54 protein-coding genes, 1 tRNA gene and 1 pseudogene (2 of these 56 running past the window's edge) are annotated in these 57,671 nt (G+C 50.5%); 13 read left to right on the top strand and 43 right to left on the bottom strand.

All coding sequences use genetic code 11. From position 1 onward, the window contains the following. The 3 genes in view from ACJJIN_RS04140 to ACJJIN_RS04130 are tightly spaced (at most 22 nt apart) and all read right to left on the bottom strand, a layout consistent with a single transcriptional unit that may run on beyond the window. On the bottom strand, positions 1-228 hold the start of the coding sequence (locus ACJJIN_RS04140) for an acetyl-CoA hydrolase/transferase C-terminal domain-containing protein (protein WP_444896992.1). 1,980 nt of this gene lie to the left of the window's left edge; the window shows 228 of its 2,208 coding nt (coding positions 1-228); its start codon is at positions 226-228; its stop codon lies beyond the left edge, outside the window. Positions 229-250: 22 nt separating this feature from the next. Further along, positions 251-2,485, bottom strand: a complete 2,235-nt coding sequence (locus ACJJIN_RS04135) for an acyl-CoA dehydrogenase (protein WP_444896991.1) — start codon at positions 2,483-2,485, stop codon at positions 251-253. Further along, complete coding sequence (locus ACJJIN_RS04130; protein WP_413662261.1) at positions 2,433-2,672, bottom strand: hypothetical protein; 240 nt, start codon at positions 2,670-2,672, stop codon at positions 2,433-2,435. Before ACJJIN_RS04130 ends, ACJJIN_RS04135 begins: the two co-directional genes overlap by 53 nt. Positions 2,673-2,825: 153 nt before the next feature. Between ACJJIN_RS04130 and ACJJIN_RS04125 the strand changes: the two genes are divergently transcribed. Further along, entirely contained in the window at positions 2,826-4,265 is a 1,440-nt protein-coding gene (locus tag ACJJIN_RS04125; RefSeq protein WP_444896990.1) for a di-heme oxidoredictase family protein, read from the top strand. Positions 4,266-4,334: 69 nt separating this feature from the next. On the opposite strand, the gene rraA is transcribed toward ACJJIN_RS04125, so the two are convergent. The 3 genes from rraA to ppsA all read right to left on the bottom strand — a co-directional run bounded on the left by rraA (position 4,335) and on the right by ppsA (position 8,313). After that, a complete protein-coding gene (gene rraA / locus ACJJIN_RS04120; RefSeq protein ID WP_444896989.1) occupies positions 4,335-4,814 on the bottom strand; it encodes a ribonuclease E activity regulator RraA in 480 nt (159 codons plus the stop codon). Positions 4,815-4,949: 135 nt separating this feature from the next. Next, positions 4,950-5,513, bottom strand: coding sequence for a L,D-transpeptidase family protein (locus ACJJIN_RS04115; protein ID WP_444896988.1), 564 nt, complete (start codon positions 5,511-5,513; stop codon positions 4,950-4,952). Between the two features lie 436 nt (positions 5,514-5,949). Continuing rightward, positions 5,950-8,313 carry a phosphoenolpyruvate synthase gene (gene ppsA, locus ACJJIN_RS04110; protein WP_444896987.1) on the bottom strand — a complete coding sequence of 788 codons (2,364 nt, stop codon included), beginning with the start codon at positions 8,311-8,313 and terminating at the stop codon, positions 5,950-5,952. Positions 8,314-8,502: 189 nt separating this feature from the next. On the opposite strand from ppsA, the gene ppsR reads away from it, so the two are divergent. The 3 genes from ppsR (at position 8,503) to ACJJIN_RS04095 (ending at position 11,204) form a co-directional block, all read left to right on the top strand. Continuing rightward, positions 8,503-9,330 carry a phosphoenolpyruvate synthetase regulatory kinase/phosphorylase PpsR gene (gene ppsR / locus ACJJIN_RS04105; protein WP_444896986.1) on the top strand — a complete coding sequence of 276 codons (828 nt, stop codon included), beginning with the start codon at positions 8,503-8,505 and terminating at the stop codon, positions 9,328-9,330. 73 nt (positions 9,331-9,403) lie between these two features. After that, on the top strand, positions 9,404-10,735 hold the full coding sequence (gene pabB, locus ACJJIN_RS04100) for an aminodeoxychorismate synthase component I (protein ID WP_444896985.1): 1,332 nt from the start codon (positions 9,404-9,406) through the stop codon (positions 10,733-10,735). 175 nt (positions 10,736-10,910) lie between these two features. Then, on the top strand, positions 10,911-11,204 hold the full coding sequence (locus ACJJIN_RS04095; protein ID WP_444896984.1) for a hypothetical protein: 294 nt from the start codon (positions 10,911-10,913) through the stop codon (positions 11,202-11,204). Positions 11,205-11,249: 45 nt separating this feature from the next. On the opposite strand, the gene cysB is transcribed toward ACJJIN_RS04095, so the two are convergent. Beyond that, on the bottom strand, positions 11,250-12,221 hold the full coding sequence (gene cysB, locus ACJJIN_RS04090; RefSeq protein WP_282932493.1) for an HTH-type transcriptional regulator CysB: 972 nt from the start codon (positions 12,219-12,221) through the stop codon (positions 11,250-11,252). 313 nt (positions 12,222-12,534) lie between these two features. Further along, a complete protein-coding gene (locus tag ACJJIN_RS04085; protein WP_413662270.1) occupies positions 12,535-13,437 on the bottom strand; it encodes a 5'-nucleotidase in 903 nt (300 codons plus the stop codon). An 867-nt stretch (positions 13,438-14,304) separates the two neighbouring features. Here ACJJIN_RS04085 and ACJJIN_RS04080 point away from each other — a divergent pair. Beyond that, positions 14,305-16,110 carry a M4 family metallopeptidase gene (locus tag ACJJIN_RS04080; RefSeq protein ID WP_444896983.1) on the top strand — a complete coding sequence of 602 codons (1,806 nt, stop codon included), beginning with the start codon at positions 14,305-14,307 and terminating at the stop codon, positions 16,108-16,110. 60 nt (positions 16,111-16,170) lie between these two features. Here ACJJIN_RS04080 and ACJJIN_RS04075 read toward each other — a convergent pair whose 3' ends face one another. After that, positions 16,171-17,460, bottom strand: a complete 1,290-nt coding sequence (locus ACJJIN_RS04075) for an NAD(P)/FAD-dependent oxidoreductase (protein ID WP_444898228.1) — start codon at positions 17,458-17,460, stop codon at positions 16,171-16,173. Between the two features lie 168 nt (positions 17,461-17,628). Between ACJJIN_RS04075 and ACJJIN_RS04070 the strand changes: the two genes are divergently transcribed. Both ACJJIN_RS04070 and ACJJIN_RS04065 read left to right on the top strand, forming a co-directional pair. Then, complete coding sequence (locus ACJJIN_RS04070; RefSeq protein ID WP_282932490.1) at positions 17,629-18,963, top strand: glutamine synthetase family protein; 1,335 nt, start codon at positions 17,629-17,631, stop codon at positions 18,961-18,963. A gap of 421 nt (positions 18,964-19,384) precedes the next feature. After that, positions 19,385-21,547 (top strand): M4 family metallopeptidase, encoded by a 2,163-nt coding sequence (locus ACJJIN_RS04065; RefSeq protein WP_444896982.1) that lies wholly within the window; start codon positions 19,385-19,387, stop codon positions 21,545-21,547. A 126-nt stretch (positions 21,548-21,673) separates the two neighbouring features. Here the strand turns inward: ACJJIN_RS04065 and ACJJIN_RS04060 are convergent, their stop codons facing one another. The 22 genes from ACJJIN_RS04060 to ACJJIN_RS03955 all read right to left on the bottom strand — a co-directional run bounded on the left by ACJJIN_RS04060 (position 21,674) and on the right by ACJJIN_RS03955 (position 39,992). Continuing rightward, complete coding sequence (locus ACJJIN_RS04060; protein WP_444896981.1) at positions 21,674-23,332, bottom strand: alanine/glycine:cation symporter family protein; 1,659 nt, start codon at positions 23,330-23,332, stop codon at positions 21,674-21,676. Positions 23,333-23,441: 109 nt separating this feature from the next. Continuing rightward, positions 23,442-24,467 carry a D-cysteine desulfhydrase family protein gene (locus tag ACJJIN_RS04055; protein ID WP_444896980.1) on the bottom strand — a complete coding sequence of 342 codons (1,026 nt, stop codon included), beginning with the start codon at positions 24,465-24,467 and terminating at the stop codon, positions 23,442-23,444. Between the two features lie 75 nt (positions 24,468-24,542). Beyond that, on the bottom strand, positions 24,543-25,136 hold the full coding sequence (locus ACJJIN_RS04050) for an OsmC-related (seleno)protein (protein ID WP_444896979.1): 594 nt from the start codon (positions 25,134-25,136) through the stop codon (positions 24,543-24,545). Between the two features lie 137 nt (positions 25,137-25,273). Then, positions 25,274-25,606, bottom strand: a complete 333-nt coding sequence (gene yajC, locus ACJJIN_RS04045; protein ID WP_282932486.1) for a preprotein translocase subunit YajC — start codon at positions 25,604-25,606, stop codon at positions 25,274-25,276. A 111-nt stretch (positions 25,607-25,717) separates the two neighbouring features. Beyond that, positions 25,718-26,164 carry a helix-turn-helix domain-containing protein gene (locus ACJJIN_RS04040; protein WP_020415217.1) on the bottom strand — a complete coding sequence of 149 codons (447 nt, stop codon included), beginning with the start codon at positions 26,162-26,164 and terminating at the stop codon, positions 25,718-25,720. 416 nt (positions 26,165-26,580) lie between these two features. Continuing rightward, positions 26,581-27,057: a thioredoxin-dependent thiol peroxidase gene (gene bcp, locus ACJJIN_RS04035; RefSeq protein WP_444896978.1), complete on the bottom strand. Its 477-nt coding sequence runs from the start codon at positions 27,055-27,057 to the stop codon at positions 26,581-26,583. A gap of 83 nt (positions 27,058-27,140) precedes the next feature. Continuing rightward, positions 27,141-27,779: a DUF2244 domain-containing protein gene (locus ACJJIN_RS04030; protein WP_413662277.1), complete on the bottom strand. Its 639-nt coding sequence runs from the start codon at positions 27,777-27,779 to the stop codon at positions 27,141-27,143. A gap of 72 nt (positions 27,780-27,851) precedes the next feature. After that, positions 27,852-28,832 (bottom strand): malate dehydrogenase, encoded by a 981-nt coding sequence (locus tag ACJJIN_RS04025; protein ID WP_282932481.1) that lies wholly within the window; start codon positions 28,830-28,832, stop codon positions 27,852-27,854. Positions 28,833-28,965: 133 nt separating this feature from the next. After that, entirely contained in the window at positions 28,966-29,589 is a 624-nt protein-coding gene (locus ACJJIN_RS04020; RefSeq protein ID WP_444898227.1) for a dUTP diphosphatase, read from the bottom strand. Positions 29,590-29,616: 27 nt separating this feature from the next. Further along, positions 29,617-30,393 carry a TatD family hydrolase gene (locus ACJJIN_RS04015; RefSeq protein ID WP_444896977.1) on the bottom strand — a complete coding sequence of 259 codons (777 nt, stop codon included), beginning with the start codon at positions 30,391-30,393 and terminating at the stop codon, positions 29,617-29,619. A 7-nt stretch (positions 30,394-30,400) separates the two neighbouring features. After that, on the bottom strand, positions 30,401-30,754 hold the full coding sequence (locus ACJJIN_RS04010; RefSeq protein WP_413662279.1) for a PilZ domain-containing protein: 354 nt from the start codon (positions 30,752-30,754) through the stop codon (positions 30,401-30,403). A gap of 104 nt (positions 30,755-30,858) precedes the next feature. Beyond that, a complete protein-coding gene (locus ACJJIN_RS04005) occupies positions 30,859-31,884 on the bottom strand; it encodes a DNA polymerase III subunit delta' (RefSeq protein ID WP_444896976.1) in 1,026 nt (341 codons plus the stop codon). 47 nt (positions 31,885-31,931) lie between these two features. Further along, a complete protein-coding gene (tmk, locus tag ACJJIN_RS04000) occupies positions 31,932-32,552 on the bottom strand; it encodes a dTMP kinase (RefSeq protein ID WP_282932477.1) in 621 nt (206 codons plus the stop codon). Continuing rightward, complete coding sequence (mltG, locus tag ACJJIN_RS03995; protein ID WP_444898226.1) at positions 32,552-33,583, bottom strand: endolytic transglycosylase MltG; 1,032 nt, start codon at positions 33,581-33,583, stop codon at positions 32,552-32,554. Before mltG ends, tmk begins: the two co-directional genes overlap by 1 nt. A gap of 29 nt (positions 33,584-33,612) precedes the next feature. After that, positions 33,613-34,383, bottom strand: a complete 771-nt coding sequence (locus ACJJIN_RS03990; RefSeq protein WP_444896975.1) for an aminotransferase class IV — start codon at positions 34,381-34,383, stop codon at positions 33,613-33,615. Between the two features lie 45 nt (positions 34,384-34,428). Then, entirely contained in the window at positions 34,429-35,670 is a 1,242-nt protein-coding gene (gene fabF / locus ACJJIN_RS03985; protein ID WP_444896974.1) for a beta-ketoacyl-ACP synthase II, read from the bottom strand. 191 nt (positions 35,671-35,861) lie between these two features. Then, on the bottom strand, positions 35,862-36,098 hold the full coding sequence (gene acpP / locus ACJJIN_RS03980; RefSeq protein WP_020415205.1) for an acyl carrier protein: 237 nt from the start codon (positions 36,096-36,098) through the stop codon (positions 35,862-35,864). A gap of 225 nt (positions 36,099-36,323) precedes the next feature. Next, positions 36,324-37,067, bottom strand: coding sequence for a 3-oxoacyl-ACP reductase FabG (gene fabG / locus ACJJIN_RS03975; protein ID WP_282934677.1), 744 nt, complete (start codon positions 37,065-37,067; stop codon positions 36,324-36,326). Positions 37,068-37,123: 56 nt separating this feature from the next. Then, positions 37,124-38,068, bottom strand: coding sequence for an ACP S-malonyltransferase (fabD, locus tag ACJJIN_RS03970; RefSeq protein WP_444896973.1), 945 nt, complete (start codon positions 38,066-38,068; stop codon positions 37,124-37,126). A gap of 51 nt (positions 38,069-38,119) precedes the next feature. Then, on the bottom strand, positions 38,120-39,178 hold the full coding sequence (plsX, locus tag ACJJIN_RS03965) for a phosphate acyltransferase PlsX (RefSeq protein WP_282932473.1): 1,059 nt from the start codon (positions 39,176-39,178) through the stop codon (positions 38,120-38,122). A gap of 3 nt (positions 39,179-39,181) precedes the next feature. Further along, a complete protein-coding gene (rpmF, locus tag ACJJIN_RS03960) occupies positions 39,182-39,376 on the bottom strand; it encodes a 50S ribosomal protein L32 (RefSeq protein ID WP_108733564.1) in 195 nt (64 codons plus the stop codon). A 73-nt stretch (positions 39,377-39,449) separates the two neighbouring features. Further along, entirely contained in the window at positions 39,450-39,992 is a 543-nt protein-coding gene (locus ACJJIN_RS03955) for a YceD family protein (RefSeq protein ID WP_444896972.1), read from the bottom strand. Positions 39,993-40,098: 106 nt separating this feature from the next. On the opposite strand from ACJJIN_RS03955, the gene ACJJIN_RS03950 reads away from it, so the two are divergent. Then, positions 40,099-40,695, top strand: coding sequence for a Maf family protein (locus ACJJIN_RS03950; RefSeq protein ID WP_444896971.1), 597 nt, complete (start codon positions 40,099-40,101; stop codon positions 40,693-40,695). Here the strand turns inward: ACJJIN_RS03950 and ACJJIN_RS03945 are convergent. Together ACJJIN_RS03945 and rluC are read right to left on the bottom strand one after the other, a co-directional pair. Next, entirely contained in the window at positions 40,692-41,333 is a 642-nt protein-coding gene (locus ACJJIN_RS03945) for an HAD-IA family hydrolase (protein WP_444896970.1), read from the bottom strand. The two genes, ACJJIN_RS03950 and ACJJIN_RS03945, sit on opposite strands and share 4 nt — an antisense overlap. Positions 41,334-41,347: 14 nt before the next feature. Then, complete coding sequence (gene rluC / locus ACJJIN_RS03940; RefSeq protein ID WP_444896969.1) at positions 41,348-42,343, bottom strand: 23S rRNA pseudouridine(955/2504/2580) synthase RluC; 996 nt, start codon at positions 42,341-42,343, stop codon at positions 41,348-41,350. A 784-nt stretch (positions 42,344-43,127) separates the two neighbouring features. Between rluC and ACJJIN_RS03935 the strand changes: the two genes are divergently transcribed. From ACJJIN_RS03935 to ACJJIN_RS03920, 4 genes are all read left to right on the top strand, one after another. Further along, positions 43,128-46,094: an Rne/Rng family ribonuclease gene (locus ACJJIN_RS03935; RefSeq protein ID WP_444896968.1), complete on the top strand. Its 2,967-nt coding sequence runs from the start codon at positions 43,128-43,130 to the stop codon at positions 46,092-46,094. A 166-nt stretch (positions 46,095-46,260) separates the two neighbouring features. After that, positions 46,261-46,348: transfer RNA gene (locus tag ACJJIN_RS03930), tRNA-Ser, on the top strand. Between the two features lie 646 nt (positions 46,349-46,994). Next, positions 46,995-47,465, top strand: a complete 471-nt coding sequence (locus ACJJIN_RS03925; RefSeq protein WP_444896967.1) for a hypothetical protein — start codon at positions 46,995-46,997, stop codon at positions 47,463-47,465. Continuing rightward, the gene (locus ACJJIN_RS03920) at positions 47,462-48,391 is read left to right on the top strand and encodes a histone deacetylase family protein (protein ID WP_444896966.1); all 930 of its coding nucleotides are present in this window, start codon (positions 47,462-47,464) and stop codon (positions 48,389-48,391) included. Before ACJJIN_RS03925 ends, ACJJIN_RS03920 begins: the two co-directional genes overlap by 4 nt. Positions 48,392-48,530: 139 nt before the next feature. On the opposite strand, the gene ACJJIN_RS03915 is transcribed toward ACJJIN_RS03920, so the two are convergent. Further along, entirely contained in the window at positions 48,531-49,481 is a 951-nt protein-coding gene (locus ACJJIN_RS03915) for an IS5 family transposase (protein WP_444895065.1), read from the bottom strand. A gap of 113 nt (positions 49,482-49,594) precedes the next feature. On the opposite strand from ACJJIN_RS03915, the gene ACJJIN_RS03910 reads away from it, so the two are divergent. Beyond that, on the top strand, positions 49,595-50,248 hold the full coding sequence (locus ACJJIN_RS03910) for a hypothetical protein (RefSeq protein WP_444896965.1): 654 nt from the start codon (positions 49,595-49,597) through the stop codon (positions 50,246-50,248). 66 nt (positions 50,249-50,314) lie between these two features. Here ACJJIN_RS03910 and ACJJIN_RS03905 read toward each other — a convergent pair whose 3' ends face one another. From ACJJIN_RS03905 to ACJJIN_RS03865, 9 genes and pseudogenes are all read right to left on the bottom strand, one after another. Then, positions 50,315-51,349: an IS481 family transposase gene (locus ACJJIN_RS03905; RefSeq protein WP_444896964.1), complete on the bottom strand. Its 1,035-nt coding sequence runs from the start codon at positions 51,347-51,349 to the stop codon at positions 50,315-50,317. Positions 51,350-51,858: 509 nt separating this feature from the next. Continuing rightward, complete coding sequence (locus tag ACJJIN_RS03900) at positions 51,859-52,095, bottom strand: hypothetical protein (RefSeq protein WP_444896963.1); 237 nt, start codon at positions 52,093-52,095, stop codon at positions 51,859-51,861. A gap of 87 nt (positions 52,096-52,182) precedes the next feature. After that, positions 52,183-52,674 carry a hypothetical protein gene (locus tag ACJJIN_RS03895; RefSeq protein ID WP_444896962.1) on the bottom strand — a complete coding sequence of 164 codons (492 nt, stop codon included), beginning with the start codon at positions 52,672-52,674 and terminating at the stop codon, positions 52,183-52,185. A gap of 17 nt (positions 52,675-52,691) precedes the next feature. Beyond that, positions 52,692-53,854, bottom strand: a protein-coding gene (locus ACJJIN_RS03890) for an IS3 family transposase (protein WP_444896961.1) whose coding sequence is annotated in 2 segments (ribosomal slippage) — positions 52,692-53,596 and positions 53,596-53,854 — 1,164 coding nt in all. Because the reading frame shifts where the segments join, the coding sequence is not laid out codon by codon here. A gap of 21 nt (positions 53,855-53,875) precedes the next feature. Beyond that, positions 53,876-54,175: a hypothetical protein gene (locus tag ACJJIN_RS03885; protein ID WP_444896960.1), complete on the bottom strand. Its 300-nt coding sequence runs from the start codon at positions 54,173-54,175 to the stop codon at positions 53,876-53,878. Next, positions 54,160-54,681, bottom strand: coding sequence for a hypothetical protein (locus ACJJIN_RS03880; protein WP_444896959.1), 522 nt, complete (start codon positions 54,679-54,681; stop codon positions 54,160-54,162). The genes ACJJIN_RS03885 and ACJJIN_RS03880 overlap by 16 nt, the downstream gene beginning before the upstream one ends. Before the next feature lie 295 nt (positions 54,682-54,976). Further along, a pseudogene (locus ACJJIN_RS03875) lies at positions 54,977-55,198 on the bottom strand (baseplate complex protein); the annotation flags it as partial. A gap of 866 nt (positions 55,199-56,064) precedes the next feature. After that, complete coding sequence (locus tag ACJJIN_RS03870; protein WP_444896958.1) at positions 56,065-57,318, bottom strand: Y-family DNA polymerase; 1,254 nt, start codon at positions 57,316-57,318, stop codon at positions 56,065-56,067. After that, positions 57,318-57,671: the 3' portion of a LexA family protein gene (locus ACJJIN_RS03865; RefSeq protein ID WP_444896957.1), read on the bottom strand. It continues 36 nt past the right edge of the window; only the last 354 of its 390 coding nucleotides appear in the window; its start codon lies off the right edge, out of view; the stop codon is at positions 57,318-57,320. Before ACJJIN_RS03865 ends, ACJJIN_RS03870 begins: the two co-directional genes overlap by 1 nt.

The following is a 57,671-nucleotide window of genomic DNA, read 5'->3' as shown; positions in this document are numbered from 1 at the left end:
ATCACTATCCCCACGGGGGCGCTCCAGCGTCAGGGCCGTAAATATCGTCAGAGAAATCGTATGATCTTCTGCCGCTCGAGCGTATAGCGTATTAGCGAAATGGTTTGCCTTACCAAGCCCCAGCGGTAATGCCAGAACTATTTTCTTGCCGACGACTTCTAAAAGCTTATCGACACATTCCTCGGCACTGGTAAAGCTCTCTGGAGAATTCTTGTGCGCAGATTCCATCGGAGGTAGCTTTCCTCAAACCTTATTGGACTGTGCCCGCACACCCACCCAAGTGCTCAAAGTGATCCACCTGAATTGCCTTCTCCACAGCATCCGCTGCATCGTAGAGTATCTCAGCCTCTTCATCGCTGATTAGATTTTTCTTTAACCCTTCTTCCACGCTATCCCTGCTCAGGTTGCGAATACCGCCTTTTTTTAATTTTTCACGAGCCCGCTCGGAAGCGCATACCCGATCAAACGCCTGCTCAACAATATCCACTCCATCCCCGGGAGTTCCGAGAAAGACTCCACTGGTCAGCCGGTCGCGAGTCGCCGACGGCGTCAACAGTAATTCCGCACAGGCCTTGGCTTGCCGATCCGATGCGGTGTGGACACTGTGACCCCAAGGCATGGTGAGGAAGTGCATTACTTGGCCAATAAATGGCCGGGGGAAATTTTGAAACACCTCCAACAAGTTGACTTCGATCTTATGCAATCCATCTCGCATGGCAAATTCCAGCAGAGGGAGGTCATCCTTAGGGTTGCCATCATCATAAAAGCGCTTCAGGGTGCAGCTGAGCAGATACAGCTGACTCAAGACATCGCCCAATCGGGAAGAAATCAATTCTTTTCGCTTGAGTTCTCCTCCCAGGGTCATCAAGGAAAATTCGGTGACCAGAGATAGCACCGCCGAATACCGATTCAATTGCCGGTAGTACTTAGCGGCGTGCCCTACGTTGCGAGGGCTGCTGGCAAACAAGCCCACCGTCCAGCCGTGAAAAATACCCCGACACAGGGTTTTGAATTGAAACCACATATGCTTGGGCAGCAACTTATCCAGTTCGTCCAAACCCGCTTCATGATCCGGATTTTCTGCCGCCAACATTTCCTGCAAGATATAGGGGTGACAGCGAATTGCGCCCTGACCAAAGATCATCAAACTGCGAGTGAGAAGATTGGCCCCCTCTACCGTAATTGCTACCGGTATCGCTCGATAAACATTACCCAGGTAATTTAATGGACCATCCATAATGGCCTTGCCCGCATGAATATCCATTGCATCAATAATGGCCTGGCGTAGACCACAAGTAGCATTGGCTTTCATAATTGCGGTGATCACCGCTGGCTTTCGCCCCTCATCCAGGGCACGGGTAGTCGTTTTATGGGCGCTGTCCAATACAAAGGCGATAGAAGCAATTTCAGCCAAGCGGCGTTGCACGCCTTCAAAGCGGCCAACAGGCACATTAAATTGCTCTCGAACCCGGGCGTAAGCGCCGGTCATGCGCGCGGCCATTTTTGCCCCACCGGTAGACAGGGATGGCAGAGAAATTCCTCGGCCTGCGGCAAGGGCACTCATCAGCATCTCCCAACCTTTGCCGACATTCTCCTCGCCGCCAATAATCCAATCCATGGGCATAAAAACATCTTTTCCCCAGTTGGGCCCATTCTGAAATGCTTGCAGCGCTGGGAGATGCCTCTGACCAATGGAAACTCCCGGTGTATCTGTGGGCACCAGGGCAACCGTAATACCCAGCTCTTCTTCATCGCCGAGAATATGGTCCGGGTCATAGAGCTTGAAGGCCAAACCTAACACCGTGGCTATCGGGCCCAAGGTGATATAGCGCTTGTGCCAATTAACGCGCATGCCGAGGACCTTTTCGCCTTGATACTCGCCGTAACAGACTACGCCACGGTCAATCATGGATGCCGCATCAGATCCGGCCTCCGGACTGGTCAGCGCAAAGCAGGGAATATCAGTGCCATCTGCCAGACGTGGCAAATAGTAATCCTTTTGCTCTTGCGTACCGTGAGCCAGTAGCAGCTCTCCCGGGCCCAATGAGTTAGGCACCATTACTGTGACACCCACACAGGTACTGCGGGTGGTAATTTTGGTCACTATCTCCGCATGAGCTGTCGGGGAAAAGCCAAGGCCGCCATATTTCTTGGGAATAATAATGCCAAAAAAGCGATTTTTCCGTAGGAAATCCCAAACATGCTCCGGAATATTGCGATCCACATAGCTAATTTGCCAATCGTTGATCATTCGGCACAGCTCTTCGACTGGCCCCTCCAGGAAAGCCTGCTCCTCTTCATTGAGCGCAGGTGGACCCATCCCCAACAATTGATCCCAATGTGGTTTACCTGACAATAACTCAGCGTCCCACCAAACCTCACCCGCTTCCATCGCCTCCCTTTCTGTTTCAGAAATTGACGGAAGTACCCGTTTAATAATTTTTAAAAGAGGCGCGGTAAAGAATTTTTTGCGCAATTCGCTCATTTTCACCTTCCATAGCGGCAGCCGTTGCAACAAACACTGCCAATTCCCGCAGGGTCGAGAGAGTCATCAATGCACAATAATAGGAGACGTTTGATTGCAGGTAAGAATTCACAGAAGAAATCCATGCCCCTACCCGGATAGACATTTTATTTTTCAACAAAACCGGCGTTGTTTTTTTTAGGGCCATTGAAAAGTTATTGAGATTAGCTTTTTCTCACTCCGTCCACAGCAATTCGTATTGTGAGACTCCCTCACCCCCTTTCAATTAAATAACCATTTTTCCAGGGACTTGGCCTTATAACTTTTTGAAAGGGAAAGAAAAATAAACAAGGATTTTGACATGAAGCGATTAACGGCAATATCTCTCACCAGCATCAGCCTGATGCTCCCTTCATTAATTTACGCCGATCTTATCGGCGAAGCACCGCGCTTAGACCCTGCAGATAGGATTAGCCAGGATGAAATTTCCCAAGGACAACTCCACCTCGACGAAATACGTGAAGCGGGGCTGATTATTTTCAGCACGCCTTTCAATCGTTACGACGGTTTTGGTGATGGCCCCCACGATTTTTCTGAACCGGACAACCATTCCCCCACCGGAGGTAACAGGCCCACCCTGCAAGGTAATGGCACATTTTTACGGGTCAATGGCCTTGATGCGCAAAATTGCCTGGAGTGCCACACCGTTATCAGCAATCGAACAACGCCACCCAGATTGGGCATTGGCGGAGGTGGAGGATTCGGAACCAGCGTATTATTCCGTCCCGCCAATATCGATGTTATCGATGAAAACTTTGACGGTATCGCAGAGTTTGATGGGCGGCTGATTAATCCGGTATTTTTATTTGGCGCTGGGGGGATTGAATTGGTTGGTCGTGAGATGACCCATGAATTACAAAATCTTAAACAACACGCCCTCAATAACCCCGGCACCATCGTTGAACTGGAAACAAAATCAGTCAGTTTTGGGAGCATCATTGCGGACGAGTACGGCAATTTGGATACAACCAATGTCGAAGGCGTCGAGCACGATTTGGTTGTCAGGCCCTTTGGTCGAAAAGGTGACAACGCCTCAGTCAGGGAGTTCGATGTCTCCGCCTTGGCATTTCATATGGGGATGCAGGCCTCGGAAGCCTTTGGCGGAGCAACAGCAGATGCTGATAACGACGGAGTCGTCAACGAAATCACCGTTGGGGACTTATCCGCACTGAGTATCTTTATTACCACCCTGGAACCACCATTCGATGTCGATGACAGAGAACACCGTGACGGCCGGAGGCTTTTCTCCGATATTGGCTGCGCCGACTGCCACCGCCCAACGATGGTCACCCAGAGAAGGACCCTCCCTTATAAACTTACCGGCTCTCCAGAAACTCCCTTTGAAGACATTTTTTACGAAGTGGACCTCACCAAGCAACCGACAAGTTTTCGCCAAACCCGCAATGGCGGAATAGAGGTCGCGATGTTCTCTGATCTCAAGCGCCACGACATGGGCGAGGGGCTGGCTGAGAACGCCTTCTTCCAAACGGACCAGCAAAACCGTGAGTTTATTACCGCACGCCTTTGGGGAGTGGCCGATACCGCGCCCTATTTACACGACGGCAGAGCCACTACGTTGGCAGAAGCCATTTTTCTCCACGACAGCCCCGGAAGCGAGGCCAGTAACGCAGCACAGAATTTCAAGTATTTAAGTGAAAATGATCAGAATAAGATCTTGGCATTTTTGATGTCCCTGAGAATGCCGGAGAACCCCGCTGAAGATCTAATTGATCCCCGCTGAGTTGATTCTCAACAACTGGCAGCGCTTTTGGGCTGCCAGTTTCCAGACCTAATGGACTTACTGGTGTTTTTAGGTCAGTGCCTTACCCGCCACAATTACACCGTTGTTATCCGCGTAGAGGTATTCCCCCGGGCGGAAATCCACACCGGCAAAGCTCACCGCCAGGCCTCTTTCACCAATTCCCTTTTTTTCTGTTTTCATTGGATGGCTACCAAGTGCCTGCACCCCCAGATCCAGTTCCACGATTTCATCTACATCGCGAATGCAGCCATACATCAGGATACCTTCCCAACCGTTAGCAACCGCCTTTTCTGCCAGCATATCGCCAAGACAAGCCCGCCGTATAGATCCACCGGCATCGACTACCAAAACCTTGCCCTGCCCCGGTTCAGCCACCAGTTCTCGCACCAGGGAGTTATCTTCAAAACATTTGATAGTGACAATCTGCCCACCAAAACGATCTCGGCCACCGTAATTGATAAACATAGGATCAACTACTCGCACCTCATCAGGGTAGGCATCACATAAATCGGGGGTTGACTTGAGCATCAATATTCTCGCAGCAATCTATGGAAGAGAAGAATAATAGCGGGAAAAAAGTAGAAGAGCTAAGAGGCAAATAAATACCGGGTATCACCACGATGGATAATACCCGGCCAAGCCTTCGCTGCCACGAAATTGAAACTAGTGTGTTACACGAACCGGCGTGCCTACACGCACATGCTGATAGAACTTTCTCGCCATATGTGGGGGCATACGCACACAGCCATGAGAAGCGGGATAGCCGGGCACGTGGCCAGAGGCATGCAGACCGATACCGCCATTAAAACGAATGTAATTATTCATTTTTGCACCGCGATACACAGTACCCGCAGGGCGACGATGCTTTCGAGTATTTACATTAGATCTCACGACTCTGCCAGTGCGTCTATCAACAAAACTGCCATAAATAGACGAGCGGTGATAAGGGTGTTTGGACAACACACGAAAATGTCCGGGGCGTGTGCTGTAACCGCGCTTCCCCGAAGAAATACGGGAGACACCAACTAATTTCCCACCTTTATACAGATATGCGCGCTGCTCACTTAAATCAATTCTAATTGATGGACTACCACCCCTGGCTGCAGCGCGATCATCAAACCAATTAGATGCGCGTGGCTTTGCATCTGCCGGTGGCGCTGCCATTAAAGCCATAAGGCACACCATCAAAAAGACATGAAGTATGGGGATTTGAAACTGTCTACTCATTTGCATAGCTCACCTCACCGAGTCTGGGTACCCTGCCCTGAATCCAACAGATAAACAGTCTGTCGGTAATTTTCAGGTGCACGCCAGTGGGGCCAGGGCCCACGGCGAACATTTTTACGGAGCACATTGCGCAATCTGTTTTTCGATTTACACGCAACCTTAAGACTCTTCCGATTCTATTGAGGCGAGCGGATAGATTTAGAATGAATTCTTCTGTGCGGATCAGCTGATAGAGGTTTGTATTTTTTGGTTAATGTGTCGTTTAAATTTTTCAAACACAATTAGCAGAACAAAATCAGATGTTTCCGGGTTTAACCGCAACAACGGACTCATTTTCCACCAAGGCAAACATCGCTTCAGCAGAAAAATTACAATTAAATATAGCGGGGGAAAAATTGGGAAAGCGGCCCACAATTGGGCCGCTTAAAGAGGAAAATTAACCTTCCTCGTTGGCCAGGAATAGCCAGGTATCTACTGCGGTATCCGGATTCAGGGACACACTGTCGATCCCCTCATCCATCAACCAGCGGGCGAAGTCTTTATGGTCAGAAGGACCCTGACCACAAATACCTACATATTTACCCGCTTTCTTACAGGCTTGGATTGCCCTGGAAAGCAGTGCCTTGACCGCTGGGTTGCGCTCATCAAACAAATCGGCAACCAGGCCGGAGTCGCGGTCCAGACCAAGCGTTAGCTGGGTCAAGTCATTGGAACCGATGGAGAAACCATCAAAGTGCTGCAGGAAGTCTTCCGCCAGCAAAGCGTTGGACGGCAGTTCGCACATCATAATGACCTTAAGGCCACCTTCTCCACGGCGCAGGCCGTTTTCAGCCAGCAGACCGACTACTTCCTCAGCTTCTTCCGGGGTGCGGACGAAGGGCACCATGATTTCCACATTGGTCAGTCCCATTTCATCGCGGACTTTCTTCAGTGCACGGCACTCCAGGGCAAAGCACTGGCGGAAATCTTCAGAGCGATAGCGAGCTGCACCACGGAAGCCAAGCATTGGGTTTTCTTCGCTTGGCTCGTACAACTGGCCACCCACAAGGTGCGCATACTCATTAGATTTAAAGTCGGACAAGCGTACGATGACGCGATTCGGTGCGAAGGCCGCAGCCAAGGTAGCGATACCTTCCACCAGTTTTTCGACAATAAAGTCTTCTGGAGAATCGTATCCGCCGATACGCTCGCGAATATTCTGCTGCAGATCTTCCGGCAGGTTATCCAGTTCGAGCAGTGCTTTCGGGTGAATACCGATCATGCGGTTGAGGATAAACTCGAGGCGTGCAAGGCCAACGCCCTGGTTCGGCAGATGGCTGAAAGCAAATGCTCGATCCGGGTTGCCCACGTTCAACATAATTTTGAACGGCAGCTCCGGCATTTCTGCAACTTCAGTTTCCTCGCGCTGGAATTCCAGTTCACCAGCCATTACAAAACCGGTATCGCCTTCCGCACAGGAAACTGTCACCGGTGTGCCGGTTTCCAGCAGCTCGGTTGCATTACCACAACCTACAACTGCGGGGATGCCCAGCTCACGGGCGATAATTGCCGCGTGACAAGTACGGCCGCCGCGATTGGTAACAATAGCACTCGCTTTCTTCAGGACCGGCTCCCAATCCGGGTCGGTCATGTCGGTAACCAGGACTTCACCATCCTGCATCAGCGCCATATCTTCTACGGATTCAAGCTTGCGAACGGGGCCCGCGCCAATGCGCTGGCCGATTGCGCGACCTTCACACAATACGTCACTGCGCTCCTGCAAGCTGTAGCGCTCGATGCTGGTTCCCTGATCGCGGGAGCGTACAGTTTCCGGGCGTGCCTGTACGATAAACAACTTACCGCTGTCGCCGTCTTTGGCCCACTCGATATCCATCGGGCGTCCGTAGTGCTCTTCAATCTTGCGAGCCTGGATTGCCAGGTCTGTCAGCTCCTCATCGTTGAGGGCAAAGCGCTGGCGGTCTTCGTCTGCCACCGGGATAGTTTTTACGGAACGACCACATTCACCGCTCTCGTCGTAAACCATCTTGATCGCTTTACTGCCGCGATTGCGGCGCAGAATCGCAGGACGGCCCGCATCCAGGGCTGGCTTGTAGAGGTAAAATTCGTCCGGGTTAACCGCACCTTGAACAACGGTTTCGCCCAAACCAAAGGCGGCGGTGATAAAGATCACATCGCGGAAGCCACTCTCTGTGTCCAGGGTAAACATCACACCCGCTGCACCAGTCTCACTGCGCACCATGTGCTGGATACCGGCAGACAGGGCAACGCCCACATCCGCATAACCGGTGTGCACGCGGTAGGCGATAGCACGGTCGTTGTAGAGGGAAGCAAAAACTTCTTTTACTGCCTTCAATACAGCCTCGATACCTCGGATATTCAGGAAGGTCTCCTGCTGACCGGCGAAGGACGCATCCGGCAAGTCTTCGGCGGTTGCAGAGGAGCGAACTGCAACAGCAGTTTCCGCACCACCCAGGGCCTCATAGCCCTCGCGAATCTCTTTTTCCAGCTGCTCGGGGAACGGAGTCTGTAAAATCCAGTTGCGGATTTCATCTCCCGCCTGGGCCAGCTCGGTGACATTACCAACATCCAATCCTTGCAAACGCTCGGCTATACGCTGCTCCAGCTGTTCGTGAGCCAGGAAAGCCCTAAAGGCTTCTGCGGTGGTAGCGAAGCCACCGGGTACGCTCACGCCGGCACCGGCGAGAGAGGAGATCATCTCGCCCAGTGATGCGTTCTTGCCGCCGACTTTGTCGACATCGGCCATGCCCAGTTTTGCGAAGTCGATCGTGAAGTTCGTCAAGTGAAGGCCCTCTAAAATTCAGGTTGAGTGGCGGCAGATTATAAGGATGAGTTTTGTAAAAAATAGCCCGTAAAAATTGGCCAAAATGTTGTAAATTTTCTACAAAAATTGCAAAACGCCAGAATAAAAGACCTTTGCCCCATTCCTCCCCTACAATAGCCCCCTCACGCCGACAAACTGAGAACAAACATGGCAAAAGACAAGCGCACGGCTTTTTTTATCTCCGACGGAACCGGTCTCACCGTCGAAGCGATTGGCCACAGCCTACTCGCACAGTTCCGCGATCAACAAGTTGAGCAGGTCACGCTTCCCTATATCGACTCCACCGAAAAAGTTAAACAGGCCCTGCAACGCATAGAAAAAGCAGCCGATGAGTCCGGTTTACAGCCGATCATTATTACCAGCATTGTTTCTGACAAGATCCGGGAACAGCTGCACCAAAGTTCTGCGCTGATGCTCGATATCTTCGAGAACTACCTCACGCCACTGGCCAATCTGTTTAACCGGGATCCGGCACAGATGGTCAACGTCTCTCACGGCATTGACGACAACCGCCGCTACACCGACCGGATTGAAGCAGTGCATTTCGCCATGGACAATGACGATGGCCGCAGAGTCAGCGAATTCCAGCAAGCCGATGTAATCCTGCTGGGCGTTTCCCGCTCCGGCAAAACGCCTACCTGCTTGTACCTGGCACTCCAGTTTGGCCTGCGCGCGGCAAACTACCCCATCACCGAAGAGGATATGGACTCCACCACCCTGCCCAAGATCCTGCGCCCGTTTCGCAACAAGCTGTTTGGCCTGACAATCGAGCCTGAGCGCCTGATGCAAATTAGACAGGAAAGGCGCGCCAACAGCCGCTACGCTTCTAAGGAACAATGTGAATTCGAGGTGCGCCAAGTTGAGCAAATGCTGAGGCGGGCCCAGGTGCCTTTCCTCAATGCAACCCAACTTTCGGTGGAGGAACTCGCCACCCGCCTGATGTCTCAGGCCGGTATTGAGCGCAGGATTGACTAAAGAGCCACACACCCTTTAATTGCCGCCGCAAAATGTGTAGTGTGCGCCGTCTTCCGGACTGCTGTAGCTTGATATGCAAATTGTCTCTCTGCCCTACTCATTAAACACGCCCGCCGCATTTGCGGCGATAGCGGATTTACCTATCCCCGTTTGGCTCGACAGCGGTCGACCTCTCGCGGAGGGTGGACGCTATGACATCATTAGTGCCGACCCGATAAATACCCTCGAGTTAAGTGCCGACACGCCCGAGCCATTTGCCCGGCTGGATGACCTGGTGTGCGAACTCTGCCCTCAGGACAGGGACTCACAACTGCCTTTTTGCGGCGGGGTTATTGGTTACGCTGGTTATGAACTCGGTGTAGAGGGCAATTATCTACCGGCAGATATGCGCCCTACGGACTTGCCCGCAGGCTTTTTTGGGCTCTACACATGGGCCTTTATTGCCGACCACCAACTGGGCAGCAACCACCTGGTTTTCCACCCCGCCTGCCCCCCACAGCAAGCTCGCGAATTGATACAGCGATTTAAAGCTATCAATTGGGAGACCCCGCTTACACCCGGAGACTTCCGGCTGCTTTCACCATTTGAGCACGAACTGAGTGCAGATGATTATCGGACACAAATTGAGCAGATATTGGAATATATCGCCGCCGGCGATATCTATCAGGCAAACTTTACCCAGCGTTTCAGGGCCCCCTACAGCGGCGATCTGCTAACAGCTTACCTGGCATTGCGCTCTCAAGCTGCCGGTCCCTTTTCTGCTTATATGGCCCTGCCCCATGGCAGCCTGCTCAGTATGTCGCCGGAGCGATTTATCCGAGCAGATGGCGCCAGTTTACGCACGGAACCGATTAAAGGCACTGCAGCAAGACACGCTGACAAGATGGCAGATCAGCGCGCCGCCTTCTCGTTGCAGAGAAGCCCCAAGGACCGGGCGGAAAATCTGATGATCGTCGATTTACTGCGCAATGATTTGAGCAAGCTGTGTCGCAGCGGCACCGTACGTGTTCCCGAGCTATTCCAATTGGCAAGCTTTGCCAATGTCCACCACTTGGTCAGCGTAGTAACTGGCGAGCTACCCGAGGAGTCGGTCTACAGCGAATTACTCGAAGCTTGTTTCCCCGGCGGTTCTATCACAGGTGCTCCAAAGCGACGCTCAATGGAAGTGATCCGGGAGCTGGAATCCAGCCCCCGGGGGATTTATTGCGGCAGTATTGGCTACATCAGCAGCTGTGGCCGCGCTGACACCAATATCGCCATCCGGACCTTCAGTGCCAACGATGGACATCTAACCTGCGCGGCAGGTGGTGGGATCGTTGCAGATTCCGATCCCACTTCAGAACACCAGGAGTGCTTGGCCAAGGTGCGCTTACTACTGGAAACTACTGAACAATTTTTGCAGTAGGCATCAAATCGCCGAAAAACGACTAAAAATTAGCCTATTTTGGCGCCTTTTGTAGCATCACTACAAATTTCAGTTATAAAGGTATCGGCGATTGATATTTCAAAGTTATTAGGGGTTCTGATAGATTCAGTCCATCTTGCCTTTAATGGCATTGCACTGGATCAAGGAAATTATCGTGAAGATCACACTGGTCAAGAAAATTCTCGCCGACGGCTCGCCCTGCGCCAAGTGTCGCGACGTTGAAGAAAAGCTGGAAGAAAATGGCCAAATGCAATTTATCGACCAGACACTTATCGCCGACGTGCGTGACCCGCAAAGCCCGGGCTTACAGCTGGCTCAGCAGTACAAGGTAGAGCGAGCGCCCTTCTTTGTCGTAGAGCGCGAAGGTAAGGAAGCAGAGATTTTCACTGTTTACTTCAAGTTCGCCAAAGAAGTGCTGCGCCCCCTGATCGAGATGGAGGCTTCATAGCCTCCATCCCTTAGCTTTATTCGGCACTTCCATTCAGCAGCACCTCTAGTAAACCGGCAACTCCATATCGGCGAACAGCGCATCGACCTCAGAACGGGATGTCGCCTGTGCCGCCTGGTCAATCAGCTCACGGCTGAGATGGGGGGCAAATTGCTGGATAAACTCATACATAAAGCCCCGCAGGAAAATCCCCTTACGGAAGCCAATTTTTGTAACACTCGATTCAAATAGATCACTGGCATCGAGAGCCACAAGATCCTCATCTTCGCCATCAACGGCCATATCAGCCACAATGCCAATTCCCAATCCCAGACGCACGTAAGTTTTGATTACATCAGCATCGGCGGCGGTAAAGACTACCTTAGGTGACAACCCTTTCTCCAAGAAAGCTTCATCTAACTTGGAGCGGCCGGTAAACCCAAATACATAAGTAACTATCGGGTACTTCGCCACGTCCTCAAGGGATAGCTTGCTCACTTGGCAAAGCGGGTGATCTTTCGGTACCAGGATGCAGCGGTTCCAGCGGTAGACAGGCATCATCACCAAGTCGCTGAAAAGCTCCAGAGCTTCGGTAGCGATAGCAAAGTCTGCAGTACCATCTGCCGCCATCTCAGAAATTTGCATAGGGGTTCCCTGGTGCATATGCAGGGAAACCTCCGGATAACGGCCTATAAACAACTTAATAATCGGGGGCAAGGCATAGCGCGCCTGCGTGTGAGTGGTAGCTACAGCGAGACTACCTTTTTTATCATTGCTGAACTCTTGCGCAACCTGTTTGATATTCTCCACTTTGCGCATAATTTCGCCGGCAGTCTTTAAGATTGCCTCCCCTGCCGGGGTTACCCTTGTGAGATGCTTGCCGCTGCGCGCGAAGATTTCTACGCCAAGCTCATCCTCCAAAAGTCGGATTTGCTTACTGATTCCCGGCTGGGAGGTATAGAGGCTCTGCGCTGTAGCAGAAACATTGAGGTCGTGATGTGCCACTTCCCAGATATATCTCAACTGCTGCAGCTTCATAGATCCTCCCTTTCATTAAGTTCGCTCATGGCCGAGAGCGAGTAATACCATTTTTTGTTCGATAGTTATAAAAACTATCTTGAGTTATACGAGAAAAGAATAGCAGTGAATCAAAGCCAGGGCCAATGGACGGTTGAATATCCGTGGTAGAGACGAAAGTGTCAATCAACTTTGGGGGATCCCGGACTTTCTGTCGGCTTTATTTTCTAATAATTAGAGCTAAGCCTCTCGGATGAGGACCGGGAAAAGTTCAAACATTATCGGCATAGAGAGCACTGAGTGATAACGTACACCTTTATCACTTTTGAACTTTTTATACCTCTGCATTTGCGATTCCATGAGGAACATGGCCCGTAGCCACATGCTCACCTGCAGAAACACAGTGACTAGGCTGATCATCAAAGAAGACATCGGCGCCAAAAGCCCGCAGGAACTCACCTTTAGGAAGCCCGCCGAGAAAAACTGACTCATCCACTCTAATATCCCAGGCGCGCAATGTCCTGATGACCCGCTCATGGGCCGGAGCGGAACGTGCCGTTACCAAAGCCGTTCGTATCGGGCAGGTATCCATCTCAAATTCAGCCTGCAATCTCTGCAAAGCTTCAAGGAACCCCTTAAAGGGCCCTCCCCCCAGTGGCTTCTGTGCTGAGGCACGCTCTGCCTCAGTAAAAGCAGCCAGGCCTTCCGTTTTGTAGACTCGCTCAGCCTCATCAGAAAAGATTACCGCATCGCCGTCAAAGGCAAATCGCAACACATCATCACGATACTCGCGATTTCCTCCGGCAACCAAGGTTGCCGCAGCAACCCCCTGCTCCAACGCTTGGCGGACATCTACACCATCAGCAGACAAAAACAGGTTGCATCCAAATGGGCCAATATAACGGTAAGGGCTTCCACCATTGCAAAAGGCCGCACGAGTAATATTGAGTCCATAGTGCTCTATCGAGTTAAATACCCTTAATCCGGTATCGGCACTATTCCTTGATAGCAGGATCACCTCCACCCGTGGCTCACCGCCAAGAAGCTCATTGATCTTTAGAAACTTCTCAACCAGAGGGAATGCGTCCCCTTTTTCCAGAACATCGTTCTCACGCTCAACTTGATAATGAGAAAAGGCGTGCAATCCCTGCTCCTCAAAAACCTTGTGGCTATCGCTAAGGTTAAACAGAGCGCGAGAGGAAATAGCAATTACTAACTTATCTGGACGCACAGCCATTAGAAAGCCTCTACATCGTTAATCCACCGACACCGCAGCTTCACTGAGGGCAGTGAGAGTCTACGACAAATCTCAAACTTATATTCCACAAATTGAGCGATATGTACAGATAAGAATGCCAGCCCTTCCCGATGTTACCTCCAGAGCGCTGCACAAGTGTCCAGGGAGTCAAAGTTGCTTTGACTGCGGGATTAAGACGATGGAGCAAAACATTTCAAAACTCGAAATTGAAACCGCCCCAAACTACCGCGTGCATTTTTCTACAGTAAAGTTTTGGTAGAGTTAATATCCACCCCCATCAAATTCAGAAAGGATTAATACTTTAATCCATTAGTTTGACAACCCCTTAAAGAACCCAGATTAATACACCCCTTCAAACTTAACAAACATATAGCACCCCACTCATGCAAATTGAATTAAATTGAAGAATTTCGCACCAGAAACAAACAAAAATAACAAATCTACAGAAAGCTTAACCGTTTAAATACAACTCAAAAAAAGCTTGCCACTCAGAAAAAAGCTATAAACTAACCAATTAAAATCCCTCAAATAACCAAAGTTGCAAATATCTGAATTCGTGACATACACATCAAAAAAACAATTTGACCTTTCAAGTTTACATCCACTACAAAAAAATTATTGTCAGGAATAACAACAAGGGATATCGTTATTTCGCCTGACAACGGCAAACAACCCCCAAGAAAATTTTGCACATAAACTCCATACAGCTCTCAGCTCATAGCGCGAGGTATTCTTGGGGTGTGATTCAATTGGCCGCTTAACCAGACAGCATTAACCACTGAGCGTTTATTTTATGCTCCCGGTTAACTATGGCCATTAAATTATAATCATAAAGAGAATTACTTAATGAAATATTTGTTAGGAGCCGCTAGCACACTCGCACTCGCTATTAGCGCCCAAGCGGCAGAGCGTATTAATGTCACACCAGAGTTACTTTCCAATCAGTCCCTAGCCTCAATCGCTGGCTCAGATATGAAGCTGGAAAAGGTTCGTGAACGCACGCTTGCCAACGGGAGAACGGTTGCCCGATATCGGCAAACTCACAAAGGCATACCCGTTTGGGGGAGAACCATAACCAGTTCCAGGCAAGGCTTAACTGAAAAAGTGAGAGGCCACGTACTCTCAGGCCTAGAGTTGGAGGTACCTACCGCCCGCGCAACGATTGATGCCGATAATGCTATTGATCGAGCCATGAACCATCAGCTGAATCTGCGCACTCAGGATGGTGACAGTAAAAAAGCCCTCTCAATGTCCTCCATGCGCTTCAACGCGCAAAACCAGAAAAAAGAGCTCTATGTCTATGTCGATGAAAACGACCAGGCGCGGTTAGCTTATTTGGTTAACTGGGTCGAATACGGAGATGAGCCGAGCAGACCGTTCTATTTTGTAGACGCACTTACTGGTGAAGTTATCAAACAATGGGACGGCCTTGCCTTCCAGGATGCCACAGGCCCCGGTGGCAATGAAAAAACCGGACGTTATGAATATGGAACAGACTTCCCTGCCCTCGAAGTTGACAATAACTGCTCCATGAACACTGCTAACGTAGAAACCGTGGATTTGAATCACGGTACAAGCGGAGGTAGCGTTTTCTCCTTCACCTGTCCGGAAAATGATTACAAAGAAATCAATGGTGCTTATTCTCCATTGAATGATGCCCACTTCTTTGGCAATGTCGTTTTCAATATGTACAGTGACTGGTATGGAACATCGCCGCTCACACAAAAATTAAGAATGCGAGTTCACTACAGCAACAACTACGAGAACGCCTTCTGGGATGGCAGCCAAATGACATTTGGTGATGGCTTCACAACCTTCCACCCACTTGTCAGCTTGGATGTATCCTCTCATGAGGTGAGCCATGGCTTTACTGAGCAAAACTCCAACCTGACCTACGCCAACCAATCCGGCGGCATCAACGAAGCCTTCTCTGACATGGCCGGTGAAGCTGCCGAGTTCTACATGAAGGGCACTAACGACTGGATGGTGGGAGCCGATATATACAAAGCTGATGGCGCTCTTCGCTATATGGATGACCCCACCAAAGATGGCAGATCCATTGGCCATGCCTCCGACTACTATAGCGGCATGGACGTGCACTACAGCTCCGGCGTATTCAACCGGGCTTTCTACCTGATTGCCAACTCAAGCGGCTGGAACACCCAAACTGCTTTCGATATCTTTGTGCTTGCTAACCAAACTTATTGGAATCAAAGCACCGATTACATTGAAGGTGCTTGCGGAGCCCTGTCAGCTACTGAAGATCTCGGATACGATACTGCAACAGTAATCGCAGCGTTCGACACCGTAGGGGTATCTACCAGTAACTGTGGCGATGATGGCGGTTCAAACTCAGAAGGCTGGGAAGAAACCAACTTATCAGGCCGCCGAAATAGCTGGCAGCACTTCACTCTGGATGTACCATCAGGCTCATCATCTTTGACTGTCGAAATGCTCGGCGGCAATGGCGATGCCGATTTGTACGTCCGTTATGGTTCCACCCCAACCACCGACAACTGGGATTGTCGTCCTTACGTAAACGGCAATAATGAATTCTGTAGCTTTAGCAATCCAGCTGCAGGTACCTGGCACATCAGTGTACAAGGCTATATTTCGTACAGAGGCGTAACTCTTTCCGCCCAGAGCCAGTAATATTTTAGGCCGGTGCCGACACATTAGTGTGTCGGCATTCTCTATCACATCATTCAAAGACTAGCTTCCAAACCTATCTAACAAACTGTGGTAAAGCATCCCCAACACCAACCCCGGCCACCTCAATAAAGTGCCACCTGGAAACTCTACTTTAGGAAGAGAAGAAAACACGTTGTAACCCTCACTCTCCCCATAAATTGCATCAGCCAGAAGCTTGCCGGCAAAAGTTGCCGTAGGCACTCCATGTCCAGAATACCCCTGACTGTAATATAGGCCCGACTGCAACTGCCCTATACAGGGCATCCGATTCATAGTAATGGCCAGCGTACCCCCCCAGCCGAAATCAACAGCAGTATTTTCCAGCTGCGGGTAAACCCTCAACATATACTTGCGGACGAAACTGCGAATATCTTTAGGGAAACGCCTGGTGTAATTTTCCCCTCCCCCAAAAATTAAGCGGTTATCGCCAGATAATTTCCAATAATTTATAACAAATAGAGTATCTTGCAGTGCGAAGTCATTGGCTATGATTTCCCTAGCGAGCCCCTCCGGTAAGGGCTCTGTTGCCAGCACAAAATTATTTATTGGCATTATGCGCCCCGCTAAGCGGGGCTCAAGATCTTTCAAGTAACCATTGCAAGCTAAAATCAACTTTTCGGCCTTTACCTTTCCTCGTGCAGTTTTCACCGTAAAGGGAGAAGAGCTCGAATACCCTTGCACACCACTGCACTCAAAAAACCTGGCACCGGCAGAAACTGCTGCGCGGGCAAGACCTAATGCAAAATTGAGAGGATGAAGATGTAGCGAACCAAAATCCAGCTGTGCGCCGAGATATCGTTTGCTACTTACAAGCTCTCGAACTTCTTCTTTCTCTATATACTCAACTTGCCTGTAATCATATTTCTCTCTGAGTTCTTCAGTTTCATCCTGCAGATATTTATCGTGACTGGATTTTGCTGCAAGATGCATGATCCCGCGTTTTAAATCACATTGAATCTGGTGCCTGACTATAAGACTTTCCACCAGTTGAACAGCGTTGATACTCAAATCCCAGAGCTGCTTAGCGGTGTCGAATCCGAACATGGCTTCCAGATCACCCTGACTTCGCCTTTGTCCAACACCGACATGTCCTCCATTCCTTCCTGATGCGCCCCAACCAATCCTATTAGCCTCCAGAAGCACCACACGGTAGCCGCGCTCTGCCAAGTGCAAAGCACTGGAAAGTCCCGTATAACCACCACCAATGATGCAGACATCTGCCTCCACGTTACCTTCCAGGCATGGATACTCCTGAAGGTCGTTAGCTGTAGCCGCATAATAGGATTCCGTGTGCTCATCCAACCTATTCATCACCTTCATATTTCTACCAGATACCCTCAATGCCATTTAAATAAACGGCCCTGTTCCAATCGGCAGTATATAGTTCCTTTACACAGGAGGAATTATTTTCAGCGCAACGCTTTCCGGCACTGATCATAGAATTTCACTCAGGAAGAAAAAGTAAGCAATGGCTATCCAATGGATAAAATTACAAACTGGCTGGCAAATCACAATATTGCAGAAGTTGAATGCCTTGTTCCCGACATGTCAGGTAACGCCAGAGGAAAGTTCACCCCCACCGATAAGTTCTTAACTCAAGACAGCCGTTTACCGGAAAGCATTTTGGTGCAAACTGTCACGGGGGATTATGTCGACGAACACAATGAGCTTGTTGATCCAGCAGACACCGACATGCTCCTAATCCCTGACCCCAACTCAGTGCGCCTAAACCCTTGGGCCAATGATCCGACAGCACAAATCATTCATGACTGCCATTCTCGAGATGGGGACCCTCACCCTATCAGCACCCGTAATATTTTAAAATTTGTCCTCGAAAAATATGCAGACAGAGGATGGAAGCCTATTGTCGCCCCTGAGGTAGAGTTTTATCTTGTAAAAAGAAACCTGGATCCGGATGAAAAGCTATCCGCGCCTGTGGGAAGATCGGGACGCACAGAAAAAACCCGACAGTCCTATAGCATTGATGCAGCCAATGAATACGAGCCCATCATTGAAGACATGTATGATTTTTGTGAAGCTCAGGGGCTTGATGTCGACACACTGATCCACGAATCAGGCACTGCCCAGATGGAAATTAACTTTCTACATGGAGATCCACTTCATTTAGCTGACCAGGTCTTTACCTTTAAACGCACAGTGCGCGAAACGGCTCTGCGCCACGGCATTTATGCAACCTTCATGGCAAAACCGATGGAAGACGAACCTGGAAGCGCGCTGCACTTACACCAGAGTGTGGCGGATAGAAAAACCGGTGAAAATATTTTTGTCGATAATACAGGAAAAGAGAGCAATAATTTCTTGCATTTTATTGGCGGCATGCAGAAATACACTCCCGGTTTTATTAGTTTTTTTGCTCCAAATGTAAACTCCTATCGCCGCTTCACACCTGAAATGGCCGCACCCACCAGTCTCCACTGGGGTTACGACAACCGAACAACAGGCCTTCGGGTTCCCGACAGCTCGCCACAAAGTAAACGTCTTGAAAATCGTTTTCCCGGAGCAGACTGCAATCCCTACCTTGCCATAGCAGCTTCTCTTGCCTGCGGGTATTTAGGAATGACCAATAAAGTCGCACCGAGCGCACCTTATCAGGGCGACTGCTCCAAAGAGTCAATTACACTTCCCCGCACCCAGGAACATGCCCTGACACTCCTATCAGATTGTGATGAAGCAACAGAAATGTTTGGCAGTAAATTCGTAAAAGCCTGGAGCGCAATCAAGAGAAATGAATATGAAGAGTTTAATCGTGTGATCAGTTCGTGGGAGAGGGAATTTCTATTATTAAATGTATAAATAACCGTTCCACTAAAAGCTAACAGAAATAATAAACTGTTATCGCCAAATTTATTTTTTCGGAAAAAACAACTCATCTTTTCCACCTTACAGGCAGAACATCACTTCCTAATTTGTGACGATCCGAGCAAAAATATCGAAAACAATTCAAATATATTAGTTTGCCATCACCTTTTTGTTGCCTAGATGCGTATGCAGGGTAATCTCAAGTTGCCCAATTAATTAGGGCAACCGGTTTGAGAAAGCGAACGCCACTGCCGCTACCGCGGCCCCTTCCTGGCGACGGTTATCTTCTGCTGTCTTACCACATAAAAATCCAGCCTGTATTGGCCAACCAGATTTAATACGGTCCCCACAAGGGAAATACGGCTGTATACCGGCGGATTCATATATAAAAAAGCTATAAAAGGGAAAGCTAGCAATGAAGCATTTTGTAGGACTAAGCTGCACTTTAGCCTTGGCTATTAGTGCACATGCTGTTGAGCGCGTCCCCGCCACGGCGGACATGCTCTCACCACAAACTTTAGCTGCCACCGGCGGATCGGATATGGCGCTCGAAAAAGTTCGTGAGCGCACTCTCGTCAACGGCAAAACCGTAGCCCGCTACCAACAGACTCACAAAGGCATTCCTGTCTACGGCCAAACAGTAACCAGCTCCGGGCAGGGTCTGATTACTGAGGTTCGCGGCAATGTCATCACTGGGCTGGAACTGGAAGTACCCAATATCAAAGCATTTATCAATGAAGATAATGCTATTGAGCGGGCAATGGACCACCAGATCAACTGGCGCACGCAGCAGGGCGTTATCCAGGGAGCTTTGTCAGTTCAGGCTTTGAAGCTGGAAGCACATAACCCCAAAAAGAAACTCTACGTCTATATCGATGAGCAAGACAATGCCCGCTTGGCTTACCTGGTCAACTGGGTTGAGTACGGCGATGAACCCACACGCCCCTTCTACTTTATCGATGCAATGACTGGCGAAGTTCTCAAGCATTGGGACGGCTTGAACTTTGCACAAAATGCGACAGGCCCAGGGGGCAATTCAAAGACCGGGCGCTACGAGTACGGTACTGACTACCCCCACATGATTGTTGACGACAGCTGTGCCATGGATACGGACAATGTAGAAACCGTTGATATGAACCACAGCACGAATGGCGGTAGCATCCACTCGTTCACTTGCCCGGACAATGACTATAAGTCAATCAACGGCGCTTACTCACCACTCAATGACGCACACTTCTTTGGCGGTGTGGTCTTTGATCTCTATAGCGACTGGTACAACACATCCCCTCTCACACAAAAACTGAGAATGCGGGTGCACTACAGCAACAACTACGAGAATGCCTTCTGGGATGGCAGCCAGATGACATTTGGTGATGGCCAGAGCTACTTCTATCCACTGGTTAGCCTCGATGTTTCCGCTCACGAAGTCAGCCACGGCTTTACCGAGCAAAATTCGGACTTGAATTACTACAATCAGTCCGGCGGTATCAATGAAGCCTTCTCTGATATTGCCGGTGAAGCTGCCGAGTATTATATGCGCGGCAGCAATGACTGGTTGGTAGGGGCCGAAATCTTTAAGTCCAGCGGAGCACTCCGCTACTTTGAAGATCCAACTGACGATGGCAGCTCCATCGGTCATGCCGATGATTACTACAACGGCATGGACGTGCACTACAGCTCCGGCGTCTTTAACCGGGCCTTCTACCTACTGGCGAATACTAGCGGCTGGAATACCCGCACAGCATTCGACCCCTTTGTTCTTGCCAACCAGATGTATTGGAGTGCCAATACTGATTTTGAAGATGGTGCCTGTGGTGTTTTCTCTGCAGCATCAGATTTAGGCTACGACACTGATGACGTTGTTGCCGCATTCTCCACGGTAGGCGTTTCCACCAGCAGCTGCGGTGGCGGCGGTGGTGGTGGCGGTGGTGGTAATGAAGGCGGAGAACTCGAAAACGGGGTTACCGAGACCGATATTGAGGGCAGCAGTGGTGATGAAGTTCACTTCACCCTGGATGTACCCGCAGATGCCACAGGCCTGTCTTTTGCAATGTCAGGCGGAAGCGGTGATGCCGACCTCTATGTTCGCTTCGGCAATGCTCCAACCACCAGCACTTATGATTGCCGTCCGTACACTTCAGGCAACAATGAAACTTGTGATATCGCTGACGCTGACCTACAGGGCGGAACCTATTACGTCATGGTGCGCGGCTACTCCTCCTTCTCCGATGTCACCCTGGTAGGCAGTTACACCGGTGGTGGTGGTGGCGGTGGTGGTAGCGACAGCTGGGAAGAAACCAACCTTTCTGGTTCCCGCAACAGCTGGCAGCACTTCACCATTGAGGTTGATGCTGGAGCTTCTACCCTGAGCGCCGTAATGGAAGGTGGCAGCGGAGATGCAGATCTCTATGTCCGCCACAGCCAAGAGCCTACCCGTACAGCGTACGACTGCCGCCCCTACCAGTGGGGCAATGACGAAAGCTGCACCATCAGTAATCCGGATGCTGGAACCTGGTATATCAGTATCCGCGCTTACTCTGCCTACTCTGGCGTTACCCTGAGTGCAAGCACTGAGTAATTGAGCTGATTTCCACCCAGCAGGTCTCTGCTGGGTGGGCAAGCTCTAGACCGATCAAAGGATCGGTGGTGCACAAACAAAAAAGGCGGCCATATTGGCCGCCTTTTTTAATCAAACCCAGACAAATTATTTATGGCTTGGGTCTTTCCAGTAGTCCTTCACGGTATCTTTCATCTCCTTGGCTAACACAGTAATACCAAACAGGTTGGGCAAGGTCATTATCACAATGGCTACTGCAGAGAGGTTCCAAATAACTGTGGTGTCCGCAATCGCAGCCCAGAAGAATGCAATAACGTAAACTATTCGGTAAGGCATTACTGCCTTGGGGCCGAAAAGGTAAATCATTGAGCGGTCGCCGTAGTATGACCAGGCAATTGCTGTAGAGAAAGCAAACAGCAGAATGCCCAGAGTAACAATCAGACCACCGTATTCACCAAAGTAACCGCGTTGGAAGGCAAGATTGGTCAGAGCCACAGAGTGCACCAGGGACTTACCCCAAATATCCACATTTTCATTAGCAAACTTACCATCTTTTACATCCAGAACACCGCTGTAGCTGTCATCATCCTCACGGAAATCCAGGTCTTCAGCAATAGAACGGGCGTGGATGAGGGTAAAGTCCTGGCTGTTCAGCGGGTGGCCGTTAGTCACAACAATGGAGCCGTTATAGGCCTTAACATCACTCTCCTGACCGCTCAAATACTTGAACAGCTGCTCAACATCCTGGGTATTCTTCTCATCGTAGCTACCCGCTACAACGTAAGTATCTGCACCTTCAAACAGGTTCTCGTGTTTCTCAGTCCAGACACCAGAAGAAAGAATCACAAGTCCGGTTAAGGTACAAATGATAATGGTGTCGATAAAGGGTTCCAGCAGGGAAACCATACCTTCAGAAACCGGCTCGTCCGCGCGAGCGGCGGCGTGAGCAATAGGTGCAGAGCCCTGACCCGCTTCGTTCGAGAAGAGGCCGCGGTTCACACCACGGTTAAAGGCATAGGCAAAGCTCGCACCCAGGAATCCACCTACGGCCGCACTACCGGTGAAGGCATCGCGGAAAACAGCCCCAAAGGACGGCAGAATATTTTCGTAGTTGTAGATGATAACGCCCAAGGCACCTATTACGTAGATAACTGCCATGGTGGGAACAATGGTGGAGGTCACTTTAGCGATTCGGGTAATACCGCCAATAATCACCATGCCCAGCAAAATCGCCAGGATGCCCCCCGTCAGAGCCTTCTCAACACCAAAAGAATCGTGCATTGCCTGGGCAATGTTGTTGACCTGGGGCAAGCTGCCGGTACCGAATGAACAGATAACGGTCGCGATTGCAAAGAGCACCGCAAGCCATTTCATATTCAAACGGCGCTCCATGTAAAACATGGGGCCACCTGCGTAGTAACCATCCGCTGCTTTAATACGGTATTTGTGTGACAGGGTCACTTCCACAAACTTTGTGGTCATACCCAGGAATGCGGTCATCCACATCCAAAACAGCGCAGCCGGACCACCGAGGAAAATAGCCAAGCCAACGCCACCGATATTACCGGTACCTACGGTACCCGACAGTGCTGTGGCCAATGCCTGGAAGTGGGAGGTATCACCCGGGTCTCCGGGCTTATCGTACTTACCGCGTACAATCTTGATCGCATGCCCAAAATAACGAAGCTGCGGAAAACCAAGATAAATGGTGAAAAAGAAACCGACTCCAAGTAACACCCAGGGGAACCAAGGTGCTGAGCCGAGCATGCCGTCTATTAACAACAGCAGATTGTTAAAGGAATCCAAACTAACCCCCCACTACTCTGACTTATTTCTGTTTGTTTTATATACAGATACAACTGTAATTTGTTGCGCAGGTTAGCAGCTTACGCGGCACGAGAACAGTAATGTCGTATTATTCGGCCACTGGGAAGAAGTGAGTTCGGTGGGGGAAAAGGCCAAATTGCCCTCCGGTATGAATAAAAACCAGGTTGTCTGAGCCCTGGTAATTTCCTTTTTTTAACTCCTGTAGCAGACCATGAAATGCTTTGCCGGTGTAGACAGGATCGAAAAGAATCCCCTCCAGACAAGCCAGCTCTTTAATAGTCTGGTAAACCTCTGGCTCCGCCACCCCGTAAGCGGGACCTTTATAGTCGGCATTAACCAAAATCTTGAGGGACTCAAAATCAAGCGATACACCAGACTGTGCCATCCACTGCGAAATATCTTCACGCACTTTCACTTGGAAATAATTAGCACTGTCGCAAACGGCGAAACCCGTAACTTTCACACCGGCTTCCAGCAAATGGCACCCCAAGGTCAAACCCGCTTGGGTCCCACCGCTGCCAGTAGCGCATAAAATATGATCAGGCGAGAAGCCCCTATCTGCACAGTCTGCCAATAATTCCTGAGAGGCCGAGATATAACCCCAGATGCCTAAACCGTCGCTGGCACCAGTGGGGATACAGAAAGACTTCTGCCCTCTGGACAGATACTCAGCAGCCCAGCTGTCAAAGAGGCCCTGTAAATTCCGGGAGTATTCCTCCGGTGAGTAAACCGCAATTTCAGCACCTGCCAACTCATCCAGTAAAAGGTTGCCATCGGGATTTGCAGTGCGCTCGCCACGTAAAATCAACTGAACCTTAAACCCCAATCGAGCCCCCACCAAAGCAGTGGTACGGCAATGATTGGATTGAATTCCTCCGCAGGTTATCAAGACCTCCGCTCCCACAGCCCGCGCCTTTGCTGAAACAAATTCGAGCTTGCGCAGCTTATTTCCGGACATTGCGGATTCGGTAAGATCGTCTCTTTTTATCCAGATTCTCGGCCCATCATAAGGCAAGGAATAACGCTCAGTGATACGGTCCAGCGGCTGTAGTGGCGTTGGCAGATTTGCAAGGCGTACGCGATCGGGCAGCTTGATAGGCAAACTCTTCGGCAATTTGAGCACCATGTTAGCAATCTAAAAATGCGAGCAACTGAAAGCTGGCACCAACATAGGTGTACAGCTGGGGGGTCAAGGGTCGTTATAAATCAAGGATACTTCAGCCGGAACTGAGTTTATTGCCGTTTGCAGCCCCATACAGGCAGTCCGACAGGCGGCCACCATCCTCTCAATAGACTGCCTAGGCTCTTCTGATTCCACAAACACAAAGATATCTATACCCTCGCAAAGCCCCTTATGAGGCTGGTCATCCGTGGAGTTTTGCAAGTTGTAAATTTCAGCTTTAAAGCGCATCTGCTGCTCCAGGCGCACACTATCAACCTTGAGCTTGACTGAATTAATGTATATAGAAATATGACTGAGAAAGCAAAATGCAATTCCTGCTGACAAATAGTCTAGCGGAGCTGGAGCACTATCCGCACCACCTATAATACTGCCCTCGTCACATCGTAATTCAAACGCACTACAACCTGGCACACTAGCCTGAACAACCCCTGTTTTCAGAAACCCATCTCCAACAGAAGTTTTAGCGGAAAGATTTACCTGAAAATAGAAGCTTCCATCACCCTTCTGCGGCTCCTCTACCTGGACTTCCTGTAAAGTGGGCAATGATCGGACTTTTCTAACAATACTGATTTTTTCTTCTTTTTCACCCGTAAACGACATAGCACTCACCTGAGACTATCTATCAACAAGGTAAAATTAGACCAAGCCCTCAAAACATAAAACTGGCAGCAATAAAAAAGCCCGGCAACTGCCAGGCTTTTTTAGTGACGACATTCAAAGATAAACCCTGAAAAGGATTAGATCTTTTTAATCGTACCTTTGGGTAATACTGCGTGCACAGCTACTTTTTGGAACTTCAAAGACATGCTGTCTGCAACTTCCAATACGATGTAGTCCTCATCGACCTTGTCGACGCGGCCCAGCATTCCGCTGCTCATCACAACTTCGTCACCCTTTTTCAGAGCGCCAACCAGCTCTTGGTGCTCTTTCTGGCGCTTGCGCTGTGGGCGAATAATAAAAAACCACATGAATGCAAACAAACCCGCAAACATCAGCAGGGTTATCATCGGATTACCCTGTGCTGCCGGCGCCGCTTCCTGTGCCATGGCGGAGGGGATAAAAAAGCTCATGCAAAACCTCAAAGAGTCAGCCTATTAAATTGCCGCCAACTCTAACGGGTTTGCCCCGCCGAGGCAACGGATTGGGCCGATCCCGTAGAGACCGGCCAAACCAATCCACACTCAGAACCTCTGGCGGACCTGCCGGCGGTAGCCAGTGGGAGACATCCCGGTCCAGCGTTTGAACGCGCTGGTAAAACTGGTTCGATCAGAGAAATCGAGAATTCGTGAGATTCCATCAACGCTCAGCGCAGTATCTTTGAGGAAATGCACCGCGTGACGAAAACGAACATGGTCACGTAAAGATGCAAAACTGAGGTTGTGTTCCTGCAACCGGCGTTGCAGAGTCCGGGTGGACATACTTAGGTCGGACGCTACCGGGCGAATAGCGAGAGAGGCCTTACCGATACGCTGCTCCAGCACATCTATTACCCGTGCGGCAATACCAAAACTGGTTGCTTCGGGGGGGGCCAGCAGCTGGTCGAGAATATTCGGGTCTCCGGATATTCTGGCCTGCTGAAGTGATTTGTCTTCAGAGAGCGAAGTCTGGTCGGGCTGAGTATGGTTCATCGAGCTGCTCCTATTGAGTTCCGTGAGCCGCAGTTATTTTTCTATGTCCGCATCCAGCGAATCCCGGTTGCCCCTGCCCACACCAACACAACATCAACTTCGGCGGACGACTACGTGATGCGGGATGCACCAAAAAACAGACATCGAATCCTTCACAGAGATGTACAATTTTTAAACTAACCGCTCCGGCAATTCCCGCAGAGAGACTCTCTCTAGCCGGCGCACCTTTCCTTTACAACTGCCAGTATAGACCAAGAATTAAGAAAGCAAGGGGCGACAGTGCTTTTTTTCATCTTATTGTGTACCAAGGGCCAAAAATACTTACTTTCGGTACCCACGTGTCGCCTTTGAGTCCGAAAGGTAGGGGCTACAGCAGACCAAGCACCAGTCCAGCCCCGCCCCTCAGAGTCTGGCAATTAATCCAGGTTCTCGCCAATCCAATTCAAAACATCAGTGTCATGGGTCTTGGTTTTAACTTTGTCGATAATATGGCGAAGGCCCCCACTCTTATCGATAATAAAAGTTGTTCGCAGAAGCCCCATGTACTCCTTGCCCATAAATTTCTTCAAGCCCCAGCAGCCATATTTATCAGCAATCTTGTGTTCTTCATCAGACAGCAAATCAAAATTCAGTTCGTGCTTGTCGATAAAACGCTGCAACTTTGCTTCTGGATCCGGGCTCACCCCCAACACAACAGTATTGGCTTTTTTAAATTCAGCCGCACTATCGCGAATCCCACATGCCTGAGTGGTACAACCGGGGGTAAGTGCTTTCGGGTAAAAGTAGAGGACGACATTACTTTTGTCACGAAAATCCTTAAGTGACACTTTCTCGCCACTTTGGTTGGTCAGCGTAAAAGCCGGAGCCAAATTACCGATCTTCGGAAAAGCCATCTGATATCCCCTGTGGAACAGTTAAGAGTAAAGCGGGGATTATAGCGAAAAGAAACAAACGAGACGCCAGTTCTATAGAGAAATCAGAACTGCTGCAGACGAAACTCTTTCTCTTTCCTGGCACAAATGCCAAAACGACCTAACTTCTGCACCAGCTCCGCCTTTTCAGCTTCGGTGAGGAACTCCCCGACTTCAAGGCACCCCTCAGGACCACTAAAGTTTACCGAAGCCATTTCGGTAGCACTGCTCCCCATCCTTACGAGTACTGCCAACTTATCGCGGGCGAACTCCCGGTGATACACCGTTTGCTGCCTGAACCCCTTACAGCAATCCAGAATTACCAACTCCTCATTGATGCGTATTACTTCTCTGCGGGTCCCTTCGAGGTACACGTAGGTAAACAGGATGCCCAGCAGGATCATTTCAAGCCCGGCAAAGGGAAGAATCATCCAGGCTCCCGCCATCGCAAAAGCGAGGCTGATTCCAAGGGATACCCCAACCAGGGAGAAAAACACCCACAGATTGCCGGAGAGGGACAGGGACTGGTTAGGCTGCAGCAGGATACAGGCGCAACGGGCGGTGTTGCGGCCAACTTCAGTGACCATAGCAGGGACATCCGGCAGATATATAAAATCAGTGTAGTGCCGATGGCGGCAGCTCACACGAAGATACTGACCGGGAAAGTTTCCTGGTCCGGGCCGGGGTTTACAGAATTCAGGCATAAAAAAACCCACACCTCAGTGTGGGTTTTTGGGAGAGGTCTGCGGCCAAGGCCTGGGACCTGTCACTCCCTATTACGGCAGCAGGTGTGCTACTGCATCACGCTCTTCCGCCAGCTCCTGCTCGGTAGCAGACATTTTCTCGCGGGAGAAGTCGTTGATGTCAACGCCTTGAACAATTTCCCAGTCGCCGTCTTTGCAAGTGCAAGGGAAAGAGTAAATCAGGCCTTCCTGAATACCGTAAGAACCATCGCTGAATACAGCCATGCTGGTCCAGTCACCTTCAGCGGTGCCCAGAGCCCAATCGCGCATATGGTCGATAGCAGCGTTGGCAGCGGAAGCCGCAGAGGAAGCACCGCGCGCCTTGATGATAGCTGCACCGCGCTGTTGAACAGTCGGGATGAAGTCGTTTTCGTACCACTCCTGCTCCACTTTATCCATGGCTGCAGCACCGGAAACCTTCACTTGGTGCAGGTCTGGGTACTGAGTGGAAGAGTGGTTGCCCCAAATGGTCATATGGGTGATGTCGTTAACGCTGGAATCAGTTTTGTTTGCCAGCTGAGACAGAGCGCGGTTGTGATCCAGACGGGTCATCGCGGTGAAGTTACGCGGGTCCAGGTCTGGCGCATTGCGCTGAGCGATCAGGGCATTGGTGTTAGCCGGGTTGCCAACAACCAGTACTTTTACGTTACGAGAAGCAACGTCGTTCAGGGCTTTACCCTGTGCAGAGAAGATAGCAGCGTTAGCTTCCAGCAGATCCTTACGCTCCATACCCGGTCCACGGGGACGCGCGCCTACCAGCAAAGCGTAATCTGCATCTTTGAACGCAACAGTAGCGTCATCGGACTGAACGATACCCGCGAGCAGCGGGAAAGCGCAGTCTTCAAGCTCCATAGCAACGCCTTTCAGCGCTTCCAATGCCGGAGTGATTTCCAGCAATTGCAGAATAACCGGCTGATCTTTGCCCAGCATTTCGCCAGAGGCGATGCGGAACAGCAACGAATAGCTAATCTGACCGGCAGCGCCGGTAACAGCAACACGTACAGGTGCTTTCACGATAGTTCTCCCTCGTTTGTAAGCGGCCGCATTATAGGGCCTCGCGAGTAAATTTCATCTTACACAAGCGAAATTGCAGCTCAATTTGTATGACAAAACCTCTCAGACTGTATTGGACACTCTTTGCGAGTGATTATGTCAGCGCCAATTCCCGGTAACGCGTCTGCAGTGCCTTGTAAACCTGGTCACTGTAATCAGCAGCAGATGGGTCCAAAAGTCCGGCAATTTCCGCTAGATGTTCATTGTCTTCACGGCCCGCCCAGTTTTTTACATAGCTGCCATCTTTGTAGCCGTTATCCTGGCGGAATCGGTTGAGTACATTTTTACCAACATATCGCTGGTACAACTCAGCAAAAGACATTTCTGCATCGGCCAGTAGTTGAGCAAAGCCAGCAACATCAAACTGTTTGGTGGCCAGGGTGTTCAAGGTGAAAGACTCGAGGTTTTCACGGAAATCACCCGCCGTACGCTCGGAACCGGCAAACTCCTTCAGCATGATCTCAGCCACTTCCTGCGGAGAGCCTTTTTGCAATTCAAGGCTCAAACCGAAATGCCAGATATCCACCAATTCAAGCTTCACCTGATCCATTTCTGGAAGTTGCTTCTTCCACCACTTCCAACCGTAATGGTCTAACAACTCTGCACTTTCTACCCAAATAGCGCGGTACCAGGCAAAATTTTGCTCACGCCAGTTTTCATTTACTACTGTATTAATCTGGTCTTGCAGAGTCAGCATGACTTGCAACTGCTGCTTCATCATAGGGGAACATCCAATAGACCCGGATCAAACTGCCCGGGGGAATAATCTGAAAAAGTTTTCTGAGGTGATTTCGGCCAGCTCTTCGTAGGGAATACCGCGTAAATCAGCGATAAATTCCGCCACTTCACGCACATAGGCCGGAATATTGGGCTTACCCCGATAGGGCACTGGAGCCAAATAAGGGGAGTCAGTCTCAACGAGCAACCGATCCAAAGGCAGCCTGCGGGCGACATCCCGCAGCTCCTCAGCATTTTTAAAGGTCACGATGCCGGACAAAGAAATATAATAATTGAGATCCAGGGCAGCCTTGGCCATATCCCAGCTCTCGGTAAAACAGTGCAGAACACCTGCGGTATTGGTATTACCGTGCTCTTTAATGAGAGCAATAGTATCTTCCCGCGCATCTCTCGTATGCACAATAACCGGAAGCTCTGCCTGCCCTGCCGCTTTCAGGTGTGCAATAAAGCTCTGCTGCTGGATTTCCTGAGTGTCCGTGCTGTAGTAGTAATCCAGGCCTGTCTCCCCCAATGCAACAACATTGGGCTGGTTAGCCATTTCTACCAGTCGCTCAACATCCGCCATGCCGGAGTCGACATCCAGCGGGTGCACACCAACGGAACAGACTACGTCCTCGTAGCGAGTTGCGATTTCAACAACCGCATCGGCGTTTTCCAAACTGATACCGACACAGAGGAACTTGCCAACACCGCGACTGCGGGCCAGGTCCAATACAGCATCCAGATCGCCATCAAATTTATCGAGCTTAAGTCTGTCCAGGTGACAGTGAGAATCAACAAGCATTAGAGAGTTACAACGTATGGGTTGGGCGGCTGGATTCTAAGGTTCCCGCCAAGTGGGTTTCAATCTTGTTTTGCGCGATATTGTCCTTATCGCCAAACTGAACTCCGATTCCGGGAGTGCGGTTGCCTTGAGCACCATTGGGGGTAATCCAGATCACTTTACCGGCAACCGGAATCTTTTCCGGCTCATCCATTAAGCTCAGAAGCAGAAAAACCTCATCGCCAAGGTTGTACGATTTATCCGTACTGATAAATAAGCCACCATTCTTTACGAAGGGCATATAGGCCGCATAGAGCACAGATTTATCCTGGATTTTCAGTGACAGGATGCCGTTGCGGGCACCGCCTCCCATGGCTTTCATGGACAACCTCAATGTTTATATTTCTAAATGATGCGCTAACTTATCTAAGCCCGCTGCCTGTGTCCAGGCAACGTCAATTACCCTACCCGACTTGCGCAAGACGCCTAAGCAAAAAGCTTCGCCCAACGAATAAATAATTCTTCCAGCAGCAAACGACGATTGGGGTTAGCTGTGCCCAGTAACCCTTTCCGCGCCTGAAGCAAATGATCGTAGAACGCAAATACTGGCTGCAAGTTTTGCTCACTCGACCCCGGCAACCTCTGCAAAAGAACCATTAGCTGGGCATCTCCACTAAGATCACAACTGCGAATCTGCACCATCTGGGTTAACCAGTGCTGCCAGAAAAGCAGTAGCTGAACCAATTCAACACCCTCGGCCGGTGTTTCCCAACGGCCCGCTGTAGAGACTGAACTTGCCGTACCCTGAGCTACAGCAACCAAATCTTTAAAAAACTGCTCGCGGACTTCTCTCGACTTGGGCTCGGCCAGCTCCGCCGCCAATAATGGTGCCCCGCCTGCCAGAGTTAAGACACGCTGTGCCAGCGGCTCTTCCAGCCCATTGCTGTATAGCCACTGTAGCGCCACCTCTCCAGTTGGGGACGGAAAAGCTATAGATTGACAGCGACTTCGAATGGTTGGCAAAAGGCCTGTGGGGGCATCGGTGATCAACACAAAGATAACGGAGGGTGCCGGCTCTTCCAGGTTTTTCAACAGGGCATTGGCTGCGTTGACATTCATCGCCTCCGCCGGCGACAAACAAACCAGACGCGCCCCGCCCCGCCCACTGGTGCGGGAAACAAAGTTGCCCAGCTGACGGATCTGTTCCACTTTCAGTGGGCCACCGGGCTTTTCAGGTTCAACTTGTAGGAAATCAGGATGCGAGCCAGCCATCCACAACCGACAATCCTTACACTCTCCACAGGCCTGACCTGCCCTCGGTTGTTCACATAGGGCCAACGCGGTAAAAGCAGCCGCGAATTGTCGCTTTCCCAACCCCTCCGGGCCAGTCAGCAGCAAAGCGTGCGGGCAGCGGCCCGCCTGCAACTGCAACCCCAACCGCTGCCATTGCTCGGAGTGCCAGGGAAGAGGTACCGGTATCGATTTATACTCAAAAGTTTCAGGCACAGACATCAGCCACAATTCTTATCATTTAAAAATAGATTCTGGGGCAAGATAGCTTAAAGCAACAGCTCCAATTGCTTGGCTAGATCCATCTGCACCTGTTCCAGAGATTGGCCGGCATCCACAACCGCGTAACGGGCAGGCGCAGCTTCAGCTCGATCGCGATAAGCCGCACGCACCCGCTGAAAAAACTCCAGGTGCTCACTCTCAAACCGATCCGCTTCCCCAGTGCGTGCAGCTCGCTGTAGCCCCACTTCTGGGTCGAGATCCAATAAAAGCACTTTATCTGGGCGCAAATCCCCTTGAACTGTCTGCTCCAACTGCTCGATCAACTGTCGATCCAGTCTGCGACCACCGCCTTGGTAGGCATAGGTTGCATCGGTGAAGCGATCACAGATCACCCAATCCCCACGTTTTAAGGCGGGCAGTATAACCTGAGACAGATGTTGCGCGCGGGCGGCAAACACCATCAATAATTCCGCCGTGGGATCAACGGATTCATCCCGTTTGGCCAATAACAGCTCGCGCAGCTGTTCTGCCAATGGGGTGCCTCCCGGCTCCCGGGTTTGGATAAAGTTAATATTGTGCTTTTTGAGCCACTCGGTGATGAAGAGTAAATTGGTAGATTTCCCCACCCCCTCTACACCCTCGAGGGTGATGAACTTGCCGTGCGACACTAATTCTTTCCTTTTGCCGGACTCGAGCGGTAATCCGCGCGCCTTTTCAGCTGATACTCCCGCACCGCACGGTTGTGCTCTGTCAGAGTCGCTGAGAAATGATGAGATCCATCCCCTTTGCCAACAAAATACAAGCTCTTGCCAGGCTTTGGATTTAAAGCGGCCCGAATTGCCGCTCGCCCAGGTAGGGCAATCGGCGTAGGGGGAAGGCCATTAATAACATAAGTATTATAAGGTGTTGCCTGGCGCAGGTGTGTACGGGTCAGATTTCCGTCAAAGTCCTCACCCAAGCCATAAATTACGGTGGGGTCTGTCTGCAAACGCATACCTTTATTGAGCCTGCGTACAAAAACACCGGCTATTTCACTGCGCTCAGATGGCTGCCCTGTCTCTTTCTCGATAATTGAAGCCATGATTAAGGCTTCATAGGGCGACTTATAGGGCAGATCATCCCCTTTTGATTGCCACTCCTCATCCAGTACCTTCTGCATCCGATCATAGGCCTGACGCAGCAGCTCAATATCTGTAGTACCGGACCGATAGACGTAAGTATCCGGGAAAATCCAACCCTCGACCTCATCTTCCTTTAGGCCCAGGGCCTGGGCAGCGGCACTGACATTGCTTCCCTCTTCAGACTGAACGATTCTTTCACCGGAGCGGATTTGTCGCAGGGCCTGGCGAAAAGTCCAGCCCTCTAATAGCGTAATGCGATAGCGGGTAACTTCACCGCGATTCAGGCGTGCGATTAAGTCCCGGGCGTTACTGCCAAAGGGAACTAAATATTCGCCGGAATGGATTTCTGTTGTGCCCTCCCAATAGGCATAGGCGAGAAGTATTTGCGGCCACTGTATTATCCCTTCGCCCTGCAAGCTTTGCAGCGTCCGGGACAAACTTCCGCCCTTTTCCACCTGAAGCGTAAGCCCATCTTGTGCAATCGGCAGGGGGGATTCCAAGGCTTCCTTTGCCAGGTATAGAGAGGCAACTGCAACCAAGCAGGCCAATACCAGCCCACCAAATAACAGCTTCAACACTCTCCAAGCGAAACTCGCTTGCTTTTTCTTCACCACAATTTATCCAATATCAGCTTTTGTAGCTTGCGGGTCTCGACACCCACAGGCCAATTTTTGTAACCGATTACCTCTACTACCGGTAATACACCTCGAACACTGTTGCAGAGAGCCAGCTCATCGGCCTCACAGAGCTCGGAAAGCTCCATGTCTTCCTCTTGCCAGTGGATATGGCTCGAGAGCCACTGCCGCATCACACCATGAACACCACACCGGTGCAGGGATGGAGTCATCCACTTCCCACCAAATCGGGCCAGGATATTACAGCGCAGGGTTTCGATGACCCTTCCCGCCGAATCCAGCATCAATCCATCGAGAAATTGACCCACCGGCAGCTCTGCTTTTGCCGCATTATATCGGTTACGGAGTAAAGTTTTGCAGCCCTGGTTCGAATTACTACCGATCGGCAAGCTCGTCGAACAAGGGAAAAGGCTAGTGCCCACCTGCCCCTCAGCAGTTTCAATCAGCGGCCGCAGCACCAAATCCCAACATTGCTGCCCGCGCACACTGCCAACACGCAGGCGCGCAATCGCCTCAGGCCAGCGACAGCCGGCTGTCAATTTTAGCGTCGACTGCTCAATTTCTCCCAGACAGGCCTCATCCAACACTCCCGAACGCTCCAGGCGAGCGCGGTGGAAAGACCAAAGCGGTAGACCTTTGTTGTGACAGCGCATTGTTTCGAGGATTCCACCCGAGTAATCAGCATCATCTGGCAACTGATCAACGGCCAGCCCCCGAAAGTACATTTGAGGTAACTGGTACATGGAGCTCCCAAGGCAGGTGTGCCCACCTCTCGGTGGGCACGGGAATCAGACTCGCTTGAATATCAGTGACCCATTGGTGCCACCGAAACCAAAGGAATTGGATAGGACTGCATTGATTGCCATCGGCTGGGCCTCTTGGGGCACCAGGTTAATACCGGCACAGGCCTCATCCGGGGAGAAGAGATTGATAGTGGGGGGCGCAACCTGGTCGCGCAATGACAATACCGAGAAAACGGCTTCAATAGCACCGGCAGCCCCCAGCAGGTGACCGGTCATCGACTTGGTAGAACTCACAGCGAGGGTGTCCGTCACCCCCGCGAATACTTTTTTAACCGCCAGGATCTCAGCTGTGTCTCCCAGCAGAGTAGAAGTACCATGAGCATTGATATACTGGATATCACTTGGGCTCATACCGGAATCTCTCAGGGCATTTTCCATTGAGAGAGCAGCGCCAGCGCCATCTTCCGGAGGAGAGGTCATGTGGTGGGCATCACCGCTCATACCAAAGCCAGCTACTTCTGCATAAATCTTGGCTCCGCGAGCGATTGCATTTTCGTACTCTTCCAAAACGAGTACCGCAGACCCTTCACCCAGTACAAAACCATCACGGTCTTTATCCCAGGGGCGGCTTGCTGATTGCGGATCATCATTGCGGGTGGACAGCGCCCTTGCCGCACAGAAACCGCCGAGCCCTACCGGGGTGGTAACCATTTCTGCACCACCACATACCATCACATCGGCATCACCATGCTGAATCGCACGAACTCCGAGACCAATCGCATGGGTTCCTGTGGTACAGGCTGTTGTCACTGCCAGATTGGGGCCTTTGAGGCCATATTTAATCGAGAGGTTACCCGCAACCATATTAATGATGGCGCCAGGTACAAAGAAAGGTGATACACGGCGAGGGCCTTTTTCGGCAATCAGCAATGAATTATCTTCGATAGCCAGGATACCGCCCATACCAGAGCCAATACAGGTACCCACGCGCGGACCCAGCTCTTCGGTTACCTCCAGGCCGCTATCTTGCATAGCCTGAATACCGGCAACCAGTCCGTACTGCAAGAAAGTATCCATCTTGCGCGCTTCTTTTGCGGGCATGTATGGCGTGGGATCAAAATCCTTTACAGTAGCGGCGAAGCGGGTTGAAAAAGCCGAGACATCAAATGTCTCAATCGGAGCAGCACCATTAGCTCCCTGTAGTACCCCAGACCAAGTATCCTCTAGGGTGTTACCTAACGGGCTAACGACTCCCATTCCGGTTACAACAACTCTTCTTTGCGACACTGCGCTCCCCCCTGAAATTTTCTGCTACCGTCCTTCACCAATGTAGTTAAAAGAACAACATCCGGTCAGCAGTCACAATTCCGTAGTACCAATAACAAGAAAGCCGCGCTATGAAACATAGAACGGCTTTCAGAATCGCTCGGCTAGGTACAGCATATTGAGCTGCCCGTGCCTAAACTACCCAGCAGGAATTAACCAAGGTTATCCTTGATGTAATCCATTGCCAGCTGAACAGTAGTGATTTTTTCAGCTTCTTCATCGGGAATTTCAGTTTCGAATTCCTCTTCCAAAGCCATAACCAGCTCAACTGTGTCGAGTGAGTCAGCGCCCAGATCTTCAACAAAAGAGGCTTCAGGCTTAACGTCTTCTTCCTTAACGCCCAGTTGTTCAGCAACGATCTTTTTAACGCGCTCTTCAATGCTGCTCATGATTCAATTTAACTCCTAGTGGGTAAAAATCTGTTTTAGTCGCTATTGTTTTTCACCGTATCCAATGTTGTTGGTGATAACGACCGGCTCACACAGCTTTTGGATAATTCAGAGGCCATTGTACCCCAAGTTTTTCGGGATGTAATGTGCGGCCCCTCAACACCATCAGCAAAAACATAAATATCTCTAAAATCAATAAGTTAAAGAGACATTTTGAAACACAAACTACGCCATGTACATACCGCCATTGACATGAATTGTCTCGCCGGTGACATAGCCTCCCGCATCACTCGCCAGGAAGGAAACCACCGAAGCAATTTCTTCCGGCTTCCCGAGCCTCGCGAGAGGAATCTTACCCAGAAGCAACTCGCGTTGCGCTTCAGGCAAGACTTTTGTCATATCAGTATCAATAAAGCCGGGGGCTACGGTATTAACCGTGATTCCTCGGGAGCCCACCTCTGAAGCCAGGGAGCGGGCAAACCCTCCCACACCAGCTTTGGTCGCCGCATAATTGCTCTGACCGGCATTACCCATACTACCTACGACGGAGCTGATATTAATAATCCGTCCCCATCGCGCCTTGGTCATATCGCGCAGGCAAGCCTTACTCATGCGATAGACCGCGGTCAAATTCGTATTGACGACTGAATCCCACTCGTCATCCTTCATGCGCATCAACAAGTTGTCCTTGGTGATGCCAGCATTATTAACCAATATCGCAGGAGCACCAAACTCATTTTTTATCGCTGCATGAAGCTCGGAAATACTTTCCGCATTGCCCACATCCAGAACTTTACCGGCACCTGCGATACCGGCTTCTGCGAAGCGGGCGCTTATTTTTTCAGCGCCGGATTCGCTGGTGGCAGTACCAATAACTGTGGCACCCATTCCACCGAGCATATCTGCAATTGCCGCACCAATACCGCGACTTGCACCTGTCACTAAGGCAACTTTACCCTCAAGGGACATCTGTAAGGTCATTCTCACTTATCCTTATTCGACTACTGGACTACTTTTTGAGCGATTTATACCGCTGTAGCTCGCAGAGCTTCATTAAAGTTACTGGGGCTATCGATTGCGTGACAGGAAACACTTCGGTCGACACGTTTGATCAGGCCAGATAAAACCTTACCCGGACCACACTCAACCATTTGCTCCACTCCGGAGCCAATAATTTTTTGTGCGCAAGCAGTCCAGCGAACCGGGCGATAAATCTGCTCGATCATCAGGGTCTTAATTTTTTCCGGATCCGCTTCAAGCTCAGCGTGGACATTGTGCACGATTGGTATTTCTGGCGCGTTAAATTCTGTCGCCTCTATTTGAGGGGTCAGCTTTTCCGCCGCAGGACGCATCAGCTCAGTGTGGAATGGGGCACTGACCGGAAGAGGCATAGCCTTCTTTGCACCGGCAGCTTTACAGGCTTCGATGGCGCGCTGCACCGCCGCGCTACTTCCCGCAATAACAATCTGGCCGGGAGAGTTGTAATTCACCGCAGCAACTATTTCACTCTCAGCAGAAGCAGCACAAGCTTCTTCGACAGCTGCATCATCAAGACCGATGATCGCAGCCATAGCGCCCTCCCCTACAGGAACCGCCTCTTGCATCAAGCGGCCGCGCTCGCGAACCAAATGAACCGCATCTTTAAACGCCAGAACGCCAGAGCACACCAGTGCTGACCACTCGCCCAAACTGTGACCGGCCATGAATGCAGGCTGGGCACCTCCGCGAGAGCGCCACATGCGATAAAGGGCAACACTGGAAGTCAGTAAGAGAGGCTGGGTACGCTGGGTGAGATTAATGGCTTCCTGCTCGCCATTCTGGCACAGGTCCCAGAGGTCATAGCCGAGCACATTGGATGCTTCGGCAAAAGTGGCCTGAATTTCAGGCGCCTCTTGGGCAATCTCAGAGAGCATACCTATTTTCTGGGAACCCTGCCCCGGAAAGACAAATGCGAGTGCGGCATTGGTCATAAGATATCCTTAACCTAAATGTGGCTGATTTCAGTAAGGGAAAACTGCTTTTTACCCTTCATCCATGGAGCGTCTTTCGCCGGATTGTGCCATAGCGGCATCGACCCTGGCTGCCAGGTCAGCATCGGCACACTCCTTCGCCGTAACCATCGCCCGATAAAAAGCTTCGCTGCTGGCACCGCCGTGACTCTTGATCACGTTGCCCTTTACCCCTACAAAGCTGGCGCCATTATAGCGAGCAGGCTCCACCTGTGTACGCCATTTTCGCAACAGCTTTATGGCCAATTGGCCAAAAAAACGCTTGAAACACCCTCTTTTCTCGATTGTGAACGCTTTTTGACCCATTAGTCGAATCACACCCTCGGCAGATTTCATCGCGACATTACCCATCAGGCCGTCGCAAACAACCACATCTACCGAGCCGGTAAAAATATCATGCCCCTCAACAAAGCCAACATAATTGACCCCGGGGTCCGCATCGAGCAGCTCCGCTGCACGGCGTATTTCGGCGCTACCCTTATGTGCTTCCGCCCCAATATTGAGCAGTGCCACCTTTATATCCTTCACACTCTTTCGGGCAGTATGAATCCGCTGAGCCTCAATCCCCATACGGGCGAACTGAAGCAAATCCTCAGCACTGCAATCCACATTGGCACCAAGGTCCAAAAGATAGCAGGAACCCATACCCGAAGGTACAGACTTACCGAGCGCCGGCTTCCTAACACCTTGGATATTACCGAGAATACTGCGACTCAACGCCAACAAGGCGCCGGTATTGCCGGAGGTAACTGCAGCTTGCACATCTCCCGATGCAACACTCTTCAAGGCCATCGCCATGGTTGAATCGCGCTTATGGCGAACAGCCTGCAACGGATTGCACTCTTGAGTGATGACTTGCTCGCAATGGATAATTTCGAGACGGCGGGTAACGCGGCGGCGATGGCGCTGCAGCTCTTGATGAACCAGAGCTTGAAGCTCTGCGCGCGGGCCAAATAGCTTTAGCTGCGCTTCAGGGAAGTTTTGAAGAAATCTAATACATGCCGGAACGACAGAGCGGGGACCTAAGTCCCCGCCCATTGCATCCACGGCCAATCGCAATTGGCTGGACAAAGCTTACTCTTCTTCAGAGCCGCCGCTAACTTCGATCACTTTGCGACCACGGTAGAAACCGTCTTTGGTCACGTGGTGACGACGGTGCTTTTCACCGGTAGTCGGATCGACGGAAAGGGTAGCACCTGCGCCCAGCGCATCGTGGGAACGGCGCATACCGCGACGGGAACGAGTCTTCTTGTTTTGTTGAACAGCCATTGCTAGCTCCTAAAATAAACAAATTTCGCTGGAACCGGGGCGCCTACCGGCGAGCCCAAACTCATCGGGAAACCTAGGATTTACCCGACGAACCCTTCAACTGCTCCAGCACTTTAAAGGGGTTTGCCTGTTGCTCATCCGCCTCGGCAACCTCGTCACCAAAATGAAAGCTCTCCTTGGAGACACATTCTTCCTGGTGATAAGCCACCATTGGCAAATTGAGCAAAATTTCATCTTCAAGGATCTGGTGCAAGTCCAGCTCATCGCCGTCCTGGATCACCGGGTCCAGATCTTTGGGCAGGGCCTTACCCTGCTCCTCAGTCCATACGATACCCCAGCTAAACTGTGCCTCGATCTGCTCATGGACCGGTGACAAACAGCGCTGACACAAGAGGTCAACTGCAAGTTGAACCTTGCCGCTCACCGTTTGGTGACCTTGCAAGTCTCGCTCAAACTGCAATTCAGCAGAAATCTCTCCGTGGACAGACTCAACTGCACTACCAACCCGAGGCAGGGACTCCAACGGCAAAACACCATCGAGCAACTGCTCTCGCTGTACCAATTTCCGAGCATCAATGCTCTTTGGCAATACTGATTTAGAGGGGGCTATCGACATAAGCGCGCAATTCTATGGACTCACCTTAGCCTTGTCAAAACAAATCAGGCATTGCAGTATCGCCCGGTCACAAACCACTATTCGACCCAGCGGAAAATCCACCAGAATGCCCCACCCTCTGATACTAGCCTCCAGCTCTCCTTACCGCAGAACCCTACTACAACAGCTTGGCATCCCCTTTCAGCAGAATTCACCCCATATAGATGAAGCACCACAGGCGGGGGAAGCGCCAGCTGCACTCGCCCTGCGCCTCGCCACAGAGAAAGCGCGCGCCCTGGCAGGCCGCCACCCGAAATCACTGATTATCGGTTCAGATCAAGTCGCCTCTTGCGACGGGCAAATACTTGGCAAGCCAGGCAGCAGGGAGCGCGCCATCGCCCAACTGCAAGCCTGCAACGGCAAAAAAGTGATATTCCACACCGGCTTGAGCCTACTGGATAGCGCAAGCGGAGAGCAGTTGGGCGATACCGAAACCTTCACTGTCTACTTTCGGCAGTTGAGCACAGAGCAAATTGAACGATATGTAGAGCTGGAACAACCCTACGACTGCGCCGGCTCTTTTAAGGTGGAAGGGCTAGGTATCGCCCTATTTGAGAGGCTTGAAGGAGCAGATCTCAACACCCTGGTAGGGCTGCCACTAATCCGCCTTACCGATATGCTGAACCACTTTGGCATAGATCCATTGGGCCCGCAGGCCACCTAAAGGAGTGGCGGCCAGCGGAGCAGCTCAGAGAAACGATCGATAACAACCTTGGGGCCACACCCCTGCAGCCGGGTTGGGCAATGAGCGCCATAGCTCACCCCGATAGAGGGCATACCGATCGCCGCCGCCATTTCCAGGTCGTATACGGTATCCCCTACCATTACCGCCTGCTCCGGACCGGTTCCGGTCTCATGTAGCAACTCATTCAGCATCTGCGGGTCAGGCTTGGAAGCGGTCTCATCCGCACAACGACTGGCAGCAAACAAGTGGCCGAGGCCGTGCTCCTCAAATTCCCGATTGAGCCCCTGCCGACTCTTCCCAGTCGCTACCGCCAACTGGTGACCACCGCACAGCAACTGGTCCAAGGTATCCAGGACCCCCTCAAATAACGGCAGGGGTTCAACCCGGGCCGCCATCCACTCATCAAAGTAAAGTTGGCGCAACGTGAGTTTTTCCTCACTGGCAGCCTCCGGAAACAGAGAGGATATCGCCTCCGGCAGACCAAGCCCGATGATGTTGCTAACCGCTTCCGGGGCAAGCACCGGCAAACCGGCTCTATCTGCTGCCCGCAACATACAATCGACGATACGCGCCTCAGAATTACAAACCGTCCCGTCCCAATCGAGGATTACCAACATAACAAAAGAACGCCCTACTCTTCCCTTAACCTATTCAGCACTGCACTCAGTTCCGCAGGGAGTGGAGCCTCCACCTCAACCTTGGAGCCATCTGGCAAAGAGCAGCGCACTGAAGCCGAGTGCAAAAAGAGACGCTTCAGACCGCGACCACGAAATTCACGATTGACTTCGTCCGAGGTGTACTTGTTGTCGCCCGCCAGAGGACAACCAACAAACTGTGCATGAACTCGAATTTGGTGTGTTCGCCCGGTGACCGGCTCTGCGGAAAGCAGAGTCGCCGCCTTAAATCTCTCAATCAACTTAAAGCGCGTCTCTGAAGGCTTACCCTCAGGGTGCACTGACACCATTCTCTCGCCACTTTTCAAAGTGTTCTTGCGCAAAGGCGCCTCAACAACACGGCGACCTCGGGGCCACTTGCCCACCGCCAATGCCTGATACGATTTACCGATCTTTCCCGCCCGCAACTCCGACTGAACATGCTGCAATACCGCGCGCTTGCGGGCCACCATGATGGCGCCACTGGTATCCCGGTCCAGGCGGTGCACCAACTCAATAAACGGGCTTTGCGGAAACATCTGGCGCAAAACTTCAATCAGGCCCAATCTGACACCGCTGCCGCCATGGACCGCAAGGCCCGACGGTTTATTGATCACCATAAGCCCGTGCTTGTCGTAAAGTATGGACTCTTGGATCAGCTGGCGCAGAGATTCACCAGCCAGAGGGGCCTCAGCCTGCTCGGCAACACGAATTGGCGGCACTCGCACCACATCGCCCGCCTTTAACTTGTATTCAGCCTTTATTCGTCCTTTATTTACTCTTACCTCACCCTTACGCAGGATTCGGTATATACGTGAACGCGGCACACCCTTGAGGCGCGCCTGGAGGAAATTGTCGATCCTCTGTCCCGCCAGCTCTTCAGGTACAGTTAAAAGCTGCACGCCGCCAGATGGATTCGAGGTCTTTGATGGGGTCTCGGCCGGAGCCTTCTTAGGGTGGGGTATACTTCGCATGACGCGCATCATAGCGTTGCCAGGGATACAATTGAAGCACCTCCCTGCCCATGCTATATTCGGCCGGCCTGAATTCGGCGTATTTTCGGTCAAAGGCGACTTCCCACATGAAGAGATAGCCGTGACCCCAACGAAAATACCCCATTCGGTCGGTGCGCGGGGATGCCGCGTCATTGATAAAACTTAGCCGTTGAGATGTCCCCCAATTACCAGAACCAGAGGGGAGCTCACCGGCAACAACAGCCCGCGCTTATGCGGGTAATTATCGCGAAGGTAAGACGGGCCGTGACCCGCAGCGCTTGAAAGGACGACTCAAACTTGCGTCCGGTTTTGCAGAATACGACGAGCCAGCAACCGAACTGGCAACCAGGGCAGCACAGCTTCCGCAAGCCTGGTAAAAAAATTAAGAAGAATGGGTATCAGCCAAAAGCTGAACTGCAGAACCTCTGATGATTGACGCAAACCTTGCCGCCCAGTATGAAACAAACCAAGGGGCGGCGCCCAACCCTGCTGCGGAAGCCTGCAGCACAGGTACAGGGCAGTACTAACAAAAGGTATTAAAGGTACCAACGGATAGCACAATAACAGCGCGTATCCGGAGTTTTTGCAGAGCGAATAATAGGCAAATGCCAGTCTCAACAAGCCGCATAGATCCATGGCGCGGTAGAGCCGGTATACCTTATTTTCCCTGCCCTGCCTGGTGGTCCTCTCCACCGGACAGCCAACAAGCAAGCCTGTGAGTAGCGGTGTCACACCTTTGCGCAACGCAAGGAAAACGACACGCATGAAAAGAATGCTAATCAACGCAACCCAACCTGAAGAGTTGCGTGTTGCCCTGGTCGACGGCCAGTGGCTCTATGATTTAGATATTGAGAACCGAACCCGCCAGCAGAAAAAAGCGAACATCTACAAAGGTAAGATTACCCGTGTAGAACCCTCCCTCGAAGCTGCATTCGTCGACTACGGCGAAGAGCGCCACGGGTTCCTCCCCCTGAAAGAAATCTCTCGCGAGTACTTCCTCAAGCAGCCCAAAGACATCGAAGGCCGCATCAAAATCAAAGATGTTGTCAAAGAAGGCATGGAAGTTATTGTCCAGGTGGACAAAGAAGAGCGCGGCAACAAAGGCGCTGCCCTCACCACCTTTGTCAGCCTCGCCGGCCGCTACTTAGTGTTAATGCCCAACAATCCTCGTGCCGGCGGTATCTCCCGCCGCATTGAAGGTGATGAGCGCTCCGAGCTCCGCGATGCATTGGCCAGTGTAGATGTCCCCTCAGGCATGGGCATCATCGTGCGTACCGCCGGCGTTGGCCGCAGCGGTGACGAACTGCAATGGGACCTCAACTACCTGCTGCAACTTTGGAATGCCATCAAGGAAGAAGCTGATACCTCCAAAGCGCCCCACTTCCTGTTCCAGGAAAGCAACGTCATTATCCGCGCCATCCGCGACTACATGCGCGATGATATCGGCGAAGTTATTGTCGACGACAAAGGCGCCTTTGAGCTGGCCGCAGAGTTTGCCCGCCAGGTAATGCCCCACTACGCCAATAAAGTAAAGTACTACGAAGACGCCATCCCGCTGTTCAATCGCTATCAAATTGAAAGCCAGATTGAGACAGCGTTCGAGCGCGAAGTAAAGCTCCCCTCCGGTGGCTCCATCGTTATCGATGTGACCGAGGCTCTGGTATCTATCGATATCAACTCCTCCCGCGCAACCAAGGGCGGCGATATCGAAGAGACCGCGCGCAATATCAACCTGGAAGCCGCCGACGAAATCGCTCGCCAGCTGCGCCTGCGCGATATGGGCGGACTGGTTGTAATCGACTTTATCGACATGCAGAGCAAGTCCAACCAGCGCGAAGTTGAAAAGCGCATGGAGAAGGCCCTCAGCATGGACCGCGCCCGCGTTCAGGTTGGCCGCATCTCCCGCTTCGGACTTTTGGAAATGTCCCGCCAGCGCCTGCGCCCATCCCTGGGTGAAACCACCTTCCGCGTCTGCCCCCGCTGTAGCGGTCAAGGCACTATTCGCGGCACCAAATCTCTGGCTCTCTCCATTCTCCGCCTGGTAGAAGAGGAAGCGAAGAAAGAGCGCAGCGCCGAGATCCGCGCAATCACTCCGGTGAATGTCGCGACCTACCTGCTGAACGAAAAGCGTAAAACGATCTCCCAGATCGAGTCCCGCAATTCCACTCGCGTAGTAGTTGTGCCCAGCGCGGAAATGGAAACGCCGCACTTTGAAGTTCAGCGACTCCGCGACGATGACACTGCCACCCTGGAAACCTCCTACAAGATTTCTGGCACTGCCGAAGAAACAGTGACCAAGAAAGAGGAAAAACCACAGCGTCCAGCTCCAGTGCAAGCGGCCGTACAGCAAATTGCCCACACCGCTCCAGCACCCACTCCGGAGAAAAAGGAAGAGCCTGGCCTCTTCAGCCGATTGATTAGCGCTATCGCCTCCTTCTTCACCGCAGAAGAGGAAGAGCCGAAGAAACATCAAAAGTCCAAAGGCCGTGGCAAGGACTACCAGCAGCGCAACCGCAATCGCAACCAGCGCGGAAATCGCAACAACCGCAGTGGCCGCCCCGCGCGCCGCAAGGATGATCGCCGCGAAGACAATAAACGCGACGACCAACGCGAAGATAAGCGCAGCGCCAAGCTGGACGAGCATGACAGCGCCTCCGATCGCCAGGGTGAGGGTCAGCGTAGACGTCGCCGTCGCCGCAACGACAACCGCCGCAGCGACAACCGCACTCAAACTGCTGAAACTCAAAATACCGTTGATACCAACGAACAGACTGGAGACACTTCCGATCAGCAGCGTCCAGCGCGTCGCCCAAGCAATGTGCGCGGCCGCCCTCAAGCGCGCCGTCGCGGCGGACGCCGCAGTGAGAACACCGCAGCAACCGCGGTAGCTCACAGTCAGGAAGAACTGAATCGCGAAGTTCACGAAGCCATCGACGAAGCTGAAAGCGAAGCCCGCAAGACCAAGGAAGTCACAAAAGAGACTCGTACCGAGGCGCCCAAGCCCAAAGCGAAAGACTCTCAGAAGCCTCAGAGAGCTCCCAAGCAAGCAGCTCAGCCCGCCATCACAATGCCGGTGCGCACTGCTCACGAGGAAAAGTCCGAAGCACGAGAGACCCAGAAGCCTGCAGCTCAACCGCAAAGCGCCCCGCAGGCAGCCAAAGCAGCCGCCTCCGAGCAGCAACAGCAGCCTACTCAGCCCAAGCCCAAAGCTACCCCGGTAGAAAAAGCAGCTGCACCAGCTGCCGAGCCGGCCAAGCCTGTAGAGCAAGCGCCAGAACAAAAAGCCACCACGGCAGAAGTTCCGGCTGCCCCCAAAGCTGAAACCACTCCTGCCAAGCCAGAAGTAGAAGCAGCAGAAGAAATCGTGCTTGAAGAAGCACAAGCTGCAGCTGAAGCTTTGCAGGAACAGGCAGGCACCAGCGAGCCGGAAGTTCAGGAAGAAATTGTTGCCGCCGAGCAGGCAGCTTCCGAAGAGGAACCGACCGCACCCAGCCAGGGACGCGCAGTAAATGATCCGCGCATCAACCCCAAACCACTGGGTGAATTCTCAATTGTTACTGAGCGCCGTGAAGTGGGCTCCCAGCAGCCTCTGGATACCGCGCAGCCGGCAGCGATTGAGCACAATCCACGCGCCCTCGCCCGCCCGGCCAACGACCCGCGTATCAGCCGCAAGGCCGTAGAAGTTGATGCCAACGCAGATATCGATCGCGACTCTGCAGAAGCGAGCTAAGCGGTAGCTGCCAAGCCGCCCCGGCCAATGGCCGGGGCGGCCTTATCAACCTGACAGCAAGCCTTAAGCTGGTCAATAAATCACCTAACTTATTGAACTATATAAAAAAAAATCAAAATGGCGCTTGTACATCCCGAGAAGCTATGTATAATGCGCAGCACAATTTGGTGGGGTGGCTGAGTGGTCGAAAGCGGCGGTCTTGAAAACCGTTGACTGTAACAGGTCCCAGGGTTCGAATCCCTGCCCCACCGCCATATAAAGTCTTGTAAATCATAGACTTACAAGCATCGAAGGGCGGTACCAATTTCCTTGGTACCGCCCTTTTTCGTTTACGTCTCAACAAAGTCTCAACGCAAATTTAGCAACCACTACCAAGGAGCTGACGGGTTGAGCCCTTAGCATCGCTCTCAGTCGCTTTTCTCATCCTGCCGTGACGACTGCACTACCTTGGCCTACGAAAGCTCTGAGACGCGCCTTGAGGGGCGAAAGAGAACTTCACTCCCTTTCAAATCTCTTCAATGTGTGAAATTGAAAATGGCCTTAGAGCCCGCATCAGCTCACAACCATCCCCTCTTCACAATTTCACCAACCAAAAGAACGCCAAAAATCGGCAGGCGTGGGGAGGAGTGAACGGCAGCAATTTTTGCTGATCAAAAAACAACCTGCGACTTCTTCCAACTCTGGCAATTGCGCTTTTTTAAAGGTGTTTTATTCTGAAAAGCCTTCGTGATAGCTTTAAATAGCTGACACAAGCTTGTGAACATATTTGAAAACTTGGCACAGATAACCAATTACATATACACGGTTATCTGCAACCATTTTAGTTAAATATTTTTCAATAAAAATGGTTTGTGCTAACAGGGAAATGAAAAAGTAACACTTGGTGTAAAGGAGACCGTTTTGTTAAAAGTTCACGTTTGGCCTCCACACGGTAATATGGTAGGACACACCTCATTATCGTTCGGAAATAACTACGTTAGTTTCTGGCCAGAAGATGAAGCAGGGAAAAAAGATTTAAAAATTAAAACAAGCCAGCCCGGCCATTTTATGGCTGCGCTGCAAGAGGATATTGTCGCAGAAGGAAATCGCCAACCTATCACTGTAACTATTTTAAAATTTGATGAAGAAAAGCTATCACGTTTTATTGCGGATCTAAGGTCAAATATTCCCAGGTATCAAATTGCTCGTTACAACTGTTCGAATGTAGTTTCAGAGTGCCTAAAAGTTGCCTGCAACACTCCCCCCACCTTTCATCCTAGCGCCCATGACTACAGTAAGTTTGGGAAGGTTCTTGGTCGAGGCGTATGGACTCCAAATGAAGTTTTAAGGTATGCAAGAGAGCTATCAGCATATGGAAAAGAATTCGCATGAATGTCATCTACAGTAAACACTACAATATAAATCTTGGCCTATTGAACTACCTACATCCTTTTGATGGAAATAAGTTCCAGAAGATTCACCGCCAACTAATGGGCAATAAAGAAATAAATTTTTTAGAGCCGGAATCTCCCGTCAGCATGGAGGTTATCGACAATTTTCTATCAAGCATCATGAGGCACAGAGTGCGCAATAAAAATGGAATTTTTCAAGCACTTGAGATTCCTAGAATCCCTCTGGTTAGCTTCTCACTATTAGATAAAAAAATCCTTTCTCCTATGCGCTGGGGAGTAGCGGGGACTATCCTTGGAGCAAAATCTGCCCTTGAAAATGGTGGCATCTACTGGAATCTATCCGGTGGATACCATCACGCTATGCAGCAGAACATGGAAGGATTCTGTATCTATAACGATATAGGTATTTGTCATCAACTATTGATAAATAGCGGACTACTCAAACCCGAAGAAAAAATATTGATAATCGATACAGATGCTCATCACGGTAACGGAAATGCTTATACTTTTATGGACAATAAAAATGTAACACTTTTAGATATTTATAATGCCGGCATTTACCCAACATCGAGTTATACGCGTGATCGTGTAGATATTTCAGTTCCACTGACACCAGGAACTGGTGGTCTAGATTACTTAAACCAATATAGAGAAGCATTGAAAAAACTAGATGATGACTACCGACTTGCCTTTGTAGTTGCTGGCACAGATCCACTAGCCATTGACAAACTGGGTGGACTTCGTCTAACTATCGGAAACATAGCAGAAAGAGAAAGATTAACATTAAATGCCCTTAATGAGCGCTCTATACCTGCCGTGATACTTGGTGGTGGCGGATACTCAAAAGTCAGCTCAAAGGCTGTAGTTGAAGCAATTAAGAAATGCTCAGACTTAGGGACCCTCTGATCAACGAAGCATTTTTCCAGAATTAAGCTGAGCTGCTTGAAAAATTCACTTTATTACGCACAAACGCGTAATTTGCGCGTAATAGTCCACTAATTTTTCATCTGAAACCCTCAATAGGTGGATTTCAGGCGAACCACCCCTAGGCAGCCAAGTATTTTCTCCCTATTATTAAGTTGGTAAAGCCTGCCAGTAAGCACAGCCTCTCAGTATTTTTTACCAGTCCCCGATAGCGGACCTTGTCATAACCAAATACCCGTTTGATGTAGCGGAAGGGGTGCTCGACCTTCGCTCTTATCTGCGCCTTGATCTTTTCCGCTTTACGAAGTGCATCACGCCCTGGAAGAGTTTTTAGCTTGCTCGGCTTCATTGCTATATACCAATCCGCCTCCCGCTCTTTCAACTCTTCACGTTTCTCCGCACCAATGTACCCAGAGTCTCCCCAGATTCTTTTCTCCTCCCCGTGGAGAACTCGCTCTGTAGTTGTGACATCATGCGAATTCGCTGCTGTTGTATCTATGCTATGTATTACTCCGAGCACATCATCAACCCCGATATGCATTTTCATTCCAAAATGCCACTGATTGCCTTTCTTTGTTTGATGCATTTCTGGATCACGTTTTTTCTTTTTATTCTTGGTTGAAGTTGGCGCAGAGATAATAGTGGCATCTACAATCGTGCCTTCACGCAGTACCATGCCATTCTCAGCAAGATGCTTGTTGATTTCATCAAAAAGAGCTGCACCTAGCTGATTGAGCTCCAGTAAGTGGCGAAAGTTAAGAATCGTTGTTTCATCGGGAATTGGGCCGCTCAAAGTCAATCCAGCAAAACTACGCATGGATTCAATTTCATACAGTGCATCCTCCATAGCGGGATCACTGAGATTATAAAATAGCTGCATGCAATGAATACGGAGCATGACACTCAATGGATATGGCTGTCGGCCACGTTTGCCTTGTGGATAGCAAGGAGTGATCTGAGCTTCTAGTCGCTGCCATGGGATGAGGGCTTCCATTTGAGAAAGAAACTTCTCTCGGCGAGTTATACGGCGCTTTAGCTTATATTCTGCTTCGGCAAAGGTGACTTGGTGCATAATTCATCGTAGTCTTGATGGGTAGGTGAATATTACCAATATTGGCTTGGAATTATTCAGAGGTTCCTTAGAAAATAAATCCGCGCAAAACAATCTAACAAGAGAACAATATTATGAACGACGAAAGCATGCGCTCTGAATTGGCACAGAAAGGAAAAGAGGCAAAGAGAACAGATTGGAACCCAATAACTGTCGCTGGCAACTTGAAAGCTTTTTTGGTTGGCGTAACTGGGGCCATATTAGGAATAGTGGGAGTATATGAAGTGTTTGTAGTGAATGAGCTAAGGATAGAAAACAATAAACTAAATATAAAAATTGAAACCATAGAAAAAAATATAAAACTATCAGAAGCATACCTGAATCTAAAAAGTGAAATATCAATTAGCAATGGACGAGCTGAAATTTTTGGAAGTCAGCTCAATGTTTGCCTCACCGAAAACAGGAAAATGAATGGCTTGAACTACAAAATAAAATTAATAGAAAGCGAGCTGGAATCCTGTAGAATCTCCCAAAAATCTGTCCTACAAAACAAAAACAAAACTATCGCCAGGCTATCTAAGGATGCCGACATTTTAGCAGAGATATCAGCTCTACAAAGAACTCAAGCAGACGTTGAAAGAGAGCTAGAAAATCACCAGGGGTCGGCCTACACAAGTAGAGAATTAACCGCGGGAGGAAAAAGAGAAGAAGCTAGGTTAAAAAACAGAATAAATCTGATACAAGAACAAATAACAACCCTAACTGAAGCATTGAAGTCAAGAGGTTAAAGTGTAGTAGTTCAGACTTGATCTGACAGTTACCGGTTTTTCTGAAGGTGCTCTATCAGGTCAAATTCAGTTTACGAACTTCTCCTTCCAGATACTTTTACCCTCTTCAAGGGTTGCCATCGGTGTGCGAGCACAACACTTTTTACCCTGATGAGTTCGACCATTATTGTAATATTCGAGCCATTCGTCTAGATCCTTTTGTAGCTCTTCTATTGATCCATAGATCTTTCGTCGTAAAGATGGCTGGTAGAACTCTTGTAATATAGTTTTATGGAAGCGCTCACAGATACCATTTGTTTGTGGGTGCCTGGCTTTTGTCTTGGTATGTTCTATCTCGTTGATGTTCAAGTACAACTGATAATCATGCTGCTCCAGCTTGCCACAATATTCAGTACTGCGGTCAGTCAAAATACGCAACACCGGCAGATCATGCATGACGTAAAACGGTAATACACGATCATTCAGAAGATCTGCTGCTGTGATTGGTGTCTTAGTGGTGTACAACTTGCAATGGGCTACTTTTGCATAGGTATCGACATAGGTTTGTTGGTAAACACGCCCAACCCCCTTAAATGTTCCGACATAGAAGGTGTCCTGAGAACCTAGATAGCCGGGGTGTTGAGTATCAATTTCCCCGCAGGCTTCATCATCATGTCGCTTTCTTTCCAAGGCCTGAACCTGCGACTCCGTGAGGATTAGCCCCTCCTTAGCGACCTTGGCTTCAAGTGCTTTTAATCTTAATTTAAAGTTAGCCAGGTCGTTCCGTAACCAGATACTCCGAACACCACTGGGGGACACGAATACGCCACGTTTACGTAGCTCATTGGAGACTCGAACCTGTCCATGGGCAGGCTCTTGGAGGGCATAAGTCAACACTGCCTCTCCAATTGCTGTGTCAACACGGTTCTTGTGGTTAGGCACCCGTCGACTCTTTTCAAGAAGGGCGTCCACACCGCCACTTGAAGCAGCTTCCTTGTACCGATAGAAAGTGTCTCTCGATACACCAAGCACCTTGCAAGCTTTTGAGATGTTGCCAAGCTCTTCTGCAAGATTGAGCAATCCGGTCTTGTGTTTGATGATACGATCATTAGTATGGATCATGGGGTTTATCCTTGGTTTTGTTTTTAGGTTTAGGCACCTTCATCAAAACCGGTAAGCCCCTCTTTTTCAAGAGGATGTGTCAGATTTGGTCTGAACTAATACATATTAGGACCGAAAATAGTCCTGCATGAACCTATCAGCTACATATATACTCACAAAAATATTAAAAAGCAGAACAACCAATGATTGCCTTCTGAGCAACTTCAGCTTTTAGTCCTCTCAGTATGGGTTGCCAGCCAATCCATACTTCTCTCAATCCCACGCATCTGCGTAAGCATTAGTTCTAACTCCTTTCGCAGATTCACGCCCATGGCAACAGAAAAGCTTCCAACGTATTTTGTATAGTTCAAGATGCCAATAGCGTACATCGGTCTATTGTCATAGCTCGACCGATAACGATTGACCTGTACTGGCTCTCCATCAAAGAAAATATTCCTAGTGCCCATAGCGGCCCCCTAATCACTGTACATATACAGTAACCAAGGGCTGCCAACCCCAACCAAGGTAGGTTAGGTTTTGAGCTGGCCTTCAGTGTCTGGGCATCGTTCCACCAGTACCCTACCCCTTTCAATCGAGTACTCAGCAAACTTGCCTGTCACAATGTCCAGAATTTGCAGCCAGGAATAGAACAGCGCTTTCTTAGATTTAGCAATTTTTTGTGCCAGCTCTTTTGCCGCCTCCTGGGTTGGCTTCTGTCCATTCCCAGGGTGCGAGTGAGTCGCAAGGGTAGCAGTGAGGGCAGACACTACTCCGATTAAATCCTCTAGCACTTTCAGCACATTTAAAGATTCACTGCCTAACCAAACCTTGCCGCCATCTTTTACTTTGATGGTTTAGCGGACCTTGGCCACTGATTCGCGAATGTTTCCGATTTGTTCCTTTATGTCGCGCCCCACTGAAATATTAATATCACTGCCGCTGGTAATATTTAGATTATCTAGGGCTGACAAGTTCAGGCCACCAGCAGATAAGAAACGTAAAGCTCCAAGAACTTCAATTATTTTTACGCCGGCCACTTCTTCCACGGAATGCTCATGGACTTGGCAGTGTTCGCTATCACAGTTTGTCTTTATTTCGGCGGCCTCTGTAATTCTGCGTAGTGATTTCTCGCGTATATCACCGTGCGTTTCCCGACTCCATTCTGCGCTGGCGTCAACCTTTTGCAGCACAGAGTTGCATTGCTGCCAAATTAAATCTTCACAGTCGAGCGCTGGGAGCCCTACCCCATGCGATAACACCGTGCGAATAAATGGTTTATCCGCCCGGCCATAGGCGAAATCTATTTCAACCACTGTGCCCGGTTGAGGAAAACTGATCCTACCCACCAACAACGGACACACCACTAAGCGACTAGTTGTTCCTCAAACGCCTCAGGGCTGAGATAGCCATTGGCGCTGTGTAAGCGATTTCGATTGTAGTCTATTTCTATATACTCAAATACGGTTTCCCGCATGAGGCACCTTGTAGGAAAGCGGTTACCATGGATTACTTCTACCTTAAGTGAGCGGAAGAACGTTTCTGCGCAGGCGTTATCATAGCAGTTACCTTTGGCGCTCATGCTGCACCGCAGATCATAAGCTGTAATTAAAGATTGATAATCTTTAGAGCAATATTGGCTTCCCCTGTCAGTATGCACGATAACATTTGTAGGTTTCTTACGTCGCCATAAAGCCATTTGAAGGGCGTCACAGACCAATGTAGCTGTCATCGTTTCTGACATCGCCCAACCAATAACCAGCCGACTATATAGGTCTATCACTACAGCCAGATATAACCAACCCTCTTCTGTTCGTAGGTAGGTAATATCCCCGACCCATTTCTGATTCGGCGCTTCAGTATTGAAGTTCTGCTCGAGCAGATTTGGGGCCACTGGCAGACCATGTTTTGAGTAGGTTGTGGCTTTATATCTCTTGGCGGCTTTAGCCCGTAGGCCCTGTCGACGCATGCTGGCAGCAACTGTTTTTTGATTATATTTACTCCCCTCACTGGCCAATTCCCTCGTCAGGCGAGGGGCGCCACTACGTTCTTTACTGGCTATAAAGCGCTGCTGTACCAAACCATCAAGCTCCATTTGGTACTGCTGGCGCTTGGATTGATCGGCCGATCTTGACACCCAATCGTAAAACCCACTGCGAGATACGCTCAATACCTTAGCCATCGCTTTGATGCTGAACTTATGCCTGTGCTTTAGCATGAAGGCGTACCTCATTTCAGGCTCTTTGCAAAGTACGCTGCGGCCTTTTTTAAGATCGCCAGCTCCTCTGCCTGCTCAGCCAGCTGCCGCTTAAGGCGAGCATTCTCTGTGGCCAGCTCTCTCTCGGCATCCCCTCGGCTCTGATGTAACTTAGCCTTGCTTCGCCATCCGTAAATCTGGGAAGGATGTAACCCAAGCTGTTTAGCGGCAACGCTTACCCCTACCTTGACCGCCAGTGCTAGGGCATCTTTTCTATATTCCTCTGAGTATTTTTTACGAGTGGTTTTGGTTGATTTACTTGATCGTGTCATAGGGCACCTCTGCTGCGTAGTTTATCGCTTAAGAGAGTGTCCGTCTTTGGTGGGTAGGATCAAACCAAAGGCCCCACGCTCATTGCCTGCATAGTGCAGCGGTAGCGGTACACTGCGAAAAATTGGCAAGCGATCATCGGCTTTGCCTTCAGGGGTCAACACATGCACATCCACCCCATAACGTGGGCGGAACTCCTCCGCTAGTTCCGACTTTTCCATTGGATCACTGATTGCCACCACTTTTGCCAGTATCGGCAAATGCAAACCGCTTGCTATTTCCGGGTAGAGCCGATTGATTAAGCGCTTTATTTGTTGTTCCATGGGTTCGCGCTCCAGGTTAAATTCATAAAGTTACCGGCAAGCTCTACCTTGGTTGCATAGCTACCATTCAAAAAAACACCAGGGCGAAGCCTTGGAATACAGGCCACTTTTGCCCGATTAGAAATACCAAAGTCTGTGGCAAACCCTGTTGGCAGCTCCAGGGAGCTGCCAGCCCAATAACTATCAACCCAACTACCTACAAAAACTTTGCCGTCGCCTTGCTGTTGCCAAATACATTGCGGTATTTCGAATGCGTCCGCCAAGTTATCCATCACCCAATAACCGGTACCCGCACTGTAAAAAGCTGGTGCTTTATTATCGGTATAGCTGCCTGTACCGATTACAAATTGCAATCCAGTTTTCGCAGACACTACGCCCAGCACGCCTGCCAGCGTTACATAGCGCTCCGCCAGTGGTAGCAGTTGCGCAAGTGAGGCGGTCAACTCTCGGCACAATAATTTTTTGCGGTCGTTATCAATAACTGTGCTATTCGTTACATAGCTCATAAAAAAGCGTTGTAACTTACTGGGGCTGTAACCTATATCGAGTTGCACCGGCCATTTAGAGAAGAGGAACTGCGCACGGTAAAAGCCGCGCGTCCAGGGGAAAACAAATCAAGGCGCACATCGTCATCGATGAGCGAGACAGGTTCGCCATTCACTGTTAGCCTTTTATGTAACTGCACTAGCGCTCTCCTCTTCATCTGGCGCTAATGCGTCATCAGCAAACTTTAGAACCTTTTCAAAGCCGGTATAGTTTTCTGTCCCGTCCTGTTCTTCTGTACTGGCAGCCGCTACCGCTTCACCGTTGGCGCTTTGCTGTTGTGCAGCTTCGACTTTCTGTCGCTGCTCTACTTTTTTCAGGAATAGATAAATATTCCGAAAGGGTAAAATTCACCCGCCATGCTCTTTTGTCGGGGATCTTGCGAGCATTTACAGATTCATTAAATTGAACTTGGCGAATATTCATAGCCTGCGCGGTTTCGTCAACAATATCGAATACCGTAAGCTTTCCGTTTTCATCGACAGATTCCGCTTAAGATTCCAACAAGATTGAGATATTCAGAGGAATAAAGGATAATAGTTAACTACTCTTTTAAATTTCTCTTCATATCTGGTAGGAGAAATTTATTGAGGAACTAGAGCGATCGAACTGAGGTTCAATATCTAGCTCTGGTTTTTCAAGGGGTTTAAGCCAGCGATTGGGGTTAGCGGCGGAATGTTAAATCCTCCGTCACTTGTCCTGTTCTCAGCCGTCTGTGTGGGATTGGTGGTTTTTTCTTACGTGAAACATCGAACGCTCTCACCACGGGACTCAGGCCCAAGCCCTGAGAAGGCGGATAGCTTTATGAGAAAAGGAACAGCAGTTGTAAAATGCGTTGTCGGTTCAGTATTTGACGTAGGTCAGACGCTGGGAGCAAGTCTCGTGGTCCTCGGGGGCCCGCTAGCCTAAGCCTCTTGAAATGTCTCAACAGCAGTGGGGCTCAAAGAGCTATAAAGAGCTATAAAGAGCTATAAAGAGCATTTTTTGCAAGTTGCCCACAGTTTGCAGCATGCTGGGCAGTATTGAGGTACTTGTTAGGTGTCTTGAAAACCGATGACTGTAACAGGTCCCAGGGTTCGAATCCCTGCCCCATCGCCATTATTCATACAAAAAGCCCTGATTTTTCAGGGCTTTTTTGTTTCTGCCTTTTGTGGTCCCCCACTTGTCTTTTTGCTGGCCTGTAACGTTCCAGACGAAGCAAACTCTATACGCGCCAACTGCGGCAGTGCATAAGCGTCTTTGCCATCTGTCCTTTCATGTGAGCATCAGATCGATTTAGCTCTTTTCCAGGCTCCACAACCGCTCGACCCTCAACCTTACAAAAACCTCATACGCTTACGCAGCAGCTAGACCGTAATCTCTGGCAGCTGGTCCCACTGAGTCGTATAGGCTGGCGATCGATGCTCCTGTCGCATCTTCCACTTCTTGTCGATACCTTCAGCTCCCAGAAACAAGGTGCCCCGACCAAACCGCTGATTGATCTGGTCGATGGCCTGCATGGTCTCACCTGATCGTATTGGCTGACCTGTGGTGAACATGTCGCCCTGGCCCAGCGAGCGGGGGATAAGCTCTACCAGCCCTACCCCGGCCTTCAGGAATCTATGCCCCTGCAGGAACAGCTCTGTAATCGCACGCTTTACCAGCTGCACTATCAGCCGTGTGTCATCCGTGGGGTATGGGGTTTGTACCACGGTGCTGCGGCTGTAGTAGAGCGGCTCATGGGGTGAGGTATGCAGGAAGACATGGATAGACTTTACCAGGGAGTCCTGGGCCCGCAGCTTCTCCGCCGCCCTGCTCGCATACAAGATGACCGCCTGCAGTATCGGCTGCAGATCGGTGAGCTTTTCGCCGAATGAGCGTGTGCAATAGATCTGTTTCTTGGCTGGTGGCTGCTCTTCCAGGCTTAAGCAACTAATGCCATTGAGCTCTTCTATCGTGCGCTCAATATTTACATTCGTATGGCTGCGCAGGATTTTCGGGTTGGCTTGTGCCAAGTCATAGGCTGTCTTGATACCCAGGTGCCCAAGTCGCCTTGATAGGCGCCTGCCTACACCCCACACATCACCCACTTCAGTGCGTCGCTGCAGCCATTGCCACTTTGCGGGGGAGTCCAAGACGCAGACGCCCTGACATTTGGGGATCTTCTTGGCGACTCTATTTGCCAGCTTGGCCAGGGTTTTACTCGGGGCAATGCCAACGCCCACCGGCATGCGAACATCCCGCCAGAGGGTTTGCCTTATTTGCTGGCCGTAATCCAGTAGACACTCTTGCAACCCATGTAGATCCAGAAACATCTCATCGATGCTATAGACTTCAACCTCTGGACTGTACTGCTTCAGCGCTATCATTACCCGGTGGGAAATATCTCCGTACAGGGCGTAGTTACACGAGAAGATCTTTACCCCGTGCTTTCGCAACAGATGCTCAATCTTGAAGAACGGCTGCAAATCGGGAATACCTAATACCTTGGCCTCTTTCGAGCGAGCCACCACGCAACCATCATTATTGGAAAGGACTACCACCGGGAGCCCGCGCAGGTCGGGGCGGAATATCTGTTCGCAGCTGGCATAGCAGCTGTTGCAATCAACCAGTGCCAACATCAGCAGGACCGGTGGTACCGAACAGAAGCCTTGACCACTCCCTCAACAATCAATTCCTGCCCTTCCCAAATGGGAATCGGTGCGTATTTGTCATTGTCTGATAGCAGGCGGCCCTGTTGGCGGTCGAGCATCTTGCACGTTAACTGCCCATCCAGGGCAACCACCACCACATCTCCGTGGATTGGCGTTAATGATCGGTCGACTACCAGCAGGTCCCGGTCAAAGATGCCGAGGTTCTCCATAGAGTCGCCGTTGGCGCGGGCGAGGAATGTCGCCGCCGGGCTGGTTATCAGGTGTTGATCCAGGCTCAGAGCCGCTTCTTTGTGGTCATCCGCTGGCGAAGGAAAGCCGCA

The organism is Microbulbifer maximicatervae (SeqCode) (genome assembly GCF_052467505.1).
The sequence above is the reverse complement of the archived record's forward strand: the minus strand, read 5'-3'. Positions and strand labels throughout refer to the sequence as shown.

Coding starts and splice junctions, on each gene's coding strand:
- ACJJIN_RS04135 (WP_444896991.1), bottom strand. CDS start 2,485: ATGAGCGAATTGCGCAAAAAATTCTTTACCGCGCCTCTTTTAAAAATT.
- ACJJIN_RS04130 (WP_413662261.1), bottom strand. CDS start 2,672: ATGGCCCTAAAAAAAACAACGCCGGTTTTGTTGAAAAATAAAATGTCT.
- ACJJIN_RS04125 (WP_444896990.1), top strand. CDS start 2,826: ATGAAGCGATTAACGGCAATATCTCTCACCAGCATCAGCCTGATGCTC.
- rraA (WP_444896989.1), bottom strand. CDS start 4,814: ATGCTCAAGTCAACCCCCGATTTATGTGATGCCTACCCTGATGAGGTG.
- ACJJIN_RS04115 (WP_444896988.1), bottom strand. CDS start 5,513: ATGAGTAGACAGTTTCAAATCCCCATACTTCATGTCTTTTTGATGGTG.
- ppsR (WP_444896986.1), top strand. CDS start 8,503: ATGGCAAAAGACAAGCGCACGGCTTTTTTTATCTCCGACGGAACCGGT.
- pabB (WP_444896985.1), top strand. CDS start 9,404: ATGCAAATTGTCTCTCTGCCCTACTCATTAAACACGCCCGCCGCATTT.
- cysB (WP_282932493.1), bottom strand. CDS start 12,221: ATGAAGCTGCAGCAGTTGAGATATATCTGGGAAGTGGCACATCACGAC.
- ACJJIN_RS04085 (WP_413662270.1), bottom strand. CDS start 13,437: ATGGCTGTGCGTCCAGATAAGTTAGTAATTGCTATTTCCTCTCGCGCT.
- ACJJIN_RS04080 (WP_444896983.1), top strand. CDS start 14,305: ATGAAATATTTGTTAGGAGCCGCTAGCACACTCGCACTCGCTATTAGC.
- ACJJIN_RS04075 (WP_444898228.1), bottom strand. CDS start 17,460: ATGAATAGGTTGGATGAGCACACGGAATCCTATTATGCGGCTACAGCT.
- ACJJIN_RS04070 (WP_282932490.1), top strand. CDS start 17,629: ATGGATAAAATTACAAACTGGCTGGCAAATCACAATATTGCAGAAGTT.
- ACJJIN_RS04065 (WP_444896982.1), top strand. CDS start 19,385: ATGAAGCATTTTGTAGGACTAAGCTGCACTTTAGCCTTGGCTATTAGT.
- ACJJIN_RS04050 (WP_444896979.1), bottom strand. CDS start 25,136: ATGTCGTTTACGGGTGAAAAAGAAGAAAAAATCAGTATTGTTAGAAAA.
- yajC (WP_282932486.1), bottom strand. CDS start 25,606: ATGAGCTTTTTTATCCCCTCCGCCATGGCACAGGAAGCGGCGCCGGCA.
- ACJJIN_RS04040 (WP_020415217.1), bottom strand. CDS start 26,164: ATGAACCATACTCAGCCCGACCAGACTTCGCTCTCTGAAGACAAATCA.
- bcp (WP_444896978.1), bottom strand. CDS start 27,057: ATGGCTTTTCCGAAGATCGGTAATTTGGCTCCGGCTTTTACGCTGACC.
- ACJJIN_RS04030 (WP_413662277.1), bottom strand. CDS start 27,779: ATGCCTGAATTCTGTAAACCCCGGCCCGGACCAGGAAACTTTCCCGGT.
- ACJJIN_RS04020 (WP_444898227.1), bottom strand. CDS start 29,589: ATGAAGCAGCAGTTGCAAGTCATGCTGACTCTGCAAGACCAGATTAAT.
- ACJJIN_RS04015 (WP_444896977.1), bottom strand. CDS start 30,393: ATGCTTGTTGATTCTCACTGTCACCTGGACAGACTTAAGCTCGATAAA.
- ACJJIN_RS04010 (WP_413662279.1), bottom strand. CDS start 30,754: ATGAAAGCCATGGGAGGCGGTGCCCGCAACGGCATCCTGTCACTGAAA.
- ACJJIN_RS04005 (WP_444896976.1), bottom strand. CDS start 31,884: ATGTCTGTGCCTGAAACTTTTGAGTATAAATCGATACCGGTACCTCTT.
- ACJJIN_RS03990 (WP_444896975.1), bottom strand. CDS start 34,383: ATGTACCAGTTACCTCAAATGTACTTTCGGGGGCTGGCCGTTGATCAG.
- acpP (WP_020415205.1), bottom strand. CDS start 36,098: ATGAGCAGCATTGAAGAGCGCGTTAAAAAGATCGTTGCTGAACAACTG.
- fabG (WP_282934677.1), bottom strand. CDS start 37,067: ATGTCCCTTGAGGGTAAAGTTGCCTTAGTGACAGGTGCAAGTCGCGGT.
- fabD (WP_444896973.1), bottom strand. CDS start 38,068: ATGACCAATGCCGCACTCGCATTTGTCTTTCCGGGGCAGGGTTCCCAG.
- rpmF (WP_108733564.1), bottom strand. CDS start 39,376: ATGGCTGTTCAACAAAACAAGAAGACTCGTTCCCGTCGCGGTATGCGC.
- ACJJIN_RS03955 (WP_444896972.1), bottom strand. CDS start 39,992: ATGTCGATAGCCCCCTCTAAATCAGTATTGCCAAAGAGCATTGATGCT.
- ACJJIN_RS03950 (WP_444896971.1), top strand. CDS start 40,099: ATGCCCCACCCTCTGATACTAGCCTCCAGCTCTCCTTACCGCAGAACC.
- ACJJIN_RS03945 (WP_444896970.1), bottom strand. CDS start 41,333: ATGTTGGTAATCCTCGATTGGGACGGGACGGTTTGTAATTCTGAGGCG.
- rluC (WP_444896969.1), bottom strand. CDS start 42,343: ATGCGAAGTATACCCCACCCTAAGAAGGCTCCGGCCGAGACCCCATCA.
- ACJJIN_RS03935 (WP_444896968.1), top strand. CDS start 43,128: ATGAAAAGAATGCTAATCAACGCAACCCAACCTGAAGAGTTGCGTGTT.
- ACJJIN_RS03920 (WP_444896966.1), top strand. CDS start 47,462: ATGAATGTCATCTACAGTAAACACTACAATATAAATCTTGGCCTATTG.
- ACJJIN_RS03915 (WP_444895065.1), bottom strand. CDS start 49,481: ATGCACCAAGTCACCTTTGCCGAAGCAGAATATAAGCTAAAGCGCCGT.
- ACJJIN_RS03910 (WP_444896965.1), top strand. CDS start 49,595: ATGAACGACGAAAGCATGCGCTCTGAATTGGCACAGAAAGGAAAAGAG.
- ACJJIN_RS03905 (WP_444896964.1), bottom strand. CDS start 51,349: ATGATCCATACTAATGATCGTATCATCAAACACAAGACCGGATTGCTC.
- ACJJIN_RS03885 (WP_444896960.1), bottom strand. CDS start 54,175: ATGGAACAACAAATAAAGCGCTTAATCAATCGGCTCTACCCGGAAATA.
- ACJJIN_RS03880 (WP_444896959.1), bottom strand. CDS start 54,681: ATGAGCTATGTAACGAATAGCACAGTTATTGATAACGACCGCAAAAAA.
- ACJJIN_RS03870 (WP_444896958.1), bottom strand. CDS start 57,318: ATGTTGGCACTGGTTGATTGCAACAGCTGCTATGCCAGCTGCGAACAG.